Annotated in this window: 51 protein-coding genes and 2 tRNA genes (2 of these 53 running past the window's edge); 22 read left to right on the forward strand and 31 right to left on the reverse strand. The window is 64.2% G+C overall.

Annotation, left to right across the window (positions count from 1 at the left end):
* Window positions 1-1,961, reverse strand: partial view of a GcvT family protein gene (locus ORS3428_RS02080; protein ID WP_071094151.1) — the 5' portion only. It extends 610 nt beyond the left edge of the window; the window shows 1,961 of its 2,571 coding nt (coding positions 1-1,961); its start codon is at window positions 1,959-1,961; its stop codon lies beyond the left edge, outside the window.
* 191 nt (window positions 1,962-2,152) lie between these two features.
* A complete protein-coding gene (locus ORS3428_RS02085; RefSeq protein WP_071094152.1) occupies window positions 2,153-3,730 on the reverse strand; it encodes a trimethylamine methyltransferase family protein in 1,578 nt (525 codons plus the stop codon).
* Window positions 3,731-4,090: 360 nt separating this feature from the next.
* Between ORS3428_RS02085 and ORS3428_RS02090 the strand changes: the two genes are divergently transcribed.
* Entirely contained in the window at window positions 4,091-5,251 is a 1,161-nt protein-coding gene (locus tag ORS3428_RS02090; protein ID WP_071094153.1) for an MFS transporter, read from the forward strand.
* A gap of 12 nt (window positions 5,252-5,263) precedes the next feature.
* On the opposite strand, the gene ORS3428_RS02095 is transcribed toward ORS3428_RS02090, so the two are convergent.
* The gene (locus ORS3428_RS02095) at window positions 5,264-5,803 is read right to left on the reverse strand and encodes a hypothetical protein (RefSeq protein WP_071094154.1); all 540 of its coding nucleotides are present in this window, start codon (window positions 5,801-5,803) and stop codon (window positions 5,264-5,266) included.
* A gap of 107 nt (window positions 5,804-5,910) precedes the next feature.
* Between ORS3428_RS02095 and ORS3428_RS02100 the strand changes: the two genes are divergently transcribed.
* Both ORS3428_RS02100 and ORS3428_RS02110 read left to right on the forward strand, forming a co-directional pair.
* Complete coding sequence (locus ORS3428_RS02100; RefSeq protein ID WP_071094221.1) at window positions 5,911-8,022, forward strand: prolyl oligopeptidase family serine peptidase; 2,112 nt, start codon at window positions 5,911-5,913, stop codon at window positions 8,020-8,022.
* Window positions 8,023-8,250: 228 nt separating this feature from the next.
* Window positions 8,251-9,630, forward strand: a complete 1,380-nt coding sequence (locus ORS3428_RS02110; RefSeq protein WP_071094156.1) for an aspartate aminotransferase family protein — start codon at window positions 8,251-8,253, stop codon at window positions 9,628-9,630.
* A 331-nt stretch (window positions 9,631-9,961) separates the two neighbouring features.
* On the opposite strand, the gene mmsB is transcribed toward ORS3428_RS02110, so the two are convergent.
* Together mmsB and ORS3428_RS02120 are read right to left on the reverse strand one after the other, a co-directional pair.
* Window positions 9,962-10,846 (reverse strand): 3-hydroxyisobutyrate dehydrogenase, encoded by an 885-nt coding sequence (gene mmsB / locus ORS3428_RS02115; RefSeq protein WP_071094157.1) that lies wholly within the window; start codon window positions 10,844-10,846, stop codon window positions 9,962-9,964.
* 21 nt (window positions 10,847-10,867) lie between these two features.
* Window positions 10,868-12,034, reverse strand: coding sequence for an isobutyryl-CoA dehydrogenase (locus ORS3428_RS02120; protein ID WP_071094158.1), 1,167 nt, complete (start codon window positions 12,032-12,034; stop codon window positions 10,868-10,870).
* A gap of 139 nt (window positions 12,035-12,173) precedes the next feature.
* Between ORS3428_RS02120 and ORS3428_RS02125 the strand changes: the two genes are divergently transcribed.
* Both ORS3428_RS02125 and ORS3428_RS02130 read left to right on the forward strand, forming a co-directional pair.
* Window positions 12,174-12,779: a dimethylsulfonioproprionate lyase family protein gene (locus ORS3428_RS02125; RefSeq protein ID WP_071094159.1), complete on the forward strand. Its 606-nt coding sequence runs from the start codon at window positions 12,174-12,176 to the stop codon at window positions 12,777-12,779.
* Window positions 12,779-14,248: a cobyric acid synthase gene (locus ORS3428_RS02130; protein ID WP_071094160.1), complete on the forward strand. Its 1,470-nt coding sequence runs from the start codon at window positions 12,779-12,781 to the stop codon at window positions 14,246-14,248. Before ORS3428_RS02125 ends, ORS3428_RS02130 begins: the two co-directional genes overlap by 1 nt.
* A gap of 185 nt (window positions 14,249-14,433) precedes the next feature.
* On the opposite strand, the gene ORS3428_RS02135 is transcribed toward ORS3428_RS02130, so the two are convergent.
* The 4 genes from ORS3428_RS02135 to ORS3428_RS02145 all read right to left on the reverse strand — a co-directional run bounded on the left by ORS3428_RS02135 (window position 14,434) and on the right by ORS3428_RS02145 (window position 16,861).
* Entirely contained in the window at window positions 14,434-14,853 is a 420-nt protein-coding gene (locus tag ORS3428_RS02135; protein ID WP_071094161.1) for a VOC family protein, read from the reverse strand.
* A gap of 68 nt (window positions 14,854-14,921) precedes the next feature.
* Entirely contained in the window at window positions 14,922-15,761 is an 840-nt protein-coding gene (locus ORS3428_RS02140) for a helix-turn-helix domain-containing protein (protein WP_071094162.1), read from the reverse strand.
* A 92-nt stretch (window positions 15,762-15,853) separates the two neighbouring features.
* On the reverse strand, window positions 15,854-16,024 hold the full coding sequence (locus ORS3428_RS32100; RefSeq protein WP_108722948.1) for a hypothetical protein: 171 nt from the start codon (window positions 16,022-16,024) through the stop codon (window positions 15,854-15,856).
* A 51-nt stretch (window positions 16,025-16,075) separates the two neighbouring features.
* Window positions 16,076-16,861 carry a TSUP family transporter gene (locus ORS3428_RS02145; protein ID WP_071094163.1) on the reverse strand — a complete coding sequence of 262 codons (786 nt, stop codon included), beginning with the start codon at window positions 16,859-16,861 and terminating at the stop codon, window positions 16,076-16,078.
* A 109-nt stretch (window positions 16,862-16,970) separates the two neighbouring features.
* Here ORS3428_RS02145 and ORS3428_RS02150 point away from each other — a divergent pair, with 109 nt between their 5' ends.
* Window positions 16,971-17,402: a TerB family tellurite resistance protein gene (locus ORS3428_RS02150; protein WP_071094164.1), complete on the forward strand. Its 432-nt coding sequence runs from the start codon at window positions 16,971-16,973 to the stop codon at window positions 17,400-17,402.
* A gap of 76 nt (window positions 17,403-17,478) precedes the next feature.
* Here ORS3428_RS02150 and ORS3428_RS02155 read toward each other — a convergent pair whose 3' ends face one another.
* From ORS3428_RS02155 to ORS3428_RS02175, 5 genes are all read right to left on the reverse strand, one after another.
* Window positions 17,479-19,101, reverse strand: coding sequence for an ABC transporter ATP-binding protein (locus ORS3428_RS02155; RefSeq protein WP_071094165.1), 1,623 nt, complete (start codon window positions 19,099-19,101; stop codon window positions 17,479-17,481).
* A complete protein-coding gene (locus tag ORS3428_RS02160; RefSeq protein ID WP_071094166.1) occupies window positions 19,098-19,967 on the reverse strand; it encodes an ABC transporter permease in 870 nt (289 codons plus the stop codon). The genes ORS3428_RS02155 and ORS3428_RS02160 overlap by 4 nt, the downstream gene beginning before the upstream one ends.
* Entirely contained in the window at window positions 19,964-20,911 is a 948-nt protein-coding gene (locus ORS3428_RS02165; RefSeq protein WP_071094167.1) for an ABC transporter permease, read from the reverse strand. The genes ORS3428_RS02160 and ORS3428_RS02165 overlap by 4 nt, the downstream gene beginning before the upstream one ends.
* A gap of 238 nt (window positions 20,912-21,149) precedes the next feature.
* On the reverse strand, window positions 21,150-22,628 hold the full coding sequence (locus ORS3428_RS02170; RefSeq protein WP_071094168.1) for an ABC transporter substrate-binding protein: 1,479 nt from the start codon (window positions 22,626-22,628) through the stop codon (window positions 21,150-21,152).
* Window positions 22,629-22,744: 116 nt separating this feature from the next.
* Complete coding sequence (locus ORS3428_RS02175) at window positions 22,745-24,022, reverse strand: acetylornithine deacetylase/succinyl-diaminopimelate desuccinylase family protein (RefSeq protein ID WP_071094169.1); 1,278 nt, start codon at window positions 24,020-24,022, stop codon at window positions 22,745-22,747.
* A 272-nt stretch (window positions 24,023-24,294) separates the two neighbouring features.
* Between ORS3428_RS02175 and ORS3428_RS02180 the strand changes: the two genes are divergently transcribed.
* A complete protein-coding gene (locus tag ORS3428_RS02180; protein WP_071094170.1) occupies window positions 24,295-24,726 on the forward strand; it encodes a L,D-transpeptidase in 432 nt (143 codons plus the stop codon).
* A gap of 43 nt (window positions 24,727-24,769) precedes the next feature.
* Here ORS3428_RS02180 and ORS3428_RS02185 read toward each other — a convergent pair whose 3' ends face one another.
* From ORS3428_RS02185 to ORS3428_RS02230, 9 genes are all read right to left on the reverse strand, one after another.
* Complete coding sequence (locus ORS3428_RS02185; protein ID WP_071094171.1) at window positions 24,770-25,738, reverse strand: lipid A biosynthesis lauroyl acyltransferase; 969 nt, start codon at window positions 25,736-25,738, stop codon at window positions 24,770-24,772.
* 5 nt (window positions 25,739-25,743) lie between these two features.
* The gene (locus tag ORS3428_RS02190) at window positions 25,744-26,772 is read right to left on the reverse strand and encodes a zinc-binding dehydrogenase (RefSeq protein ID WP_071094172.1); all 1,029 of its coding nucleotides are present in this window, start codon (window positions 26,770-26,772) and stop codon (window positions 25,744-25,746) included.
* Window positions 26,773-26,810: 38 nt separating this feature from the next.
* A complete protein-coding gene (locus ORS3428_RS02195) occupies window positions 26,811-28,082 on the reverse strand; it encodes a beta-ketoacyl-ACP synthase (RefSeq protein WP_071094173.1) in 1,272 nt (423 codons plus the stop codon).
* Window positions 28,083-28,159: 77 nt separating this feature from the next.
* Entirely contained in the window at window positions 28,160-29,350 is a 1,191-nt protein-coding gene (locus tag ORS3428_RS02200; protein WP_071094174.1) for a beta-ketoacyl-ACP synthase, read from the reverse strand.
* 115 nt (window positions 29,351-29,465) lie between these two features.
* Complete coding sequence (locus ORS3428_RS02205; protein ID WP_027167184.1) at window positions 29,466-29,747, reverse strand: acyl carrier protein; 282 nt, start codon at window positions 29,745-29,747, stop codon at window positions 29,466-29,468.
* Between the two features lie 233 nt (window positions 29,748-29,980).
* Complete coding sequence (locus ORS3428_RS02210; protein ID WP_071094175.1) at window positions 29,981-31,126, reverse strand: slipin family protein; 1,146 nt, start codon at window positions 31,124-31,126, stop codon at window positions 29,981-29,983.
* 353 nt (window positions 31,127-31,479) lie between these two features.
* Window positions 31,480-31,545 (reverse strand) — tRNA-Ile (locus tag ORS3428_RS02220).
* Between the two features lies 1 nt (window position 31,546).
* Window positions 31,547-31,620: transfer RNA gene (locus ORS3428_RS02225), tRNA-OTHER, on the reverse strand.
* Window positions 31,621-31,835: 215 nt separating this feature from the next.
* Window positions 31,836-32,384 carry a histidine phosphatase family protein gene (locus ORS3428_RS02230; protein ID WP_071094177.1) on the reverse strand — a complete coding sequence of 183 codons (549 nt, stop codon included), beginning with the start codon at window positions 32,382-32,384 and terminating at the stop codon, window positions 31,836-31,838.
* A gap of 156 nt (window positions 32,385-32,540) precedes the next feature.
* On the opposite strand from ORS3428_RS02230, the gene ORS3428_RS02235 reads away from it, so the two are divergent.
* From ORS3428_RS02235 to ORS3428_RS02245, 3 genes are all read left to right on the forward strand, one after another.
* Window positions 32,541-33,491 carry an AEC family transporter gene (locus tag ORS3428_RS02235; RefSeq protein WP_071094178.1) on the forward strand — a complete coding sequence of 317 codons (951 nt, stop codon included), beginning with the start codon at window positions 32,541-32,543 and terminating at the stop codon, window positions 33,489-33,491.
* Window positions 33,492-33,658: 167 nt separating this feature from the next.
* A complete protein-coding gene (locus ORS3428_RS02240; protein ID WP_071094179.1) occupies window positions 33,659-35,116 on the forward strand; it encodes an NAD-dependent succinate-semialdehyde dehydrogenase in 1,458 nt (485 codons plus the stop codon).
* A 99-nt stretch (window positions 35,117-35,215) separates the two neighbouring features.
* Window positions 35,216-36,235: an aldose epimerase family protein gene (locus tag ORS3428_RS02245; protein WP_071094180.1), complete on the forward strand. Its 1,020-nt coding sequence runs from the start codon at window positions 35,216-35,218 to the stop codon at window positions 36,233-36,235.
* A 44-nt stretch (window positions 36,236-36,279) separates the two neighbouring features.
* Here the strand turns inward: ORS3428_RS02245 and ORS3428_RS02250 are convergent, their stop codons facing one another.
* Complete coding sequence (locus tag ORS3428_RS02250; protein ID WP_071094181.1) at window positions 36,280-37,200, reverse strand: sugar kinase; 921 nt, start codon at window positions 37,198-37,200, stop codon at window positions 36,280-36,282.
* A gap of 155 nt (window positions 37,201-37,355) precedes the next feature.
* On the opposite strand from ORS3428_RS02250, the gene ORS3428_RS02255 reads away from it, so the two are divergent.
* Window positions 37,356-37,799 (forward strand): FixH family protein, encoded by a 444-nt coding sequence (locus ORS3428_RS02255; protein ID WP_071094182.1) that lies wholly within the window; start codon window positions 37,356-37,358, stop codon window positions 37,797-37,799.
* Window positions 37,800-37,806: 7 nt separating this feature from the next.
* Window positions 37,807-39,015: a cytochrome-c peroxidase gene (locus ORS3428_RS02260; protein ID WP_071094183.1), complete on the forward strand. Its 1,209-nt coding sequence runs from the start codon at window positions 37,807-37,809 to the stop codon at window positions 39,013-39,015.
* On the opposite strand, the gene ORS3428_RS02265 is transcribed toward ORS3428_RS02260, so the two are convergent.
* Complete coding sequence (locus tag ORS3428_RS02265) at window positions 39,016-39,468, reverse strand: Lrp/AsnC family transcriptional regulator (protein WP_071094184.1); 453 nt, start codon at window positions 39,466-39,468, stop codon at window positions 39,016-39,018.
* 165 nt (window positions 39,469-39,633) lie between these two features.
* On the opposite strand from ORS3428_RS02265, the gene putA reads away from it, so the two are divergent.
* The gene (gene putA, locus ORS3428_RS02270; RefSeq protein ID WP_071094185.1) at window positions 39,634-43,242 is read left to right on the forward strand and encodes a bifunctional proline dehydrogenase/L-glutamate gamma-semialdehyde dehydrogenase PutA; all 3,609 of its coding nucleotides are present in this window, start codon (window positions 39,634-39,636) and stop codon (window positions 43,240-43,242) included.
* Window positions 43,243-43,416: 174 nt separating this feature from the next.
* On the opposite strand, the gene ORS3428_RS02275 is transcribed toward putA, so the two are convergent.
* The 3 genes from ORS3428_RS02275 to ORS3428_RS02285 form a co-directional block, all read right to left on the reverse strand.
* Window positions 43,417-43,731, reverse strand: coding sequence for an antibiotic biosynthesis monooxygenase family protein (locus ORS3428_RS02275; RefSeq protein ID WP_071094186.1), 315 nt, complete (start codon window positions 43,729-43,731; stop codon window positions 43,417-43,419).
* Window positions 43,732-43,773: 42 nt separating this feature from the next.
* Window positions 43,774-44,862 (reverse strand): energy transducer TonB family protein, encoded by a 1,089-nt coding sequence (locus tag ORS3428_RS02280; RefSeq protein WP_244507830.1) that lies wholly within the window; start codon window positions 44,860-44,862, stop codon window positions 43,774-43,776.
* A gap of 103 nt (window positions 44,863-44,965) precedes the next feature.
* A complete protein-coding gene (locus ORS3428_RS02285) occupies window positions 44,966-47,173 on the reverse strand; it encodes a TonB-dependent hemoglobin/transferrin/lactoferrin family receptor (protein WP_071094188.1) in 2,208 nt (735 codons plus the stop codon).
* Window positions 47,174-47,371: 198 nt separating this feature from the next.
* Between ORS3428_RS02285 and hemP the strand changes: the two genes are divergently transcribed.
* Genes hemP through ORS3428_RS02310 form a run of 5 tightly spaced genes read left to right on the forward strand, consistent with a single transcriptional unit; the run spans window position 47,372 to window position 51,493 of the window.
* The gene (gene hemP, locus ORS3428_RS02290; protein ID WP_071094189.1) at window positions 47,372-47,578 is read left to right on the forward strand and encodes a hemin uptake protein HemP; all 207 of its coding nucleotides are present in this window, start codon (window positions 47,372-47,374) and stop codon (window positions 47,576-47,578) included.
* A 47-nt stretch (window positions 47,579-47,625) separates the two neighbouring features.
* Window positions 47,626-48,681, forward strand: coding sequence for a hemin-degrading factor (locus tag ORS3428_RS02295; RefSeq protein ID WP_071094222.1), 1,056 nt, complete (start codon window positions 47,626-47,628; stop codon window positions 48,679-48,681).
* 11 nt (window positions 48,682-48,692) lie between these two features.
* Entirely contained in the window at window positions 48,693-49,586 is an 894-nt protein-coding gene (locus ORS3428_RS02300) for a heme/hemin ABC transporter substrate-binding protein (protein ID WP_071094223.1), read from the forward strand.
* Window positions 49,587-49,596: 10 nt separating this feature from the next.
* A complete protein-coding gene (locus ORS3428_RS02305; RefSeq protein ID WP_071094190.1) occupies window positions 49,597-50,697 on the forward strand; it encodes a FecCD family ABC transporter permease in 1,101 nt (366 codons plus the stop codon).
* 7 nt (window positions 50,698-50,704) lie between these two features.
* Window positions 50,705-51,493, forward strand: a complete 789-nt coding sequence (locus tag ORS3428_RS02310) for a heme ABC transporter ATP-binding protein (protein ID WP_071094191.1) — start codon at window positions 50,705-50,707, stop codon at window positions 51,491-51,493.
* 1 nt (window position 51,494) lies between these two features.
* Here ORS3428_RS02310 and rirA read toward each other — a convergent pair whose 3' ends face one another.
* Complete coding sequence (gene rirA, locus ORS3428_RS02315; protein WP_071094192.1) at window positions 51,495-51,956, reverse strand: iron-responsive transcriptional regulator RirA; 462 nt, start codon at window positions 51,954-51,956, stop codon at window positions 51,495-51,497.
* Between the two features lie 211 nt (window positions 51,957-52,167).
* Here rirA and ORS3428_RS02320 point away from each other — a divergent pair, with 211 nt between their 5' ends.
* The 3 genes from ORS3428_RS02320 (at window position 52,168) to ORS3428_RS02330 (ending at window position 54,645) form a co-directional block, all read left to right on the forward strand.
* Window positions 52,168-53,463, forward strand: coding sequence for a DUF445 domain-containing protein (locus ORS3428_RS02320; protein ID WP_071094193.1), 1,296 nt, complete (start codon window positions 52,168-52,170; stop codon window positions 53,461-53,463).
* 68 nt (window positions 53,464-53,531) lie between these two features.
* A complete protein-coding gene (locus tag ORS3428_RS02325) occupies window positions 53,532-53,960 on the forward strand; it encodes a phasin family protein (RefSeq protein ID WP_071094224.1) in 429 nt (142 codons plus the stop codon).
* Window positions 53,961-54,147: 187 nt separating this feature from the next.
* Window positions 54,148-54,645 (forward strand): MaoC family dehydratase, encoded by a 498-nt coding sequence (locus ORS3428_RS02330; RefSeq protein WP_071094194.1) that lies wholly within the window; start codon window positions 54,148-54,150, stop codon window positions 54,643-54,645.
* A gap of 94 nt (window positions 54,646-54,739) precedes the next feature.
* Here the strand turns inward: ORS3428_RS02330 and ORS3428_RS02335 are convergent, their stop codons facing one another.
* Window positions 54,740-56,161 carry an aminotransferase-like domain-containing protein gene (locus ORS3428_RS02335; RefSeq protein WP_071094225.1) on the reverse strand — a complete coding sequence of 474 codons (1,422 nt, stop codon included), beginning with the start codon at window positions 56,159-56,161 and terminating at the stop codon, window positions 54,740-54,742.
* Window positions 56,162-56,263: 102 nt separating this feature from the next.
* On the opposite strand from ORS3428_RS02335, the gene ORS3428_RS02340 reads away from it, so the two are divergent.
* Window positions 56,264-57,127 carry a DMT family transporter gene (locus tag ORS3428_RS02340; RefSeq protein ID WP_071094226.1) on the forward strand — a complete coding sequence of 288 codons (864 nt, stop codon included), beginning with the start codon at window positions 56,264-56,266 and terminating at the stop codon, window positions 57,125-57,127.
* A gap of 406 nt (window positions 57,128-57,533) precedes the next feature.
* Here ORS3428_RS02340 and ORS3428_RS02345 read toward each other — a convergent pair whose 3' ends face one another.
* Window positions 57,534-57,671, reverse strand: partial view of a zinc-dependent alcohol dehydrogenase family protein gene (locus ORS3428_RS02345; RefSeq protein WP_071094195.1) — the 3' end only. It continues 906 nt past the right edge of the window; the window shows 138 of its 1,044 coding nt (coding positions 907-1,044); the start codon falls outside the window, past its right edge; the stop codon is at window positions 57,534-57,536.

Below are 57,671 nucleotides of genomic sequence, written 5' to 3' on the forward strand. Positions count from 1 at the left end.
GCTTCCTTGATCGCCTTGTACACGAGGCGCTGATAGGCGGGCGCCATCCAGATCTCGTAGCCGAGATCGCCGGTATAGGTGATGCGGTTGACCATGCAGGGAGCGCCGCCGACCGCCATCTCGCGGAAATCCATGAAGCGGAAGGCCTTGGTCGAGACGTCGATATCGACCAGCTTCTGCAGCAGGTCACGCGATTTCGGTCCGGCGATCGACAGCCCGACAAGCGTCTGGTCGAAGCGGTGGATGCGCACCGACCCGTCCTTCGGCAGGTGCTTCTCGAACCAGCGCATGTGATATTTCTGCGCGGCCGAAGAGCCCCAGATCATGAAGCGATCCTCGCCGGTCTTGGCGATGGTGAAGTCGCCGATCAGCCTGYCGAACTCGTTGATCATCGGGGTCAGCACGATGCGGCCGGTCTTCGGCATGCGGTTGGTCATCAGCCGGTTGAGGAAATCCTCCGCTGCCGGGCCGGAGACCTCGTATTTGGCGAAGTTGGCGATCTCGGTGACGCCGACCCGCTCGCGCGTGGCGCGCACTTCCTCGCCGACCGGACCGAAGTCGTTCGAGCGGTGGAAGGAGACGATGTCCTTCGGTTCGGTGCCTTTGGGCGCGAACCAGAGTGGGGTTTCCAGGCCCCAGCTGTCGCCCATCACCGCATTGTTGGCGAGCATGGTGTCGTAGAGCGGCGTGGTCTGCGCCGGACGCGCGGCCGGCAGTTCCTCGTTCGGAAAGCGGATCGAGAAGCGTCGCGAATAGTTCTCGCGCACCTTGGCGTTGGTGTAGCGCAGCGTCGCCCATTCGCCGAAGCGGGCGACGTCCATGCCCCAGACGTCGAAGCCCGGATCGCCGTGCACCATCCAGTTGGAGAGCGCGAGTCCGACGCCGCCGCCCTGGCTGAAGCCCGCCATGACTGCGCAGGCGCACCAGAAATTGGTCAGGCCCTGCACCGGGCCGACCAGCGGGTTGCCGTCCGGCGCGAAGGTGAAGGGGCCGTTGATGATCTGCTTGATGCCGGCCTTCTCGATGCCGGGGAAATGCTTGAAGCCGATCTCCAGCGACGGTGCGATGCGGTCGATGTCGGGCTGCAGCAATTCATGGCCGAAGTTCCAGGGGGTGTCGACCGGCGACCACGGCTTGCAGGCCTTCTCATAGGTGCCGAGCAGGACGCCGTTGCGCTCCTGGCGGGTGTAGATCTCGCCCTTGAAATCGAGCACGCCGACCATCTCGCGGCCGGTCGACTTGTTGAATTCCTCGACCTCAGGCATCGGCTCGGTGAGCAGGTACATGTGCTCCATCGCCAGCACCGGCAGTTCGACGCCGACCATGCGGCCAATTTCGCGCGCCCACAGGCCGCCGCAGTTGACGACATGCTCGGCCTTCACCGTGCCTTGCTCGGTGACGACGTTCCAGGTGCCGTCGACCTCCTGCGTCAGCTCGACGACGCGGTTGCGCAGCACGATCTCGGCGCCGAGCCTGYGCGCGGCCTTGGCGTAAGCGTGGGTGGTGCCGGACGGATCGAGATGGCCTTCGACCGGGTCCCRCATGGCGCCGACGAAATTCTTCTCGTCCATCAGCGGGAACATCGCCTTGGCCTCGGACGGGGTGATCAACTCGGTGTCCATGCCGAGATAGCGGCCCTTGGCGTGGGCGAGCCGCAGGAAGTCCATGCGCTCGGGCGTGTCGGCCATCATCACGCCACCGGTGAGATGCAGCGAGCAGGACTGGCCGGAGAGCTCCTCGATCTCCTTGTAGAGCTGGACCGTATAGGCCTGCAGCTTGGCGACGTTCGGGTCGCCGTTCAGCGTGTGGAAGCCGCCCGCAGCATGCCAGGAAGAGCCGGAGGTCAACTCCGAACGCTCGATCAGCATGATGTCGGTCCAGCCCGCCTTGGCGAGGTGGTAGAGCACCGAGCAGCCGACGACGCCGCCGCCGATGACAACCGCTTTTACGTGAGATTTCATGAAGATAGGCCCGTTTTTGAAGAGACAGTATCGTGGAAGCGGGGTTTCCCCTCCGGAGGGAGGGGAAGGGCGCCAGCCGGCATAAGTCCGCGCCCTTCCTCTCCCCCGTCGATCGGGGGAGAGGTGTCGAGCAAAGCTCGACGGAGTGGGGGTCGACTATTCATCGGACCAATTCAGACCAATACGGGCGATCAGAAATCGGTCGGCGCGCCGCCTTCGGCGCGGCGCTTCTCGACGAAGTCGTTGAGCTCCTCGCGGATCGCCGGGTCCACATAGGGCTCCTCATAGGCGGCGAGGCGGTCCTTCCAAACCTTGTTGGTGCGCTCGAGCGCCGTCGGCGAGCCGGCTTCGGTCCAGGTCTCGAAGTTGYGCCAGTCGGAGACGATCGGCGCGTAGAAGGCGGTCTTGTAGCGTTCCTGCGTGTGCTGGGTGCCGAAGAAATGGCCGCCTGGGCCGACTGACTGGATGGCGTCGAAACCGAGCGCGTCCTCGGAGAGATCGAGCGGAGTGAGAAACTCGGCTACCATCTGCAGCAGATCGATGTCGAGGATGGTCTTTTCGTAGGAGCAGCGCAGGCCGCCTTCCAGCCAGCCGGCCCCGTGCATCAGCAGATTGCCGCCGCCCTGCATGGCGCCCCAGAGCGAGAAGACGCTCTCATAGGCGGCCTGCGCGTCGACCGTGTTGGCGGCGCAGGTGTTGGAGGTGCGGTAGGGGATGTTGTAGCGGCGGGCGAGCTGGCCGCCGACGAGCTGCGCCTTCATGTATTCCGGCGTGCCGAAGGCCGGCGCGCCCGACTTCATGTCGACATTCGAGGTGAAGCCGCCATAGGCGACCGGCGCGCCCTTCTTCACCATCTGGGCGAAGGCGATGCCGGAAAGCGCCTCGGCGTTCTGCTGCACCAGCGCGCCGGCGATGGTGACGGGCGCCATGGCGCCCGAGAGCGTGAACGGTGTCACGATCACCGCCTGGCCCATGCTTGCCATCTGTATGATGCCTTCCATCATCGGCACGTCGAGCTTCAGCGGCGAGTTGGTGTTGATGATGGTGAAGACCGACGGCTCTTCCATCAGTTGCTCGCGGCTGATGCCGCGCGCGATGCGGACGATCTCGATGCCGTCGACATTGCGTTCCTTGCCGAGCGAGTAGATGTGAAAGACCTTGTCGGTCAGCGTGGCGAGGTCGCGGATGCATTCGAGGTGGCGGACCGACGGATGGATGTCGATCGGCTCGACCGGATAGCCGCCAGTGCACTGCAAGATGTTGTGCATCTGCGCTAGGCGCAGGAAGTTGCGGTAATCGGCCTGGTTGCCGGGGYGACGGCCACGGTCGAGGTCGGAACAGTTGGGCGCCGAAGCCATCATCGAAAGGATGACGTTGTTACCGCCGAAACGCAGATTGTGCGCCGGATTGCGGGCATGGAGCGTGAATTCCGACGGGCAGTGCGAGACGAGCTCGAGGATCATGTCGCTGTCGAAGCGCACCCGCTCGCTGCCCTCGCGGACGTCGGCGCCATGCGCCTTCATGATACGGCGGGCTTCCTCATGCAGCACGTCGACGCCGATCTCCTTCAGCACGCGCAGCGAGGCGAGGTGGATCGATTCCAACTCGTCGTCGGACACAAGCCTGGTCGGCGTCAGCGGGTTCTTCAGCTGCCGGAATGGCGGCTGCTCGAAGGCGACCCCCGCACCGGCGCGCTTTCCAGCGCGGCCGCCGCGGCGGGCGCGATCTGTTGCCAAAGCCGGTTCGGCGGGGTGAAGGGCGGCGGTCATGAGAAGCCTCGTGAGGATACGAAAGTGGCCGGCATAATGGACCGGCGGCAATCCTGCCGGTAAGGAGGCGGCGACCACTAGGGCGAGGGAAGCGACATGACGGACCGGCAGCCGGCCGGATGGCCGAATTGCCGCTCCCGGGCATCGGCCCGCCGTTCCGGACGACAATGCGCCGGCGATTGAACCGCGAGCCATGATGACCGGCCTCTGCAAAGATCGCCGAACATCCGCCGCAACRGGCAGTTGTTGCAGCGCCGGCTCTCCTGACAAGCAGTGGCTGGAGCATGCGCTTTCGCCGGCGGTGGCCCTTACGGCAATCGCCCGTATTGGCTAAGCCTTTTAGCGATTGGAGCAGCGATCATGGCTCTGGCGGAATCAAGGACCGGCGAGACGGTGCAATGGGCCGCGATCACCGGCGTGATCGCGACTGTGTCGGTTTTCGCCATCGCGCAAGGGCTTTCCTATCCGCTGCTCAGCTTCATCCTGCAGCGGCAGGGCGTGTCGCCGGCCGTGATCGGCCTGTCGGCGGCGATGACACCGGTCGGCTTCATCCTGTCCTCGCCGCTGATCCCCGGACTGGCGCGGCGCTTCGGCGCGGGGCGAACTGCGCTCACCTGCGCCGGGCTCTCGGCACTGGTGCTGGCGCTGATCGGGTGGACGCAAGACGTCTATCTCTGGTTTCCGCTGCGCTTCCTGGTCGGCGTGGTGACCAACCCGCTCTATGTGCTGAGCGAAATCTGGGTCATTGCGCTTGCCCCGCCGTCACGGCGCGGGCGCGTCATGGGCATCTATTCGACCATCATCTCCGGGGGCTTCGCGGCCGGACCGTTGTGCCTGCTCGGTGTCGGCACCGAAGGCTGGCCGCCTTTCCTTGTCGGCATCCTCGCGTTCTTCTTCTGCGGCGCTTGCCTGGCCGTGGTGGTGAAGCGCCTGCCCAAAGTCGACGAGGCCGGTACCGAGGTTTCGGTGCTTGGTTTCATGCCGCGCGCCTGGCTGCTGCTGTCGGCGGTCGTCGTTGCCGCCGGTTTCGAGCAGGCTGTGCTGGCGCTGCTTCCCGTTTACGRCACGCATTACGGCATTCCCGAAGCGCGCATGTCGGCGCTGCTGTCGGCGATGATTGCCGGCAATATCGCCATGCAGGTGCCGCTCGGGCTGCTGGCCGAAAGGCTGACRGCGCGCCTGGTGCGCTTCGGCTGCGTCTCGGTAGCGGTGCTCGGCTGCGTCCTGTTGCCGGTGCTGATCGAGACGCCGCTGATCTGGCCTTGCGTCTTCATCTGGGGAGCGGTCTCCTACGGCATATACACGATGTCGATCATCGAGCTCGGCGAGCGCTTCAGCGGCTCGACGCTGGTGGCCGGCAACGCCGCTTTTTCGCTGATGTGGGGCGTCGGCGGTGTCGTCGTGCCGCCGATTGCCGGCAGCGTGATGGATGTGATCGGTGCTGCCGGCCTGCCGGTCACGCTAGGTGCCATGTGCGCGGCGCTGGCTGTAGCCACCGTCACTCGCAGGCGAGTGGCATGAGACGGTCGATCTTCAGCTTTCTTTCTGTCTGAAGATCGCCCAGAGGTCGCAGTCAGCATGATGTTCCGGCGGATAGTATTTGTTGCGCAGCGCCCGCTGAATTTCAACAGCGCGCTCAAAGTCCTGGATCAGTCCGACGTTCGAGAGTTCCGAGTTCGCGAATGCGTCCGGAAAGCCGCCGCAATTGGTCAATGCGCTGTTGCCGACCGCCTTGTCCATCAGGTCGTAGCCAAGGAACGCAAACCCGTTCCAGTCAATCGAGCTCACATTCTCTGGAGGCCTTCGGATCACGCCCAGAATGTTGAGATCGCGGATATCGGCCAATTCGGATAGAAGGAAATCGAGATCCACGAAGAAGCTGAGCATGTTGTCTTCGTGAACAATATAAGGCCAGTAGCTCTCCTTGGTCTCGGCGAGTGCGAATGGGCAAAGCATTCCGTCGAGTGTGACGACCTCAGTCAACTGGATGAGCCCCGACCATTCGAGGTATTCCTTCCATCCGGCGCTGTGGAATGGGTCAAACTTCTTGGTGGCAATGAAGAGACGTTGCATGAGGCGCCATTGYGGTTCGGTCCGCTCCTTTTTACGTCCTCCAATTGAATGTCGGTAGCGCCATGCCGATGTTTGTGGCACCGAGCATCACGAATTTCGGAGACCACATGACCCAGTCGACCGCACAGAAGCAGCCAGGTTCAGCCGGCAAATCCGAGGATCCCTTCCTCTGGTTGGAAGACCGCAGCAGCAAGGAAGCGCTCGACTGGGTTCATCGCCAGAATGCGGTGACAGTCGGCGAACTGCAGGGCGATCCTTCCTATCAGGGCGCGTTCGAGACCGCGCTCGATCTGATGACGGCCGAGGACAATATCCCGATCGGGGCAGCGCTCGCCGAATATGTCTATAATTTCTGGCAGGACAAGGCCAATGCGCTGGGCCTGTGGCGCCGCGCACCGGTCGCTTCCTACAAGACCGACAAGCCGGACTGGGAAACGATCATCGACTTCGATCAGCTCTCGGCCAAGGAGGGGGTGAAATGGGTGTTCGGCGGGGCGAGCCGGCTCTATCCGGATTTCGACCGTTGCCTGCTCTCCATGTCGCCGGATGGCGGCGACGCCAGCGAGATGCGCGAGTTCGACATGGCGACGAAATCCTTCGTCGAGGGCGGTTTTCGCGCGCCTGCGTCCAAGTCGGGCTTTTCCTGGCTGGACAAGGATACGGTGATCGTCTCGGCGGCATTCGAGGAGGCCGACAAGACCCAGTCCGGCTATCCGCGCGTGGTCAAGCTGTGGCGGCGCGGCACGAAGCTGGAGGACGCAACGCCGATTTTCGAGGGCGAAAAGCATCACCTCGCGGTCGGCGGCGGCGTCGAGTTCGATGGCGACAGGAAACATGTGCTGCTTGGCAAGACCATCGACTTCTTTACCTCGCACAGCTTCCTGCGGCTGGCGTCGGGCGAGAACAGGCGCATCCCGCTGCCCGATGATGCCACCGACACGGCGATCTTCAAGGGGCAGCTCGTCTTCGGCGTGCGCGGCCCGTGGACGGCGCCCGACGGCACGAACTGTCTGCCGGACGGGCTTTATTCCGTCGATTTCGATCGTTGGATCGAGACCGGCGCGTTCGGACCGATCGAGACCCTGCTCAAACCGGCGCACCGCGTTTCCATCGCCGGCCTCGCCAGGACGCAGGGTCGGCTTTTCATCAACCTCATGGACAATGTGCGCGGCAAGGTCGTTGTTTGCGACCGCACCGACAACGGCTGGTCGCTGAAGCCGGTCGGCCTGCCGGACAACGGCAATGTCGGCATCAGCCATGTCGAGCATTTTGGCTCCAGTGTCTCCTTCTCCTTCACCGATTTCCTGACGCCGAGCTCGATCATCTGGTCGGACGACAATGGCGAGACTCTTCAAACAGTGAAGGCGCAGCCGGCGCGCTTCGATGCCTCGCCCTATATTTCGGAGCAGTTCGAGGCTCGCTCGAAGGACGGCACGATGATCCCGTATTTCGTCGTCAGGCGCCGCGATCAGAAAGGGCCGGTCCCGGCACTGCTCAACGGCTATGGCGGCTTCGAGGTGCCATTGTTGCCCGGCTATGGCGGCATCCGCGGCAGGCTCTGGCTGGACAAGGGCAACGCCTATGTGCAGGCCAATATCCGCGGCGGCGGCGAGTTCGGCCCTGCCTGGCACCAGGCCGCTCTCAAGGGCAACCGCCAGAAGGCCTTCGACGATTTCGCCGCCGTAGCCGAGGACGTAGTCAAACGCGGCATTACCACGGCGGCGCAACTCGGCATCCAGGGCGGTTCGAATGGCGGCCTGCTCACCGGCGTGTCGCTGACGCAGCGCCCGGAGTTGTTCGGCGCCGTCATCATCGACGTGCCGCTACTCGACATGCTGCGCTACACCGAATTGCCGCCCGGTGCGTCCTGGATCGCCGAATATGGCGACCCGTCGAAGCCGGAGGATGCCGCCTGRCTTGCTTCCTATTCACCCTATCAGCATGTCGCGGCCGATACCRCCTATCCGCCGGTGCTCCTGATGACCTCGACCGCTGATGACCGCGTCCATCCCGGCCATGCGCGCAAGATGGCGGCTCGGCTGCAGGCCATGGGCCATGCCGGCACGCTTTTCTTCGAAGAGATCGAAGGCGGTCACGGCGGGCGCGGCGATCGCCGGCCGCAGGCGGCGCAAACCGCCATGCGTTACATTTTCCTGCAACGTGCGCTGGGCATCGGAGCGAAAAGTGCAAGCCGGGATTCCGGCAATCCAATTGCTTGACCGAAAGCGCGGTGCAGCTTGAATTTCTAGCCACGGGCGGCTTAATGTGCCGCCATGGTTCGCATCAGCACATCAGGCGCCTTCGGGGTCGCGGTGACGCCGTCACCGCGCACGCTGCGTGCTGAGCTTTTGCGGCTTTGCGCCCGCATCGGCTATTCGCCGCCTCTCTTCCTTTGACGAATCCGCCCCGGCTTCTGCCGGATTGATTCAAGAGGAAAGCTCAAATCCATGACCTATCAGAATTATTCGCTGAAGCAGCTTCAGCAGATCGATGCCGCGCACCACCTTCATCCCTTCACCGACCACAAGGAACTGCGTGAAATCGGCTCGCGCATCATCACCCGCGCCGACGGCCCGTTCATCTATGATGCGGAAGGAACGGAAATCCTCGACGGCATGGCGGGCCTGTGGTGCGTCAATGTCGGCTATGGCCGCGACGAGTTGGCGGAGGCCGCTTATGCCCAGATGAAGGAGCTGCCTTACTACAACTCCTTCTTCAAGTGCTCGACGCCGACGCCGGTGCTGTTGTCGAAGAAGCTGGCGGAGTTGGCGCTGAAGCATGTCAGCCAGGTCTTCTACGGCTCGTCCGGTTCGGAGGCCAACGACACAGCCCTGCGGCTCGTCCGCCACTACTGGACGCTCGAAGGCAAGCCCGAGAAGAACCGCGTCATTTCGCGCAAGATGGGCTATCACGGCTCGACTATCGCCGGTACATCGCTCGGCGGCATGGAGCCCATGCACAAGCAGCTCGGCGGCGCCGTGCCCAACATCGTCCATGTGATGATGCCCTATTCCTATGAGCTCGCGCTGCCCGGCGAAAKCGACCATGACTTCGGCATCCGCGCGGCAAAGGCGGTCGAGGACGCAATCCTCGAAGCTGGCGCCGACAAGGTCGCGGCCTTTATCGGCGAGCCGGTGATGGGGGCCGGCGGGGTGAAAATCCCGCCGATGAGCTATTGGCCCGAGGTGCAGCGCATCTGCCGCAAATATGACGTCCTGCTGATGCTGGACGAGGTGATCACCGGCTACGGCCGCACCGGCGAATGGTTCGCGGCGCAGACCTTTGGTGTCGAGCCCGACACCATCACCACCGCCAAGGCACTGACCTCAGGCTATCAGCCGCTGTCGGCATTGCTCGTTGGCGACCGCGTCGCCAGGACGCTGGTCGAGAAGGGCGGGGAATTCTATCACGGATACACCTATTCGGGTCATCCGGTGGCCTGCGCGGTGGCGTTGAAGAACCTCGACATCATCGAGCGTGAGGGCCTGGTGGAGCGGGTCAAGAACGACACCGGTCCCTATTTCGCCCAGGCGCTCCAGGAACGCATTGCCGGCCACAGGCTGGTCGGCGAGGTGCGCTCGATCGGCCTGATGGGGGCGATCGAGATCGTCAAGGACAAGGCGACCAAGGAACGCTACCTGCCTTCAGGAAGTGCCGCCGTCCTCGTCCGCGACCACGCGATTTCGCAGGGAATGATGCTGCGTGCCACCGGCGACACGATGATTCTTTCGCCGCCACTGATCTGGACGCGCGACACGATCGACATGGCCTGCGAGCGCATCGCCAGGGCGCTCGATCTCGCCGACGCGGATTTGCAGAAGCGCTAGGTCACCGCGCTCGGGGCGCGCCCTTGGTGGAAGGGCGCCCCGAGCGATCCGAGCGACGGGTGCAGCGAAACCCTTCCGAAACGCAAAAACCGCGTCCCAGCGGGAACGCGGCTTTGCCAGATACGCATGGCGTTTCGCTACGAGAGACTTGCGAAACTTACGGGCTCCGGTACGCGAGACCTGATCCGGAGCGCCGGGCGGTTGCGATGTCCGCCTCGCAATCCCTTTTAAAGGCACATCGTTACCGGTGAGTTATCGAGACCTTAAGCAAATCTAAATTTGCCGGCTTTCCGTCAAAAAAATCGGCTAATAACCGTTTGCAAGCAGCGGTTTAGGTTTGATCGCCGCGCAGGAAATTAATGATGCCGGAAAAATCGACCCCGGCATTGCCTTGCGCATTGAAGAGTGCGTAGAGCTGCGTCGCCTCGGCGCCGAGAGGCGTCACCGCGCCGGAACCTTGCGCGGCTTCCTGTGACAGTTTCAGGTCCTTCAGCATGAGGGCCGCGGCAAAGCCAGGCTTGTAGTCGCGGTTCGCGGGCGATGCCGGAACGGGGCCGGGCACCGGGCAGTAGGTGGTGAGCGACCAGCACTGGCCGGAGGAGGTGGAGGCGACGTCGAACAGCGCCTGATGCGACAGGCCAAGCTTTTCGGCGAGCACGAAGGCTTCGGCGACACCGATCATCGAAATGCCGAGGATCATGTTGTTGCAGATCTTGGCGGCCTGGCCGGCGCCATCGCCGCCGCAGTGGACAATGCGGCCGGCCATCGGCTTGAGGATCGGCTCGGCGGCTGCAAACGCCTCGTCCGAGCCGCCCGCCATGAAAGTCAGCGTGCCGGCCGCAGCACCGCCGGTGCCGCCGGAAACCGGCGCGTCGATCGACGGCAAGCCGTGCCTGGCGGCAATGGCATGCGCCTTGCGGGCCGATTCGACATCGATGGTCGAGGAATCGATCAGCAGCGCGTCTTTTTTCGCCTTCGGCGCGATATCCTCATAGACCGACAGCACATGCTTGCCGGCGGGAAGCATGGTGATGACCACATCGGCATCCTTCACCGCGGCGACGGCATTGGCCATGACGGTCACGCCATGCGATTTCGCGACTGTGAGGTTCTCGGGAATGAGATCGAAGCCCAGCACGGCGTGTCCCGCCTTGACGAGATTAGCGGCCATCGGATTACCCATATTGCCCAAGCCGATGAAGGCGATCGTTGCCATCTTTTTCTCCCGAATTTGCCGTCAGCGGCCGATCAATGCACGCGCGATGATGACACGCATGATCTCGTTGGTGCCTTCGAGGATCTRGTGGACGCGCAGGTCCCGCACCAGTTTTTCGATGCCGTAGTCGTGCAGATAGCCGTAGCCGCCGTGCAGTTGCAGCGCCTCGTTGGCGACATTGAAGCCGATATCGGTGACGAAGCGCTTGGCCATCGCCGACCATTTGCCGGCATCAGGCGCCTTGCGGTCGAGCTTCGAGGCGGCGGCATAGAGGAAGATGCGGGCTGCCTGCAGTTCCGTCTCCATGTCGGCCAGCCTGAACTGCAGCGCCTGGAACTGGTTGATCTTGGAGCCAAAGGCCTTGCGCTCGGCTGTATACGCAAGCGCCTTGTCGAGCGCCGATTGCGCGCCGCCCAGCGAGCAGGCGGCGATGTTGAGCCGGCCGCCGTCGAGGCCGGCCATGGCGATGCCGAAGCCGGCGCCTTCGGAGGCAAGCAGATTCTCGGCCGGCACCGTGCAGTCCTCGAAGATGACCTGGCGGGTCGACTGCATGTTCCAGCCCATCTTGTGTTCGTTGGCGCCGAAGGACAGGCCGGGCGCGTCCTTGGGCACCACGATGGTCGATATGCCTTTCGGCCCGTCGCTGCCGGTGCGCGCCATGACGACATAGAGGTCGCTGTCGCCGGCGCCGGAGATGAACTGCTTGGCGCCGTTCAGGACATAGTTGCCGCCGCTCTTCACCGCCCGCGTCTTCAGCGCGGCTGCATCAGAGCCGGAGCCGGGCTCGGTCAGGCAATAGCTCGCCAGCCATTCCATCGAGGTCAGCTTCGGCAGCAGGCGCTGGCGCTGCTCGTCGGAGCCGAAGCGGTCGATCATCGAGGCCGCCATATTGTGGATGGAGATGAAGGAGGAGAAGGCCGGATCGGCGCGCGCCAGTGCCTCGAAGATCAGCACGGCATCGAGGCGTCCGAGCGCGGAGCCGCCGACATCGTCGCGGACATAGATGCCGCCGAGGCCGAGCGGGCCGGTCTCGCGGATCACATCGGCTGGAAAGTGTTTTGCGCGGTCCCAATCGAGCGCGTTCGGCGCGACACGGTCGGCCGCGAAGGCCTGAGCCATCTCCTGGATGGCGCGCTGTTCCTCGGTGAGTTCGAATTGGCCAGTGCCCGCATCGACTGCCGCGTCCATGGCGTGCTCCCTGTCGTTTCAGACCTTCTGGCCTGTCGTTTTTGGCTTTGCGCGCCGTTCAATCTAGACCAATGATGCCGCCGCGCAAACCCGGCCGCCAGCGGACCGGTTGTGCATGGATTGATCAACGGAGCCTTGCGTGCCGACRATTTTCGATCAGTTGCTGGATCGGTTCCACTTCTATCTCGCTGGCGTCGACAGCCGCCTGGTCGCGGATGCGGTCGCGCGCATCGGCTGGGACATGCCCTCCCGCTCGCTCGAAGCGCGTTCGCTCCGCTGCCTTCGTCATCTCGATCGCATCGCAGAGCTTGCGCCGCCGGACATCAGGTCGCTGGCGCGGTTCGTGGCCGACCATCGGGAGGAGCTGCGCTGGGGGCAGACCTATACTGCCGCCGATTTCGGCCAGGCCTTCATCGACAATTACGGCTGGCTGGAGGTGCTCGGCACGCGCGGGCATTTCGTCAACGACGAGGTCGCGGCCGGGCTTCTAATTCTTGGGCCGGACATTGTCTATCCGGACCATCACCACATCGCCGAGGAGATCTATATTCCGCTGACCGGCGGCACGGAATGGCGCATGGGTGACAGCGGTTTTCACGTTCGCGAGGCCGGCGAGGTCGTTCACYACGCTTCCAACGTCAATCACGCCATGCGCACCGGCAAGGAGCCGTTGATGGCGCTCTATATCTGGCGCGGCGGACCGCTGGCGCAGAAGTCGACCATCGGCTCGGAGGGCAGGGGCTGATGGCCAGGGCGATCATGCTGCAGGGTACCGGCTCGGATGTCGGCAAGACCGTGCTGGTGGCGGGGCTCTGCCGGGCCGCTAAAAAGCGCGGACTGAAGGTTCGACCGTTCAAACCGCAGAACATGTCGAACAATGCCGCCGTTGCCGATATTCCAGGTGCCAACAAGGCTGGYGAGATCGGCCGAGGGCAGTGGCTGCAGGCGCTGGCCTGCGGCGTGAGGCCGACCGTTCACATGAATCCGGTACTGCTCAAGCCGCAAAGCGACATCGGCTCGCAAGTCGTGGTGCAGGGCAAAGTGTTCGGCGAGGCGCGGGCGCGCGACTATCAGTCGATGAAGGCCCGGCTGATGGATGCCGTGTTCGATTCCTGGGCAAAGGTCGGGGAGGGCGCCGACCTGGTCATCGTCGAGGGCGCCGGCTCGCCGGCAGAGATCAATCTCAGAAGCCGCGACATCGCCAATATGGGCTTTGCGACGCGCGCCAACGTGCCAGTGGTGCTGGTCGGCGATATCGATCGCGGCGGCGTCATCGCCTCGGTCGCCGGCACGCATCTCATCCTGCCGGAGGAGGACCGGCGCATGATCGTCGGCTATCTCATCAACAAGTTCCGCGGCGACGTCTCGCTGTTCGATGACGGGATCAGTGCGATCGGCAAGTTTACCGGCTGGCGCTGCTTCGGCGTCGTGCCCTGGCTGAAGGCGGCCAGCCGGCTGCCGTCCGAGGATTCGGTCGTGCTCGAGCGCCTCGCCTCCGGCGAGAGGCGGGCATTGAAGGTGGCGGTGCCAATGCTGGCGCGCATCGCCAATTTCGACGATCTCGACCCGCTCAAGGCCGAGCCGCAGGTCGAGGTGGTGTTCGTGCCGCCCGGCAAGCCATTGCCGGAAGACGCCGGGCTGGTGGTCATTCCCGGCTCGAAATCGACGATCGGCGATCTGATAAAATTCCGCGAGAATGGCTGGGATCGCGACCTTGCCGCGCATCGCAAGCGCGGCGGTCATGTCGTCGGCATCTGCGGCGGCTACCAGATGCTCGGCCGCATGGTACGCGATCCCGACGGCATCGAAGGCAGCGTCACCGAGACGGAAGGCCTCGGCCTGCTCGACATCGAAACGATGATGGAGCCGGAGAAGACGGTCCGCAATTCCAGCGCCCATTCGGTGCAGTTCGGCCTGCCGCTCGAAGGCTACGAGATCCATCTCGGCCGCACCATCGGCCCGGACACGGCGCGACCGTCGGCAATCGTCAACGGCGTCGAGGACGGCGCGGTTTCCGCCGACGGCAAGGTGATCGGCACCTATCTGCATGGGCTATTTTCCGCCGACGCATTCCGTGCCGCATACCTTGCGAGCCTTGGCGTCGCTGGCGGCGGCATCGACTACCGCGCCGAGGTGGAGAAGGCGCTGGACGAGGTCGCGGCCGAGCTGGAGAGGCGTCTCGACTGCGACGCGATTTTTGCGTTGGCGCGATAGGTCTGTTCCACCGCACGGGAGCCGGGCCGTCCGCATGTGYTTGAGCAATCGAGCGTCTTGGCGGTTAGCCGAGCCATCTATGCGGTCGTCATTCTATGGTCTGCGCGCGTCGCTTCGCTCCTTGCTCCGCCCGTGGATGACGAAGTTCAGGCGCTGTCGCCAACCCCCAACGTCGGCGAGACCTCCTAGGCTTTCTCCCCGGCCTTCGGCCAATAGGTGCCGAAGGACCAGACATTGCCTTCCGGGTCGAGGCAGATGAACTCGCGGCTGCCATAGTCGCGGTCGACCAGTTCCTGGATGATCCTGGCGCCGGCATTTTTCGCCCTGGCATAGGCGGCATCGGCATCGTCGACGGCGATGTAGATCGACTTGCCACCACCGGCGCCCGGCTCGCCGACCATCTTGCCATAGTCGTCGTCGCGCGCCGTGCCCAGCATGATCATCGAGGAGCCGAAGCTGAGTTCCGCGTGATGGACGACATCGCCCTCGCCATAGCGGGCGCGCACCTCGAAGCCGAAGGCATTGCACAGCCAGTCGATCATCTTGGCGGCGTTCCTGTAGCGCAGGGCAGGATAAATGCGCGGCGCTTCCGTTGCCGTGGGCATGGACGAACTCCTTGTTGCGGTCGATGAGCCAGTGTTGGGCAAAGCGCCTCCGGCGTCTTGAAGAAATGTTACCTGGCGAAGGCAGCGGCGAGCGCGGTCGGCGTTTCGCCGGCAAGCTGGCGGAATTCGCGCACCAGATGTGCCTGGTCGGCATAGCCGCAATCGGCTGCGATGCCGGCCCAGTCGTCCTCCTGCCGCTTCGAAAGCGAAAGCGCGCGGTTGAAGCGGACGATGCGCGACAATGTCTTCGGCCCTATTCCTATCGCGTCGGTGAATTTTGCCGYCAGATGTTTGCGACTCCAGCCGATCTCGTCGGCGAGCGTCGAAATGCGGGTGCGGCCACCAGAGGCGATGATCGTCCTGTAGGCCCAGGCGATTTCCGATGAAAGCGCATTCGCCTCGGCAAGGCGGCTGCTGACGAATCTCTCTGCGATGTCGAAGCGCGTGCCCCAGTCCTGCGTTTCGCCAAGCAGTTCGCGCAGCGCGATGCCGCCAAACCCCAGCGCATCGTCCAGCCCAACCATGCGGTCCCTCAACTCGCTCATCGGCAGGCCGAAGAACTGCCTCRCGCCAAGCGGAGTGAAATTGACCTGCACGCAGCAGGAACCGCCGAAGGAATCGATCACGACCGGCCCGGCATAGAGGCCGGCGGCGAAGCTGGCGTAGCGATCGTTGTCGCCCGGAGTGCGGCCGAGACCGATCGCAAAGGCTTCGGCAAAACTGATCACCAGCGGCACGGTGAGCGAGGCATATTCGACAATGCGGAAATGGCCGGGCCGTAACTCGCGATAGCCGCAGATATCCGTGACGATGCCTGCGAGCGAGGCAGCTGGTTTGCGCCGGACCATCTCGAAATGGAGGGCAGGGGATCGATTGTCTTGTCGATGGCGCTCTGTTTCGTCGGGCATGGCGAAAGCGTAGCAGACCAGGTCCTCGAATCAAAAGCGCCCGGCAGAGCCGGACGCCTCGAGTTGCCTGAGATTCCAGAATGACTTTCGATTCAGGCGCCGCGCATCAGGCAGCCGGCGGCCAGCACGATATAGGCGATGAGCGTAATCCACACCGCCGCGAGTGGAATGAACGCAAGAACGCCAAGACCGGCAAGAAGGCCGATGATGGCGATGACCAACGAAATTATGAACACGATCTGGGTGGGTGCACTGAGATTCATGTCTGGTCCCTCCAACATGATTCGCACGCAGGAATTCTACCAGCAGCAGCCTCACACACCAATTAGCTGGCGTAAGGAATTGGCCGGGTCGGCAAGCAGTTTCGCTGCCAGGGCCAGGCAGACGATGACCAGCAGCGGCTTGATCAGCTTTGCGCCGATCCTGATGGCGAGGCTGGCGCCCAGACGAGCGCCGAGGAACTGGGCCGCGCCCATCATCAGGCCGATCTTCCAGTCGATGACGCCGACGGCGGCGAAGACGATGAAGCCTCCGATGTTAGAGGCGAAATTGAGCAGCTTGGTGTGAGCGGTCGCCTTGAGCACGCCGTAGCCGGCGAGCGCGACGAAGGCCAGCATGAGGAACGAACCGGTGCCTGGACCGAACAGACCGTCATAGAAGCCAATGGCAGGCACGACTGTCAGGCCGAAAAGAAGCGGCGACAGGCGCTCGGCGCGATCCACGTCGCCCATGTTGGGCTTGAACGCGAAGTAGAGCGCGATCGCGATCAGGAGGATCGGCAAGAGGGCGCGCAGGAAGTCGCCGGGCACGACCGTCGCCAACAGGGCGCCGACTGCGCCGCCGATCAGCGCCAGCAACGCGGAAGGCAGCTGGCGGCGCAGATCGACCTGACCGTTGGCGGCATAGTGGAGGGTGGCCGAGCCGGAGCCGAACATGCCTTGCAGCTTGTTGGTGCCAAGAGCCGCGACAGGCGAGAAGCCCGCCAGAAGCAGCGCCGGGATGGTTATCAGGCCGCCGCCGCCGGCGATCGAATCGACAAAGCCTGCCGCGAAAGCGGCCGCGGCAAGCATCAAGACAGTCTGCAGGGTAAGGTCGATCATCGGCTGTGAAGTTAGGGCAAGGAGAGCCGCAGCTTCCATCACGCCGACCCAGTTTGCGCAAGCCCGATTCCACGCTAACAATCAAACCGGAATCGCGAAGGGGAGGCTGATGGCGATGGCGCTGCTCGATCAGATACGTTCGATCTTCGACGGCGACCCCGGCGTGCGCAAGGTGGCGGACGATCCGGTCCTGTCGGCGGAGCTTCTGATGCTTTTCCGCATGATCCTGGCCGACGGCTCGGTCTCGGAGAGCGAGATGGTCGCCTTCCGGCGCATCTGCAAGGAAGCCTTCGGCATCCCCGAAACCTCGATCGACAGCGTCATCAAATATCTCAACGACTACGGCTACGAGACCAACGGGTCGCAGGCGATCGCGCTGTTCCGCGATCTCGATGTCGAGCGGCGCAAGCTGCTTGCCCGCCATATGGCGGAGATCGCCAAGGCGGATTCCAGGCTGGCAGAGAGCGAGGTTAAGCTTCTGCGCCGCACGCTCGACCTGCTCGACATCAGCCCGGTCGATTTGGTGAAGCCACAGAACTGAGGACGGTTGCCCGGCCGGGTCTCCGCTGCTTCGCAACGTCCCGGCGTTGGCTGTCGGCGCTGCGCGAACCGGCTGCTCACCCCTGTTCCTGGATGCGCCGCGCAATCGCGCGGTGAAGATCGGGCGCCGACGCGACCAGCGCCTGCGCTGCCTCCGAGCGCGGATGGTCGAGCACGTCGCTGGTCCGGCCGCGCTCGACGATCCTGCCCTCATGCATGACCAGCACCTCGTCCGACATGGCTCGGGCCACCGTCAGGTCGTGGGTGATGAAGAGATAGGCGATGCMGAGCTTCTGGTTGAGCTCGGCGAAGAGATCGAGGATCTGGGCGCGGATCGAGACGTCCAGCGCCGAGACCGGCTCGTCGGCGACGACCAGTTTCGGACGGGTGATGATGGCGCGGGCGATCGACAGGCGCTGGCGCTGCCCGCCGGAGAATTCGTGCGGGTACTTATCGATGTCGCGCGGGCTGAGCCCAACCTCGTGCAGCGCATGCGCGACCATTTCGCGGCGCTCGGCCTTGGCCGGCTGTTTCTCCAGAAGATGCAGCGGCTCGGCCACCAGCCTCTCGACCTTCTGGCGCGGATCGAAGGAGCCGTAAGGATCCTGGAACACCACCTGCATGTCGCGCCGTGCGGGCTTCAACTCGGCTTCTGTCCTGCCGTTGATGGCCTTGCCGCGAAAGCGGATCGTGCCAGCCGTCGGCTTGTCCAGCGCCARAATCATGCGGGCAAGCGTGGACTTGCCGCAGCCTGAGCGCCCGACGAGCGCCACCGACTGGGCAGGCTCTATGGTGAGCGAGACGTCGTCGACGGCGCGGACCGGTTGCGCTGGCCGGAACAGCGATGCGCGCCGCCCCGGATAGGCGCGGCTCACGCCTTCGACCTCGAGCAGCGGCTTGGCGGAGCCGGCAAGATGGGTTCTCGGGCGCGCCGGCACATGCATCGAAGCCAGCGCCAGCTCGCGCGTGTAGGGGTGGCGTTGCGCCGACAGCGTGCGCGCGGTGTCGCCGGCTTCCATCACTTCGCCACGGCGCAGGATGGTGAGGCGGTCAGACATTTCGGTTACCACCGCGAGGTCATGGGAGATGAGCAAAAGGCCCATGCGGTTTTCGCTGACCAAGTCGCGCAGCAGGTCGAGGATCTGCGCCTGCAGTACGACATCGAGCGCCGTGGTCGGCTCGTCGGCGATCAAGAGTTTCGGCTTGAGCGCACAGGCGATGGCGATGACGACGCGCTGGCGCTGGCCGCCGGAGAGTTCATGCGGGTAGCGCGACAGCGGGAATTTTGTCTCCGGCAGGCCGACGCGGTCGAGCATTTTTCGCGCGCGTTCCTCCGCTTCGGCGCGGCCCGCCTTGGTGTGCCAGCGAATGCCTTCGGCCACCTGCTCGCCGATCGTCTTCACCGGATTGAGTGCCGTCATCGGCTCCTGGAAGACCATGCCGATATCGTCGCCGCGCAGCGCGCACATCTGGTCCTCGCTCGCGGCAAGGATATCGATGCCGTTGAAGGTGACGCGTCCGCCGGCGCGCGCCAGATGCGGCAACAGCCGCATGACGGTCAGCGCCGTCATCGATTTGCCGGAGCCGGATTCGCCGACCAGGCCAACCACCTCGCCCGGCGCGATGGCGAGTTCGACTTCCTTCAGGATCGGCGTCTCGCCGATGACCAGCGACAGGTTTTCGATCTCGAGCAGACTCATCGCTGCCGCCGCGATTTCGGATCGAGGATATCGGCGATGCCGTCGCCGAGCAGGTTGAGCCCGAGCACTGTGATGACGATGGCCATTCCCGGAAAAATCGCCATCCAGGGCGCCGTCACCATGCGCGTTTGCGCATCGAACAGCATGCGGCCCCAACTCGGCATCGGCGGCTGCGCGCCGAGGCCGACATAAGAGAGCCCGGCTTCGGCGAGGATGCCCAGCGCAAACTGGATCGTGCCCTGGACGAGCAGCAGCGTCGCGATATTGGGCAGGATGTGCTCGACGGTGATCTCCGTCATGCCCTTACCGGCGGCGCGGGCGGCCAAGATGAATTCGCGCGGCCAGATCGCCAGCGCCCCGGCGCGCGCGACGCGCGCGAACACCGGTATGTTGAAGATGCCGATGGCGATGATGGCGTTGACGGCGCCGGGACCGAAGATCGCGGTGATCATGATCGCCGAAAGTAGCGCCGGAAAGGCAAAGACGAGATCGTTGACGCGCATCAGGACCTCGTCGGCAACGCCGCCGCGCGCCGCGGCAAAGGTGCCGAGCGGCACGCCGACGCCCATGCCGATGCCGACCGCCACGAGCGCCACGGCGATCGAGTTGCGAGCGCCGACCATGATCATAGACAGGATATCGCGGCCGAAATGATCGGTGCCGAACCAGTGCGCGCTCGAGGGCGCATGCGTCTTGTCGGCAATGACCAGCTTGGTGACGTCATAGGGCGTCCAGACGAAGGAGAGCAGGGCGACGGCGGCCACCAGCAGCGTGATGGTGAAGCCGATCAGGAACGAGCGGTTGCCGAAGGCCTTCACCAGAACCCCCGCAAAGGTTTCTTCGGGCAGGTCGACGCGCATCGTCATGGMCGTCCCCTTAGCCTTGGATCGACGACGGCATAGGAGAAATCGACGAGCAGATTGACGGCGATCACGGCCGCGACCAGCAGCATGACGACGCTCTCGACGACGATCAGGTCGCGCTGGTTGATCGCCTGGAAGACCAGCCTCCCAAGACCGGGCAGATAGAAGACGTTCTCGATGATGATGGTGCCGGCAAGCAGGAAGGCGAATTGCAGGCCGAGGATGGTGAGCACCGGGATCATGGCGTTGCGCAGCGCATGGCGCCACAGCACCGCACGGTAGGGCAGGCCCTTGGCGCGAGCGGTGCGGATATAGTCTTCGTTGAGCACATCGATCAGCGCCGAGCGGGCGACGCGCGCCAGAATTGCCGCTTGCGGCAGCGCCAGCGCGACGGCCGGCAGGAGCAGCGACTTCACCGCAGGCCAGATGCCGGCGCCCCAGCCGGGAAAACCGCCGGCCGGTACCAGCCGCAGCCACACCGCGAAGAGATAGATCAGCATCAGCGCGAACCAGAAGTTAGGCACGGCGACGCCGAGTTGGGCGGCGCCCATGGCGAGCGTGTCGCCGGCCCGACCTTGCCGGCTGGCGGAGAAAAGGCCGACGGGAATGGCGATGACGGTCGACAATGCCAGCGCGATCAGCGCCAGAGGCAAGGAAACGACGACGCGTTCGCGCACGAGATCGATGACGGGAACCGAGTAGGTGTAGGAGCGGCCGAAATCGAGGCTGAGCAGCCCGCCCGCCCAATGCAGATAGCGCAGGACAAGCGGCGCATTGAGCCCCATCTGGTTGCGCAGTTGCTCGACCTGTTCGGCGCTGGCGTTGAAACCCAGCATCAGGCGCGCCGGGTCGCCGGGCAGGATCTCCATCACCGCAAACACCACCATCGAGGCCAGTACCAGCGTGACGGCCGCGATGATGACGCGTTTTGCGAGGTAGGCGGTCATGGGRGGTGAATGACCGCAAGTCCGGTCCGGCCAAAAGCTGGATGAAGGTCGAGTTCCCGCCAACCCCCCTCTGTCCTGCCAGACATCTCCCCCGCAAGGGGGGAGATTGATCTCTTATCTACGCTTTCGCCAATCGCCAACGCTGCATGGTTGTCGCTAATCTCCTCCCTTGTGGGGGAGATGGCCGGTAGGCCAGAGGGGGGTGTGACGGAGAGCAACGTTCGCCTTTGGCCGATCGTCAATCCGTCCACTTCACCTTGGTGAGATCATTGGCCTGGATCGGCGCGTTCTCCCACAAGCCCTGCAACTTGGCGTCCCAGACACCGACCTTCGGCAGTTCGTAGAGGAAGCCGACGACGGCATCGTCGGCCAGGATTTTTTGGGCCTGCCCGAACAGCTCTTTGCGCTTCGCTTCATCCGACGTCAGGTTCAGGTCGGCGATGACCTTGTCGAAGGCCGGGTTGTCGTAGTTGAAGTAGTAGTCCTTGCGTGAATAGATATCGATGTCGTTCGGCTCGGTGTGGGAAACGATGGTGAGGTCGTAGTCCTTCTTGGTGAAGACCTGGTCCAGCCATTGCGCCCACTCGACCGGGATGATCTCCAGATCGATGCCGACATCGCGCAGTTCGGATGCGATGATCTCGCCGCCGAGCCGTGCGTAGGAAGGCGGCGGCAGCTTCAGCGTCGCCTTGAAGCCGCTCTCGAGGCCGGCTTCCTTCAGCAAATCCTTGGCCTTGGCGACGTCGTGYGGATAGCGGCCGGTGAGGTCGACATAGTATTTGTTGGCCGGCGACATATGCGAGCCGATCGGCAGGCCGAGCCCGGCAGAAGCGCCGTCGATGATCGCCTTGCGGTCGAGCGCATAGGAGATCGCCTGGCGCACCTGCAGCTTGTCGAAAGGCGGCTTCTTGTTGTTGATCGAGAGGATCGTCTCGCCTTCCGTCGAGCCGATCACAACCTTGAAGCGCGGGTCGTCCTTGACCTGGGAGACGCTATCGGGATCAAAGAAGGGGAAGGCCTGGATATCGCCGGAAAGCAGCGCCGGCACCGCGGCGGCGGCATCCGGCACGATACGGAATTCGACCTTGTCCAGCGCGACCGGGGCGCCCCAGTAATTGTCCGACTTCACAAGCGTGATCGACGACCCCTTGGCCCAGCTCCGGAACTTGAACGGGCCGGTGCCGATCGGCTTTTCCTTATTGGTGTCGGCAGATTTCGGCGACACGATCACCGCGTCGCCCCAGCCCATGTTGTAGAGGAAGGAACCCTGCGGGTTCTTCAGCGTCACCTTGACGGTGGCAGGATCGACGACGTCGACCTTGTCGATCTGCGCGAACAGGCCCTTCTGGGCGTTGACCGAATTGTCGGCACGGGCGCGGTCGAGAGAGAATTTCACATCGTCGGCGCTGAAATCGCTGCCATCGTGAAATTTCACCCCGGTGTGCAGCTTGAAGGTGTAGACCTTGCCGTCGTCCGAGATGGTCCAGCTTTCTGCGAGATCGGGCAGCACCTCGCCGCTCGGGCCGATGCGGGTAAGGCCTTCGAACRCATTCGCATAGAGCACTTCGTCTATCGCGGCGGCGGCGCCCGCGGTCGGGTCGAGATGCGGGGGTTCGAGCGGAATGCCGATGACGAGGTCCGTGCGCGCGGCAAATGCCGACGTGGCAGCGGCGAATGTCAGCACGGCCGCAGCGAAAATGGTCTTCCACAATTTCATCGCTGAACTCCCATCTGCTCAAATATGCTCAAGCCGGCGGATAGAAGCGTGATTTGGCGCGCGAGTAAATTGCGTTTCGTGCTGCCGGTCGGGACGGGAAGAAATGTTTTTCCCGATCAACCTGTCGCACCGCGCAGCAGCACGTTGAGACCGATCGCCATCACCTTGGCCGATTCCACCATGTCGGCGATGCCCACCCATTCATCCGGCCGATGCGCGAGGTCGAGAATGCCCGGGCCGTAGGCGATGCAATCGTAGATCTGGCCGATGCGGGCGACATGCTTCTGGTCGTAGGTGCCGGGCGAGATCACATATTCCGGCTCGCGGTCGAAGATTTCCATGATCCCCTTCGCAACGGCTTGCACCGCCGGCGCGTCGCGCTCGGTCATCAGCGGCAGCACCTCCATCAGGTCGCGGATCTCGTAGTCGAACTTCTTCCGCTCGCGCTTCAGCCGTTCGAGGATGYCGACGACCTCGCCCTTGACCGTCGCAATGTCTTCCTCGAGCAGGAAGCGGCGGTCGATGGTCAGCCGACACCAATCAGGAACATTGGGCGAGGGCAGTCCCGGCCGGAAATCCTCCGTCTGGCCGCCATGGATGGAATTGATGTTCATGGTCGAACGCCTCGCGCCCTCGGGCACCACCGGCATGCGCGTCACCTTGCGGTCGAGCGCCGGGAACAACTCGTCCTCGAAGGCCTGCAGCACGGCGCCCATATGGCGCACGGCGTTGTCGCCGAGGAAGGGCATCGAGCCATGCGCTATCTCGCCCTTGGTCTCGATCTCGGCCCACCAGACGCCGCGATGGCCTAGGCAGATGCGGTCCTTGTTCAGCGGCTCCGGAATGATGACGTGGTCGACCTTCGGTTTCGAGAAGTAACCCAGCTTTGCTAGATGGGCGACGCCGCCGAAACCGCCGGACTCCTCGTCGACCGTGCCCGAAATCTCGATGGCGCCGGGAAAGTCGGGATAGACCTCCATGAAGGCCTCGGCCGCGATGACCGAGGCGGCGAGCCCGCCTTTCATGTCGCAGGCGCCGCGGCCATAGACCCTGCCGTCCTTCACCAGGCCGGCGAAGGGATCGACGGTCCAGCCTTCGCCGGCCTCGACGACATCGATATGCGAGTTGAAGTGGACGCAGGCGCCGGGCGAGCGGCCGTCGAAGCGGGCCACGACATTGACGCGCGGGTAGCGGTCGGTGTCGCCGGGCGTCCCTTCCGCGCGGATGAACTCGGTCTCGAAGCCGAGCTTCTTGAGGCGCGCGCCAAGATACTCGGCACATGGCCGGTAGGCCTCGCCGGGCGGATTGACGGTCGGAAAGCGGATCAGGTCGGCGGTCAGCGCGACCAGGTCGTCGACCCGGTCATCGACGGCCCGAAGGAGTCGTTCATTCATCCGATGGATTGAAGAAGCAACGCGCTGCTTTTGCAAGCTGCCTCTTTTTCGCCGTCAAACAATAGTCGGGGCCAAAAATGATCTGCAGGCTCGACACATTAAACCGCCGAGGGTGAGTGTCGTGYCGGCAACTATGGCGGGAAAATCGTTCAAATTCGCCGCATCGGATTGGCGGTTTCGTCAATGAGTGTGTGGTACTTAACTCACCTGCCGGCAAAATGATGGAAGAAAAACAGCGTGATAGCTGGGGGCAATTGAAGGGGTTTGATCGCATGAAAAAGTCCGTTCTCACGGCAGCCATGCTGGCAGCCACGTTGCTCGGCACGTCAATCGCCAGTCGGGCGACCACTTTGGTGGCCAATATCGATGTGTCGACGCAGACGATGACTGTCAGCAAATACGGCCAGGTGCTTTACCGCTGGAGCGTGTCGACGGCACGCAAGGGCTACTTCACACCGCGCGGCAGCTACCGGCCGCAATGGACGGCGCGGATGTGGTACTCGCGCAAATACGACAATTCGCCGATGCCTTACTCGGTGTTCTTCCATGGCGGCTACGCCATCCACGGCACCGGCGCGGTGAGATATCTCGGGCGCCCCGCCTCGCATGGCTGCGTGCGCCTCCATACAGCCAACGCCGCGACCTTCTACGCGATGGTGCGCGAAGCGGGCTTCGGCAACACGCGGATCGTCGTCGCCAACTGATTTCGCGACCGGGAGCCGGCCGGTTACTGGCCGGCTGCCTTCCTTACCTGCGCTTGCGGCTGCGGCCGCTCATCTCCCAGCGCTTGTGGAACCACATCCACTGTCCAGGATCCTCGCGCACCCAGCGCTCGACGACGTCTGCGAGAAGCTGAGTGGTGGCGTGAACGTCGACGCTGCCGCTTTCGGTGCGCGGCAGGTTGAGCTTGTCTTCGATCTCCAGGCGGAAGCGGTTTCCCGGCAGCCTGATGCAGCGGGCCGGGTAAACGTCGCAGTCATAGTGGCGGGCAAGCATACCGAGCACCGGATTGCTTTGACAGGGGCGACCGAAGAAGGTCGTCTCAACACCGTCGGTGAATTTCTGGTCGACCAGAACGCCGATGTTGCCGCCCTTTTCCAGGATGGCGGCGAGGGCAAATGATGCGCCGGTGGAAGAGGGCAGCAAGCCTCCCATCGTCGAACGGCGTGTCGAGTGGATGTAGTCGGCAAGGTACGGGTTGTTGGGCGGGCGAAACAGCGCCGTGATGTTCATGCCGAAGGTGGCCGCGGCCACCGGCAGCAGCTCGAAATTTCCGAGGTGCCCGGTAAACAGGATGTGCGGCTTCTTCTCGCCGGCGATTTCGACGAAATGCTCGATACCGCGGACCTCGACCCGGCCCGGCTTGGTTGCGTTCGGGTCGAAATCGAAGAGGGCATCGAGGAAGATGTACTCTGCCGCAAGGCGAGCCATGTTCCCCCACATATCCGACGCGATGGCTTGGATCTCGGCATCGCTTTTTCCCGGATAGGCGAGGCGCAGATTGTTGACCGCCACCCGATGCCGTCCGACCAGCGGGCCGATGCGGCGGGTGACGCGGTCGGCGAAGTTGAGCGCATGGTCGGGCGGCAGAAGGCGCAACAGCCAGATCATCGCCATGGCGAGGCGCGCCACCAGCCAGTGTTCCATCTGGCGAAGCCGCCGGCCGTAGCGGAACATGAAGTCCCGGCGGGCTTTCTTGAACAGCTTGCCGACCATGTGGCTCAGGAAACGCGCAGGATGATCTTGCCGAAGACGTCGCGGCCTTCCATGCGCTTAAGCGCGGCGTCGATATCCTCGAAGCCGACTTCGGTGTCGATCACGGGGGCGACGAGGCCGGCCGCCATCTTCTGCATGGCGTTGGCCATGTTTTCCATACGGCAGCCGAAGGAGCCGAGCAGCTTCAATTGCTGCTGGAAGAGCTGCATCAAATTGACCTGTGTCGACACGCCCGATGTCGAGCCGCAGGTGACGAGGCGGCCGCCGCGCTTGAGCGAAAGCATCGAGYCGGCAAAGGTGTCGGCACCGACATGCTCGAAGACGRCGTCGACGCCTTTCTTCCTGGTCAGCTTGCGTACCACGCCTTCGAAACGTTCCTCGCGGTAGTTGATGACATGGTCGGCACCGAGCGCCTTCGCCTTGTCGACCTTGTCGTTCGAGCCGACCGTGGTGATGACCGTGCATCCCATGCGCTTTGCAAGCTGGATGGYGGCGGTGCCGATGCCGGACCCGCCGGCATGGACAAGGATGGTCTCGCCGGGCTCGAGCCTCGCATTGTCGAACAGCATGTGCTCGACCGTGCCGAAGGTGACGGGCGCGACGGCGGCGCCGATCTCCGACACGCCGGGAGGGGCAGGCACCAGGAGGCGGGCGGGCAGGTTGATCCTTTCCTGCGCAAAGCCGTCGAGGTGGAAGCCATGCACGCCGGACACGTGCTCGCAGAGATTGTCGCGGCCATCGCGGCAGGCGCGGCAAAGCCCGCAGGTGCGCGCGCCATAGATCGACACCAATTGCCCCGGCAGGAGATTGGAAACGCCGGCCCCGACCGCCTCGACCTCGCCCGAAGCTTCGGCGCCGACGACCAGGGGCAGCTTGCGCTTGGCGAAGGCCATGCCGCGCCAACCCCAGACGTCGATATGGTTGAGCGCAACCGCCTTGATGCGGAGCGTCACTTCGCCCAGCGAAGGCGGCGGGGGAGGCGGCAGGTCCACCGTTTCAAGGCGGCGGTCCTCGATAAGTTGCAATGCGCGCATGGGGCCTGTCGGTACTGTGGAAGCGGAAAAACGACCGCTTAGACCGGTTCCCGCGCCATGACAAGGCAGGTGTTCTGGCCGCCGAAGCCGAAGGAATTCGACAGAACCGTGCCAACTTGGGCGTTGCGCTTCGTGTTTGGCACGACGTCGAGCACGATCGCAGGATCGGGATTGTCGTAGTTGATGGTCGGCGGGATAACGCTTTCGCGCATGGTCATCAGCGAGAACGCGGCCTCGACCGCGCCGGCGGCCGACAGCGTGTGGCCGATCATCGACTTGTTCGACGAGATCGGCAGCGAGCCGATCCGCTCGCCGAACACGGTCGACAGCGACAGATGCTCCATCTTGTCGTTTTCCGGCGTCGAGGTGCCGTGCGCATTGACGTAGTCGATCTCGTCCTCGCTCAAGCCGGCATCGGCAAGGGCGGCGCGTACCGCCGCGATCGCCGGCGATCCGTCCGGCTTGGAGCGGGTACGATGGAAGTCGTCGGCGYGCTCGCCGCAGCCGCGCATGATGCCGAGGATCGTCGCGCCGCGGGCAAGAGCCGCTTCAAGCGATTCCAGCACCAGGGCGCCGGAACCTTCGGCCAGCACGAAGCCGTCGCGATCCTTGGAGAAGGGTTTTGAGGCCTTTTCGGGAATGTCGTTGTGGGTAGAGAGCGCCGAAAGGAGCGAGAAGCGGATCAACGCCTCCGCGGTGGCGGAACCATCGGCGCCGATCGACAGCGCCTTGTCGCACTCGCCGCGGCGGATCGCCTCGACGCCGAGCTGGATGGCGGTGGCGCCGGAAGCGCAGGCGGTGGATAAGGTGATCGGCAGGCCACGGGTGCCGAAGCGGTCGGCCAGGCGGTCGGCGATCGAGCCGAATTGCGTCGTCTCGAAAACATCGAGCTCCTTCAGCCCGCGCGCAACCCGCAGCAGCCTTTCGGAACCGCTTTCCTTCTTGTCGGAATTGTAGAGCGAGAAGCGGTCGGTCCAGTCAAGCTCGACCGGGGGAGAGGCAAGAAACAGCGGTCCGCCGAAATCGCCGGAGTCGAGCCCTGCTTCCGACACCGCCTCCTGGGCGGCCGTTTCGGCCAGCTCATAGGTGAGGGGGCTCGCACCCTTGGAGCTCGACGGCAGGAAGTCGACCATGCCGGAGATGCGGGTGTTGAGGTGATCGACTGGAAAGCGGGTGATCGGATGGATACCGGACTTGCCCGATGTCAGCGCCGCCCAATTGTCATTCTTGCCGACGCCGAGGGAGGTCACCACGCCGATGCCGGTCACGGCGACGATCGGCCTGCCCATATGGTCGCGGAAATTGGCCATGCTTTGTCTGCCTCGGTCCAGAGCAATTCCAGGAAAAGCGCGTTACGGTTTCCGTTCCGGAATTGCGTAAAAYAAATCTAAGCGGCCTTGATCAGCCCAAGACCCTCGAATTGGTGATAGCCGATGGCTGTTGCAAGGACGGTTGTGGGAGTGCCCTCGAACTGCCGCTCCACTGTTGCATCGAAGGCCGGATAGCCGGCCTTGCGGTCGACGGCGAGTGCGGCAAGCGCCACGGCGAAGGGGAACTGCGCTTCCTTCATGTGTCCGGTGAAGGTGGAGAAGGCGCGCACGGCAAGCGCCGGATTGGCGTCGAGCACTTCCTTCTCGGCCGCCGTGGCGGCGTGCGCGCCTGAGGCAGCGGAAATGGTCAGCAACTCGCCATTCGGCAATCCTGCCTGCTTCAGCAGCGTCGTGATCTCGGCATTCAACTCGCCGCGCCGGCGCCGCGCGCGGCCGGAAACGACCGGTCCGAGCTCGGCGTAGATCTTGCGCCCTCGGCTTTTGGCGTGCTCGCGCTGCTCCAATACCAGGAAAGCGCCGCCGGAGCCCGTTACCACGCCGCCGCCTTCGGCGCCCTGCCGCTGCCAGACCGGCCTCCAGGGGCCGCGATGCAGATAGCCGGCCAGTTCATAGCCGAGCAGCATGTCTGAATGTTCTGTCTGGAAGGCGCCGCCGACCAGGACGTGGGTCGACTGTCCCGAGCGGATGCGGGCGGCTGCCGTCTCGACGGCGGAAACACCGGCGCCTTCCTCGCCCATGAAGGTGCGGGATGAGCCGGTCACCTTGTGGACGATCGAGATGTTGCCRGCGAGCAGATTGGAGAGCTGGGCGAGGAACAGCGTCGGCCGCAATTCCGTGGTCAGCTTCTCGTTGAGCAGCACGTCGCGGTCGTTGCGGCTTTCGGAAGCGGCGAGGATCGCGGCATCGACGGCCTCGTCGCGTTCGCCGCCGCCGGCCGCCACCACCATGTCCATGGTCGTGCAGAGCTCGTCATTGCCCTTTATGCCCGCGTCATCCAGCGCCAGGCCCGCGGCATAGGTGCCGAGCCGCTGCCAGGTTTCCATCTGGCGCTGGTCGCCGCGCTTGGCGATCTGCAGGTTCCAGTCGATCTCGGGCAGGGGGTRAATGGTGTAGGGCGCGAAGCGCATCGCATCGAGCACCGGCTCAGCGCCCGGCCGGCTCAGCTTCTGCCAGTGCGCGTCCGGCCCTTCTCCCAGCGAGGAGACAAGGCCGATGCCGGTGATGACGACGTCGTGCGGGCTGCTCATGGACGGCTTTGCGGGTCAGGCTGCTTGTTAATCTTGCGCATGGTCCTGTCCGAAAATCGATGCCGATTTTCGGGATCRTGCGCCGAGCGCGTCAAGCTCGCGCGTTCAGCCGACATCAGGCGGCCTTGGCCGCGACCAGCGCGTCGATCTTGGCGCAGAGGTTCTTCATGACGAAGTAGTCGTCGGTCGAGGCCTTGCCGTCGTTGACCTCCTGCGTCCACTTCTCGAGCGGCACCTTGATGCCGAATTCCTTGTCGATGGCAAAGACGATGTCGAGGAAATCGAGGCTGTCGATACCGAGATCGTCGATGGTGTGGCTTTCAGGCGTGATGGTGTCGATATCGATCTCGCTGGTGTCTGCAATGATCTTGGCGACTTTCTCGAACGTCGTGGACAAGGGCTTTTCCTTCGGTTGCGGGCGGAATCTGTCCGCATCTTGTTTGGGCGCTGTCTAATCGGTTTTTCCGGGCAGGAAAAGGCCGAATGCGCCCGGCGCAGATGGGATGGCGGCTTTCGAAACGCAAGAAGGGCCGCCGGTCAACCGGCGGCCCCTCCCATTTGACACGGCGTCAGTCTTGTTTCGATGGATGTCGTTATCCCAAAACCGGAACCACTTTTGGGCGACATGCATCAGCTCTCGCGGAGCTTGACCAAGTCGTTCAGCAGCCCGCCCGTCCCGTTGTGAACGGTCAGGCGCTCGACCTTGCCGGCAATGGCCTCGAGAGCCTCGAGTTCCTTCAGCCGCAGCATCACCGGGTTCTCGGCCATCACCCTGGCCGTGTTGAGCAGCGAACGCGTGGCGTTCGTCTCCTCGCGGCGGCGGATGACGTTGGCCTCGGCCTGCTTTTCGGCCGAAACCACCTGGTTGAGGATCTCGCGCATATCGCCCGGCAGGATGACATCCTTCAGCGCGATATCGCTGACCTCGAGGCCGATAGCGGCCATGTCCGCACGCATCTTGGCCGCCGCCTCCTCGTCGACCGTCACCTTCCTGTCGAGGATCTGGTCGAGCGTGAGCGCGCCAAGCGTCTTGCGGAAGGCGTACTGCAGGGCGCGGTAGAGGGCTTCTGCGAAGTCCTTCACCGTGCTCACCGCCATCACCGGATCAACGACCCGGTATTCGGCGGCGATGTTGACGCGGATCGTCACGCGATCCTTGGTCAGCATTTCCTGCCCGGCGACATCAAGCGACTGGCGCTTGAGGTCGACGACCTTCACCTGGACCATGCGCCCGACATTCCAGAAGGCGTRCACGCCCGCGGCGAGCGTGCGGCTGTAGACGCCGTCCACGAACAGCAGCCCGACCTGGCCATCTACGACCGGATGCAGGAACATGTGTTCCGTCTTCCGGGCCTGGCCGATCCGGCGCATCAAGGCCGGATCGACAGCCAGATCGGCCGCCGTGTCGACGGACGTCACCTTCCAGGGGCCGGCATCCGTCCACAGCACGAGCTTGCGGTCCGGAATGAGAACGGCGTGGGGGGCGCCGTCGCGCTCGATGACCGCAATGTCGGTGCGCCCGGTCCGAACGACCGTGAAGTGACGCGCGGCCACCTCCGGGAGCTTGTCGAACAACGCCTTCTCGTATGCCGAAACGAATTCCGGGTTCTTCAGGTCGTGCCTGGAGACTTCCAGGTTTCCGCGCCGGGCGGCGAGCCAATGTTCGCCCGGCATCAGGACAGCCTGGATCTCGCCCTTGTAGAGGGCAACAGCACGCTCATTTTCCTTCACGAGGACGCGCTGGCGTCCAAGAACCTTTTCGAGAATGGTCTTCATTGTCTTGCTCCTGTCGGGCATGGCCCCATGCGAGGTCACGTCATGCGTCGATCGTCCTTTCGTTTCTCTCGTTTCACATCCCCGGCACGAATGATCCGGAGACCGGTGGCATCGCCAGGCGGCGGGCCTTCGGGAGCGGATCGCGGGGCGGCAAGGCGGGCGCCGGAGCCCGAAGGCTCGCTTGCCGGCATTGCCGCGCCTTGATCGTCACCGCGGGCCTGGCCGCGAGCCGATGGCGCAAAACATCGCCGTCCGGCGAGGCCGAAGCCCAGCCGTCCGTGAAGTCGTCGCATTCCGGTCCCCGGACCGTTTTGGATAACACCGTAAAAGGGTGCCGTGGCTTATCAGCCAAATGGAGAAGGATTCGAACCTTCGGCCGTCAGATTATGAGTCTGATGCTCTACCCAACTGAGCTATCCGTGGTGCTGATGAAGGGACTCGAACCCCTGACCTCCGGATCGAAATCCGGCGCTCTTCCTCTGAGCTACATCCGCGATCCCAATCCCCGAAACGGCGCCGTACACAGTGCGGCAAAGCCGTCTGCGCGGGCGGAGACGAAAGCTCCAACCGTTGTGCTCGCTTCGGTTTTCGTGACCGGGAGCGCGCCTATAGACCCTGCGACGGGTTGTCGCAAGCGGCATTGTCGCGGCGGGTTCGCGGCTTCTTTCGGAAGTTGTATTTTGGCAACACTTGGCCCGGATGCTGCGTCTTAGAAGGTAACGCGGCCGAGCACCCTGAGGCCGTCACCTTCCGGCGCTACCACCACGGCTTCGCCCTCGCGCGGCGCGATGCCGGTGAGCGCCTCGATGTTTTCCAGATGTGTGACCAGCACCAGATTGTCGGAACCGGAATAGCCGCGGATCTCCTTCATCACCGCCGCCATCTGGGCGGCCTTCTCGGCGGGATCGGTCTTGAGCAGATCGAGCGGTGCGAACGGCTCCGGCTCGGCCTCGAAGGCGATGCGGGCCGTGTCGAGGCAACGGCAGTAGCGGCTGGAAAGCACGCGCCCAATGGGCGCCGCGCGCGCCGCGAAGAGTGCGCCGATGCGGCTCGCCTGCTGCTTGCCGCGCTCCGACAGGTTGAGCTGGGTGGCGCAGCTATCGATGTCGAAATTCGCCGGGTCGGTATTGCCGGTGACGAAGGCATGGCGAAGCAAGACGACATGGCCGCCGTCGCGCAGCAGCGCCCAGCCCGCGTCGGTCGCGTGGGTCAGACTTGGAACGGCAATGAGGAAAAGCGCCAGGGCAAGTCGCAGCATGAGGAGTCCTTATGGCGGCCCGAGAGACCGGGGCCATGATCGGCATATAGGGACCGCAAAGCCGGCTGAAAAACAAGCAGAGGACGGATGGAAGGCCGCTAGGGCGGCCCGGCTGGCCGATTGCACCGCGATCGGGGCTCGCCTATCACGGGAAAAATGTCCCCGCTTGTCGAAACCGTCCTCTTCGTCTTCAGCCTCGTCGCGCTCGGCTATCTCGCCGGCTTCACCGGCTATCTCAAGCCGGCGAGCGGGGAGGGGGTATCCGAATTCGCCGTCAACGTTGCGATGCCGCAGCTGCTCTTCCAGACGATGGTGAAGTCCGATTTCCACGGCGTGGCACCGTGGTCGCTGTGGGGTGCCTATTTCACGGCGGTCGCCATCACCTGGGCCGCGGGCCATCTGGTAACGACCCGCATTTTCGGCCGGGACGCCCGCGCCGGCATCGTCGGCGGCGTGTCTTCCGCGTATTCCAACGTCGTGCTGCTTGGCGCGCCTTTCATCCTGGGCATCTTCGGACGCGACGGATTCGAGGTGCTGTCGCTGCTGGTCTCGGTTCACCTGCCGATCATGATGATGGCCTCGATCGTACTGTTCGAGATGTTCGGCCGCGGCGGCGGCAAGCCCGTGCATCCGCTTCGCGTCATCAGGAATTTTCTCAGGCGGCTGCTCGTCAATCCGCTCATCATCGGCATCCTGGCGGGGCTCGCCTGGCGCATGACCGGCGCGCCGCTGCCGGAGCTGATCGGGCGGCTGGTCGACGCGCTCGCTGGCACTGCCGGGCCGGTGGCGCTGTTCGCCATGGGCCTCAGCCTGCGCCGCTTCGGCATTTCCGGCAACGTCCGGCCGGCGCTCGCGCTCTCCGTGCTCAAACTCTTCGTGATGCCGGCGCTGGTGCTTCTCCTGGTCTGGCTGCTCGGACTGCCGCCGCTGACGGCGAAGGTGGCCGTGGCGGTGGCGGCGCTGCCATCCGGCGTCAATTCCTACCTCATTGCGGTCCAGTTCAACACCGGCCAGGCGCTGGCGTCGAACCAGATGACCATCGCCACAGCAAGCGCGGTGCTCACCACGTCCTTCTGGCTGACTGTGGTCGTCCATGTCTTTGGGTAGGCCAATACCCTTGCCGGTGCTCGCTTTTGCTGGCCCAACCCCTATATGCCATCTTGTGATTGCTTGCAGGCCTTTCCCTAGGTAAGAGCAAGCCAGCGTGCGGCCACGCGTACGCCCATCCAGATACCCCAAAACGGCCGATTCGCGCGCCGAAAGGAGGCTAGACCATGCTTCAGAAGACCAGCCATTTCATGCGCCAGGCCAATCTCATCAACGGCGAATGGGTGCAGGCCGACAGCGGCCAGACCATCGACGTCAACAATCCCGCCACCGGCCTCAAGATCGGCACCGTGCCGAAGGCCGGCAAGGCGGAAACCCGCCGCGCCATCGAGGCCGCCGAGGAAGCCTTCAAGAGCTGGCGCAAGACCACCGCGCTCGAGCGTTCGAAGCTTTTGCGCAAGCTGCACGACGCGATGATGGACAATCAGGACGCGCTCGCCGAACTGCTGACCATCGAGCAGGGCAAGTCGCTGTTCGAGTCCAAGGGCGAGATCGGCTCGGCCGCGAGCTACATTCTGTGGTTTGCCGAGGAAGGCCGCCGCGTCTATGGCGACATCGTGCCGTCGCCCTGGGGCGACCGCCGCATCCTGGTGACCAAGGAACCGGTCGGCGTCATAGCCGCCATCACGCCCTGGAATTTCCCGTCCTCGATGCTTGCCCGCAAGATCGGCCCGGCGCTCGCCGCGGGCTGCACCGCGGTGGTCAAGCCGGCATCGCAGACGCCGTATTCGGGCCTCGCCTGGGGCGCGCTTGCCGAGGAGGTCGGCTTCCCCAAGGGCGTCATCAACATCCTGACCGGCTCGGCCGGCGAGATCGGCGACGAACTCTGCACCAATCCGCTGGTCAAGAAGATCACCTTCACCGGCTCGACCGAGGTCGGCAAGATCCTGATCCAGAAGTCGGCTTCGACGGTCAAGAAAGTGTCGATGGAACTCGGCGGCAATGCGCCGTTCCTGGTTTTCGACGATGCCGACGTCGATCGCGCCGTCACCGGCGCCATCACCGCCAAATATCGCAATTCCGGCCAGACCTGCGTCTGCACAAATCGCTTCCTCGTGCAGGCGGGCATCTATGACAAGTTCGTCGAGAAGCTGGTAGCGGCAAGCAACAACCTGAAGGTCGGCTCCGGCCTGGAGGAAGGCGTGCAGCAGGGACCGCTGATCGACGAGAAGGCGGTCGAGAAGGTCGAGGAACTGATCGCCGATGCGACCTCCAAGGGCGGCAAGGTCGTCGCCGGCGGCAAGCGCCATGCGCTCGGCGGCTCGTTCTTCCAGCCGACGGTGATTGCGGATGCCACCCCGAAGATGCGGTTCATGAAGGAAGAAATCTTCGGGCCGGTCGCGCCCGTGTTCAAGTTCGAAACCGAGGAAGAGGCGATCGCGCTCGCCAACGACACCGAGTTCGGCCTCGCCGCCTATTTCTACACCGGCAATCTCGGCCGGGCYTTCCGGGTCATGGAAGGGTTGAAATACGGCATGGTCGGCATCAACGAAGGTCTGATCACCACGCCCGAGGCGCCGTTCGGCGGCGTCAAGGAATCCGGTCTTGGCCGGGAAGGCGGCCATCAGGGCATCGAGGATTATCTCGACACCAAATATGCCTGCATTGGCGGCCTCGGCCTCTGAGGACCATCCATGGAGCAGGGCAGGCGCGTAGCCTGCCCTTGCCGGATCACGGGCGGCCGGCATAATCCATGGATCGAGAACTGATATTCGGGCAAAGCGATGAAGGACGGCGAGGTCTTCGGCACGACTCAGGCTGGCGAGGCCGTACGCCGCTTCACCATCCGCGGTGGCGGTCTCACAGCCAACATCATCGGGCTTGGCGCGGTCATTCAGGATCTGCGGCTCACCGGCCATGACGCACCGCTGGTACTGGGCTACGATCGCTTCGAGCCCTATGAGACCGACCGCGCCTATTTCGGCGCCGTCGTCGGCCGCTTCGCCAATCGCATTCGCGACGGCCGCTTCACCATCGCCGGCAAACGCTACCAGACGGAGCGCAATTTTCTCGGCAAGCACACGCTGCATGGCGGCTCGGAGGGATATTTCCACCGGCCGTGGGCGGTCTCGCTGCACGGCCGCGATTTCGTGACGCTGACACTGCACGATCCGGACGGCACGATGGGTTTTCCCGGGGCGCTGGACGTCACCTGCACCTACCGGCTGAAGATCCCCGGCACGCTCAGCATGGAACTGACCGCCACCTGCGAGGAGCCGACGCTCTGCAACCTGGCGCAGCACTCCTACTTCAATCTCGACGATGGCGGGGATGGCGATATCCTCGATCACCGGCTGATGCTCAATGCCGGCGCCTACACCCCGGTCGACGGCGAGATGATCCCGACCGGCGCGGTCAAGCCGGTCGACGGCACACCCTTTGATTTCCGTCACGCGCGGCCGCTGCGCATGGAAACGGAAGGGGAGCAGCTTCCCTACGACCTGAATTTCTGCCTGGCCTCTAGCCGCGGGCCGCTCCACCAGGCGGCCTGGGTGCAAGGGGCCAGTTCCGGCGTTGAAATGGAAGTCTGGACCACCGAGCCCGGCGTGCAGCTTTATATCGGCCAGCATGTCGCGCCCTCGTCGCCGGGGCTGGACGGCCGCCGCTACAAGGCGTTCTCTGGCTTCTGCCTTGAAGCGCAAGCCTGGCCCGACGCGCCGAACCGGCCCTATTTCCCACAGGCCACGCTGTGGCCGGGCCAGATCTATCATCAAGTGACAGAATATCGATTCCGCCTGCCTTGAGGTGCATGAGGCCTCGGTGAGGCCGGTCTGACCAATTGGGGGGCTTAGCCGTCGTACGCTGCCCTCAGCGTCTCGAATGGCGCCAGCGCCCCACGAACCTGAACGACGGCGGCGGCGACGCGGTGTGCGCGCCGAACCGCGTCGACGGGCGCATGCCCGGCAAGCCGGGCGGCGAGATAGCCGCCGTTGAAGGAATCGCCGGCGCCAGTGGTGTCGACCGGCGACGACACTGCTACCGCCGCAATGGTCTGCAACGCTCCGCTCTCGGCAAGCAGCGCCGGCTGCTCGCCATTCTTGACGACAACCTCGCCGWCCAGCTTCCCAAGCCGTTCCGCGGTCGCCCGCGGCGTCTCGTCTGCAAACAGCATCTGCTCATCCGGGAAGGTGGGTAACGCAATGTCGGTGACGGCAAGCGCGTTAAGGATCGCTTCCCGCRCCGCTTCGCGGTTGTCCCAGAGCCGGGGACGATAGTTGGGATCGAAGGCGACAAGCGAGCCTGCCCGACGGGCTGTTGCGACCGCTGCAAGCAAGGTTTTGCGCGCGGCGTCGCCCAGAATTGCCAGAGTGATCCCGGAGAAATAGACAAGTGCCTGGTTTTCAAGGCTTTTCGCCAGCGCGGCCGGATCGGAGGCGAGCTGGCGTGCCGCCGCGTCGCTGCGCCAGTAGGTGAAGGCGCGCTCGGCTCCGGTGAGCGTGATGGCGTAAAGGCCGGGTCTTGCGCCGGTAATGACCGGGCTGTAGCCGATGCCAATGCCGTTGTGGGCGAAGAAGTCGATCTGGTCGCGGGAGAAGGGATCGTCGCCGAAAGCCGAGACATAGGTTGCCGGCCGGCCGGGGCTCAGCGCATGCAGCGCCCATAGCGTGTTGAACGTGTCGCCGGCAAAGCCCATGCGCCAGTTCGGCCCTGCCTGGCCCGACAGCTCGAGCATGCATTCGCCGATCGACGCGACACCGTTGGCTTCCATACGACTTATCCTCCTAAGGCTTTGTTGCTGTAGCTTTTTGCAATCGGCAGCGCCATGCTTGGCGCAGGCCGATTTTTGAGCCAGAAGCGATTTCCCACAGGCGGGACGGGATGCTGCACGCAGCCCGTGACGTTATCAGCCGAAGAGGAACGGGTTTGGCATCGATATGGCGTTACGTCCTTGTGGGTCTCGGTCTGGCTGCCTTGCTGGTCGGCATCCTGGCAGTCGTCTACCTGACGATGCCGCATTCAGCGTCGRGCCCCGATACCTCCCGCTCAAAGAAGACGGCCAACGGTCTGTTCGTGGCGAGCTTCGAGCCGGAGCGCGGGGTGATCCGGCAAGGCGAACTGCAATCGTGGTTGCTGACGCTGAAGACCGCCGGCGGCGCGGCGGTGGAAGGCGCCGCGATCACAGTTTCCGGCGGCATGCCGCAGCACAATCACGGCCTGCCGACCAGTCCGCAGGCGACCGATTATCTCGGCGAGGGGCGTTATCGCATCGACGGCGTGAAATTCACCATGAGCGGCTGGTGGCAACTGCGCTTTGCCATCTCGGCAGCGGCCGGCTCCGATTCCGTCGTCTTCAACATCGTGTTGTGAGCGGCCGATGAGGCGCTTCGCCAGTGTCGCAAGCCTGCTCGCCTTGGCAGCGCTCGCTTTGCTTGGCGGTTGCGGCAAGCCGGAGTTCAGCGACGCCGAGAAGAAGACCATCGCCTCGTTGGCGCTGAACACGCTGCCGGCGCTGAAGCCGGACACGACCAATCAGTACGCCGATGTGCCGGCAGCTGCCGCCCTCGGTTCTACCCTGTTCTTCGACCTCGGCATGAGCCGTGACGGCACAGTATCGTGCTCGACCTGTCACAAGATCGATCGTCAATTCCAGGATGACCGGCCGCAAGGCGTCGGCGTCGGCCGCACCAATCGGCGCACCATGCCGCTCGCCGGCGTGGCGCGCGATCCGTGGTTCTTTTGGGACGGAAGGCGCGACAGCCTGTGGGCGCAGGCGTTGACACCGCTCGAAAGTCCGCTGGAGCATGCCGGCAACCGCGCTGCCTTCGCGCATTACATCAAGAAGCGGTTCGGCGAGCGCTATGAACGCATCTTCGGCCCGCTGCCCGATCTTTCCGGGGTACCGGCCAATGCCAGCCCGCTCGGCAGCGACGCCGAAAGGGCGGCGTGGAACGCCATGCCCGCCGGGAAGGCCGACGACGTCAACCGCGTCTTTGCCAATATCGGCAAGGCGATCGCCGCCTTCGAGCGATCGATCGAGCCGCAGCAGACGCGCTTCGACCGCTTCGCCATCGACCTCGCGACCGGCACGAAACCGCATGGCGACGCGGCCTTCACGCCGGAAGAGATTCTCGGGCTAAAACTGTTCATCGGCAAAGCCAATTGCGTCACCTGCCACAACGGTCCGCGTTTCACCGACAATTCTTTCCACAACACCGGCGTGCCGCCGGCCAAGGATCTGCCGCCGGATCGCGGGCGGGTCGACGCGGTGGCACAAGTCCAGGCCGATCCGTTCAACTGCTTCGGCAAGTTCCGCGACGGCGATGCCAGCACCTGCCGCGAGCTGCGCTTCATGGTGAAGGACGGGCAGCAGCTGGTGCGCGCTTACAAGACACCGTCCCTAAGAGGGGTGGCCACCCGTCCGCCCTATATGCATGCCGGGCAGTTTTCCTCGCTCGACGAGGTGGTCGCGCATTATTCGAAGGCGCCGCCAAGCGCCGARGGCGTTTCGGAAGTCCATCCGCTAAACCTTTCGGACCGCGAGCGGGCAGCGCTGGTGGCGTTCCTGAAAACGCTTTCGGATTAGCTAGCGGTCTTTCACCGTCTCCATCGCCACGAAGGTCGAGGTCTGCGCGACATGGGGGAGGGCAGAGATGCGCTCGCCCAGCACGCGGCGGTAGGCAGCGATGTCGGTGGTGCGGACCTTCAGCAGATAGTCGAAGCTCGACGCCATCATGTGGCATTGCTCGACCTCCGGCACCGCCTGCACAGCGCGGTTGAAGGCATCGAGTGCTGCCGAGCGCGTATCCGAGAGCTTCACCTGGACGAAGGCAACATGGCCTTCGCCCATGCGCTCGCGGTCGATGATTGCTCGGTAGCCCCTTATATAGCCGTCCTTCTCCAGGCGCTTCACGCGCGCCTGCACCGGCGTCTTCGACAGGCCGACCTTAGCCGCCAGCTCGGACATGGAAAGCCTGCCGTCGCGCCCCAGAGCGGAGAGGATATTACGGTCGATGCGGTCCAATTGGTCTACAGTCATCGATCTAGCGGTCAAAATGATGGAAATATGTCCTAAATGATAGTTCAAAAGGACTATCTAGTCGATCTCTTTGGACCGATCGAGAATTCGTAGCTGTGCTAGCTTGCGCCGATCGGTCCGGTGGCCGCCAGACCGTTCCCTAACGCTTGCTTTCATGGATCCGACATGCCGCTCGAAGCCATCCGCCAGCAGATCCGCGCCAACTACCTGCCCGACGAAGACGAGGCCGTAAAGCGATTGTCCGCGGCAGCCGGTCTTTCGGCTGAAGAGCGCAAGGCGATCTCGGCCCGCGCCGCCGATCTGGTGAGGGCGGTGCGCGGCTCGACCGATCCGAGGCTGATGGAGGCGTTCCTCTCGGCCTACGGCTTGTCGACCAAGGAAGGTGTGGCGCTGATGTGCCTGGCCGAGGCACTGCTGCGCGTGCCCGACACCGAGACGATGGACGACCTGATCGCCGACAAGATCGCGCCGCATGACTGGTCGGCGCATTCCGGCAGCTCGAGTTCCATTTTCGTCAACGCCTCGACCTGGGCGCTGATGCTGACGGGCCGCGTGCTCGACGAAGGCGAGGGCGGGATCGAAGRCACGCTGCGCGCCATGGTGCGCAGGCTGGGCGAGCCGGTCATCCGCAGGGCGGTGGCAGCGGCGATGCGCGAAATGGGCGAGCAGTTCGTGCTCGGCCGCACCATCGCCGAGGCCGTCAGGCGCGGCAGGCAGATGACGCAAAAGGGCTATCTCTATTCCTTCGACATGCTGGGCGAGGCGGCCAGAACGGAAGCTGATGCGCTGCGCTATCACAGGGCCTATGCGGACGCGATTTCCTCGCTGGACGCCGGCTCGAACGGCCCCGACATTCGTTACAATCACGGCATCTCGGTCAAGCTCTCCGCGCTGCATCCGCGCTACGAGGTGGCGCAGAAGGAGAAGATGCTGCCGGTCATGGCCGAGCGACTGTTGTCGCTGGCCCTTGCGGCTCGCCATTCGCGCATGGGCCTCAACATCGATGCCGAGGAGGCCGATCGCCTCGATCTGTCGCTCGACGTCATCGAACGCGTGCTTGCCGAACCGGAACTCGCCGGCTGGGAAGGGTTTGGCGTGGTGGTCCAGGCCTACGGCCCGCGCGCGGCCTTCGTCATCGACTGGCTCTATGCGCTTGCCGGGAAATACGAGCGCAGAATCATGGTGCGGCTGGTGAAGGGCGCTTATTGGGACACAGAGATCAAGAGGGCGCAGACGCTGGGGCTCGCCGGCTATCCGGTCTTCACCCGCAAGGTCAACACCGACGTCTCGTATCTCGCCTGCGCGCGAAAGCTGCTGTCGATGACCGATCGCATCTATCCGCAGTTCGCCACCCATAACGCGCATACCGTGGCCGCCATTCTATCGATGGCGAAGGATCGCGATTCCTTCGAGTTCCAGCGCCTGCACGGCATGGGTGAATCCCTGCACGAGGCGGTGCGCAAGGCCGAAGGCACGCGCTGCCGCATCTACGCGCCGGTTGGCGCGCACTCCGACCTTCTCGCCTATCTGGTGCGGCGGCTCCTGGAGAACGGCGCCAATTCCTCCTTCGTCCACCAACTGACCGACGAGGAGGTCCAGCCCGAGGAGATCGCGCGCGATCCGCTTGAGGCGGTGGAAGGACAAGGTCCCGCCGCCAATCCCGCGATCGCCCGCCCGGCCGCGATCTTCGGGGCCAACCGGCGCAATTCGAAGGGATTCGACATCAGCGATCCGGTGACGCTTGCGGCCATCGACAGGGCAAGGGGAGAATTTGCCGGAGCGGACCGCTGGCATGCCAAGCCGATCACGCGCGCGGCCGGCTACGGCCCGCAGCGCCAGATCGTCAATCCGGCCAACCCTGACGAAGTCGTCGGCACCGTGCATGAGGCAGCGGCCAAGCAGGTGGCGACCGCCGTCCGCATCGCCGTCGAGGCGCAGCCGGCCTGGGCAAAGCGTCCGGTTGCCGAGCGCGCAGCGATCCTCAACCGCGCCGCCGATCTCTACGAGGCCAACGCCGCCGAGTTCTTCGCATTGGCCACCCGCGAGGCCGGCAAATCGCTGGCAGACGGCGTCGCCGAGGTGCGCGAGGCCGTCGACTTCCTGCGCTACTACGCGGCCGAGGCGGCGAATGTCGAAGCAGGCACTGAGGCGCGGGGCGCGATCGTCTGCATCTCGCCTTGGAATTTCCCTTTGGCCATCTTCACCGGCCAGATCGCGGCGGCGCTCGTCACCGGCAATTCGGTGATCGCCAAGCCGGCCGAGCAGACGCCGCTGATCGCCTTCCGCGCCGTCGAGATGCTGCGCGAGGCCGGCGTGCCGGAAGATGTCGTCCAGCTTCTGCCGGGCGACGGGCCCTCGGTCGGCGCGCCGCTTACCGCCGATCCGCGGATTGCGGGCGTCTGCTTCACCGGCTCGACCGACGTTGCCAAGCTGATCGAAAAGCAACTCGCCGAGACTGCCGCGCACGACGCCATGCTGATCGCGGAAACCGGCGGGCTCAACGCCATGATCGTTGATTCCACCGCGCTGCCCGAGCAGGCAGTGCGCGACATCCTCGCCTCCGCTTTCCAGAGCGCCGGACAGCGCTGCTCGGCGCTGCGGGTGCTCTATGTCCAGAAGGATGTCGAAAAGAAGATGCTGGAAATGCTGAAGGGGGCGATGGAAGCGCTCACCGTCGGCAATCCATGGGCGATCTCGACCGATGTCGGCCCGGTCATCGACGACGAGGCGCAAGCCTCGATCAGCGACTATTGCAAGAAGAAGGGGCTGGAAGGCCGGCTGATCGCCAAGCTGGAAGCGCCGGCTACCGGCCGCTTCGTCGCGCCGCATGTCTTCCGCGTCAARGGCATAGAGGAGATGGAGCGCGAGGTGTTCGGCCCGGTGCTGCATGTCGCCAGCTTCGATGCCGACGAGGTCGACGCGGTGATCGCTGCCATCAACCGCAAGGGCTACGGCCTGACCTTCGGGCTGCACACACGCATCGAGGGCCGCGTCCAGCATTTCGTCGACGGCATCCATGCGGGCAACATCTATGTCAATCGCAACCAGATCGGCGCCGTTGTCGGCTCGCAGCCCTTCGGCGGCGAGGGGCTGTCGGGCACCGGCCCCAAGGCCGGCGGGCCGCATTATCTGCGGCGCTTCCGCAAGGGGCCGGAGGCCGGCACCGAGCTTGGTGCAGGCCACAAGGTCACCGCCACGGAGCTTGCCGACAATCTGCCGGATCCGATGCTTGGCGGCTGGTCGACGCGGGCGGACCGCGTGGCGATGCTGAGGAAACATCTGCGCGGCAAGGGGGCGGCGGCCATTGCCGCAGCGGCGAGTCTGGATTTCGGCCAGGTCGACCTGCCCGGGCCGACGGGCGAGGCCAACACGCTGTCGCTGGCGCCGCGCGGCCGGGTGCTCTGCCTCGGACCGGATGCCGACACGCTGCTTGCGCAGACGATCCAGGCTTTAGCCGCCGGCAATGCGGTGCTGGCCGTGGCGCCCGGCGCCCCTGCGGCGCTGTCGGCGCTGACCGGCAAGGGTCTGCCGCTGGCGGCGATCGACGGCCGGCCGGACCCGGTCGAGGCGCGTTCGCTGCGCGTCGATGTGGTGGCCTTCTCCGGCACGCCGGAAGCAGCGCGCATCGTGCGCAAGGTGATTGCCGAGCGCGCCGGGCCGATCGTGCCGCTGGTCAGCGAAGTGCTCAACCCGGCGGCCTACGCGCATGAGCGCGCGGTCTGCGTCGACACTACGGCGGCCGGCGGCAATGCCAGCCTGTTGGCGGCTGCTTAGGGCGTATTGATATTCAGGTGATGCCGGTCTGCAAATGGCGGCTTCCTGCGCTTCCGGTGCTCACGTACTTTAAGTACGCTCCGCTCCGGTTCTCGGAAGCCGCCATTTTCGACTCGGCCTGACCTGAATCTCAACACACCCTGGCCGCCAACGGAGATTGACCGACAGCGGCGGTCAGGCGCCTTCGACGACCGAAAAGCCCTCGAATTGGGGATGGCCGAGATAGTGCACCTTCGAGGTGCCGGCGTTGCGGTGCGCAGCGCGGAAATTCTCCGACTTCRTCCAGGCGACAAAGTCCTCCTGGCTCGCCCAGACTGTGTGCGAGGCAAAAAGCGTATAGCCCTCGGTCTCGTTCACCGGGCCGCGCAGCAGGTGGAATTCCTTGAAGCCCTTCATGTCGGAGAGGCTGGAGTCGCGGTTCCTCCAGACGTCCTCGAAGGCCTCTTCCGAGCCGTTCTGGACCTTGAAGCGGTTCATGGCGATGTACATTGGCTAATCCTTGGCAATTCTGTTGGTTGATTTGTAGGGCAGTCAGTACGGTCCGATCGGAGCCCGGAACCGCCAGCTGGAAATTCCGATCTCCGGCGGGATGGGAGGGAAGGGCGACTGCTGGCGCACCAGGTTCAACGCGAACTGATCGAGTTCGGGAGAGCCCGAACTCTTGGCGAGTTGCAGATCCGTGACGCTGCCATTCGCCAGCACCACAAAGGTCACGGTGGCATTGTTGAGAGCCTTGGCCTGCGCCGATTTCGAAACGAGACGATTGGCCTTCGCCAGCTTGCTGGCGACCTCGCCACTGTAGCGCGATCTCGCCGCTTCGCCGTTCGCTGTCTTGGTCTTGCCCTTGCTGGCGATCGACGCCTTGATCTCTTCCCCGTTCGCCGTGCCGGGCGCGTCGGCTGCCTTGCTGGCAGCGCCCGAACCGTCCGCGGTGCTCGGCCTCGGGGTCGGAACGGGCGGCTCCCCGGCGAAAGCCAGCTCAGGCTCGGTGCTTTCATCCTGGATCGCGGGACCCATCGGCGGCTCAACCGCCTGCGCCGCACTGTGCAGATCATCTCGCGGCGTTCCGGCGACCAATATGTCCGGTGCTGGGTCCGGCTTTTCGACGGGTTCCTTCACAGCCACGGGCGCTGCCGGCGTTCGCTGCGCCTGGGGCGCTGGAGTCGGCACCGGTCTGACCGCTGGCGGTTTCGGGGCTGGCACCAGTGCGACATTGATTGCGCCCGGCATTTGTCCATCCGACGCGCTGCCGACGACGTTAGCGCCCGATTGATCGGCGCCCTCCGCCTGCATAGCGGCCTGAAAGTTGAGGGTTGCCGTCGGCGCAACCACCAAGGCCGCCGCCAGCGCCGCATGCAGGGTGCTGGACGCGCCTATCGTCGCGATCCAACTCAGGTTCCTTTCCGGCGGCCGGGCACCGGCCAGCGGCTCGCCGGGAGCCGCCGTCAACTCGCCGCTGGGGTCGGATATTTTGCTGATGTCCTGCATGGCGCGGGCCGCAAGCTGCCGCGACCAGTCGCAAATTGTCAAATCAAGATCGCTTGCCGCAAACGGCGGAAAGCCGATGCCGGCCCGAGGCAAGACAGCAGCGTTTCGCGCGAGTGCCGGCTCTATCCCCATCGGTTGTTCAGACCCCGAAGACCCCACGCCGGCGCCGGGCCAAGCGACATCGCCAGGACCGAAGTCAACAGACGAAGCGATGTCGTTGAACGTGGCATTGCGGTCAGCCTCCGAAGCGCATCGTTGCCGCAAGCTTCAGCGTGATGCCGGGTTCGTAGAGGACGGCGGTCGTGCTTCCGTTGAGCGGATTGGTGTATTTGACGTCGAACAGGTTGTCGGCGCGGAAGTCGACCTTGAGATTGTCCGTCGTCTGATAGCTGGCAAAAGCATTGACCAGCGTATAGTCCTTGGCCACCGGGTTGCCCTTCGGCTTGCCGTTGTACTGCACCTCGCCGCCGACGGTCAGCTTGTCTTCGAGGAAGCGCAAGCCGAGCTGCGCCGTCACCTGCGAGGAAGGGATGGTGGCAAGGTCGGCCCGCTCGCCTTCATACGAGATAGTGTGACCGTTGATGATGGAGGCAGAGAGGCTCGCAAAGCCCCAGCCGGCGTCGTAGACGCTTTCCAGTTCGAAGCCGTTGATCTTCGCCTTGGCGAAGTTCTGGTACTGGAAGCAGATCGGGATGCCCGGACCGAATGGGCAGCCGCTGGTCGGGTCGAATGCCGAAAGCGTCACGCCGTCGATATAGTCTTCGACATTGTTGTTGAAGTAGGCGGCCTTGAGCCGCAGCGCGTCGCCGGCTTCGAGAATGTCGTTCTGCTTGTAGTTGACGCCGAATTCGATGGTCTTGCCGGTTTCAGGCTTGAGATTGGGGTTCGGCAGGAACGGAAAAGTTACACCCGCTGGATGGTTGCCGCTGATGAGCGTCTCCGTCAGCGAGGGCGAGCGGTAGCCTTCCGCATAGGTGCCGTAGAACTGCAGGCCCGCGAGAGCTGCGCTTTCGAAGGGTGAGACGCCGACGGTGACGCGCGGCGACAGCCGGTCACCCGATGTCTCGTGCTCGGAGTCCTTCAGGCTGTAGTGGTCGTAGCGCAGGCCGGTGATGACCTCGAGCCATGCCCAGGTCAGCTTGTCCTGGATGTAGGCGCCGGAGACGTTGCGCTTGCCGGACGGCGTGTAGAAGCTGTCGCCGCCGGCCGTGCCGCCCGTCTCGACATCGTCGCCGACCCAGTCGCCGCCATAGGTCAGCTCATGCGCGATACCGTCGTTCTCGAAGCGCGACRTGTTCCAGATGTCGATGCCGCTCGTCCCGACATCGAAGGTCGACAGCGAGCCGGCCGGCAGCACCACAGGAAGACCGGTGCTCGGATCGAACCGCTTCCGCGGAACGAGCGTCGTCAGATCGAGAAGCGTCTTGTTGTAGGAAGCGTTGATGTGAAGATCGAGCCAGCTCCTGGCGTCGTCGGTGATGTTGTAGCGGGCGGTGAAGGTGTTCGACTTCAGGTCGGCATCGTTGGCGGGCACGCCGCCGCTGGTCTCCGTCCATCCGTCGCTGGAGCCGACCCAGCCGAGCTTCAATTCGCTGTTCTCGCTCGGGCGGAGGGTGGTCTTTAACAGGCCGCTCAGCACGTCGAAACCGGTGCCGGCAACGGTGTCGCCGCCGCCGGCCTTGTAGTTCCCGTGGTCGCGGTAGACGATGTTGCCCAGCGCGTCCCAGTTCTGATTGAAGCGGTAGGCGCCGCTGGCGCTGGTGGTCCAACCCTTGCCGTTGCTTTCGTAGCGCCCGGTGACGGAGGCGGTCCAGCTTTCCTCGGGCTTGAGGAAGTCGTCGGCGTCCTTGGTATCGAAGAAGACGACACCGCCGATCGCACCGGAGCCATAGGTGTTGGCGACCGGGCCACGGATGACGTCGATGGATTTGATGAGCTCGGGATCGGCGTAGAAGGTCGATTGCGTGCCATGGTCGGAACGTTGGAAATCCTGCCTGGCGCCGTCGACGATGACCGCGACGCGGCCGAAGTCCTGCAGGCCGCGGATGTTGATGCTGGAGCTGACGCGCCGCGCGTCGGCCTGCACGACAACTCCGGGAACACCGAGCAGCATCTCGTTCGGCGTCGTCGCCATGCGGCGGGCGAGCTGTTCCTGATCGACATGACTGGCGGAGGCCAGCGACTGGATCGCCGTTTCCCCGGTGCGGCTGATGACCAGAATCTTGTCGAGCAGGGTGCCTTCGGCCGCGGCCTTCTCATCGGCCTGCTTCTTTTGATCGGCCGGTTGGCCGGCTGCCGGCTGTGCCTGTTGAGCTTTTGCGGTGGGCACGCTGAGCGCGATTGCCGCTGTCCCGGCAATCARCATCGCGAAGCCGCTCGCCAAAGATCGGGTGCCCGGGCCCTCGTCCGCCAGGCCCGTCCGTCCCCAAGTCACCAGCCCCATGCCCCAACTCCAATTTCAGGCTCGATGCTGGCTGGCGCGGGGCTCGCTCGCATTTTTGATCACGTCCGGCATCTTAAATGTTGACTCATTTAGTCCGGTAATGCACTGACTAGTAAACATGACTATTATAGTCAAGAATTGAATCGGCATTTTACGAGACAGCCGGGCCAGGGTGGCCGGCAGAGGAAAGGGACCGACATGAACACGTACAATCCCAACGATTTCCGCTATCGCGTCCGCCGTTCAGACGACATGCTCGCGCGTTTCGAGCGCGTGCCGATGGCGGTGCGCACGCTCTCCAGCAACGCGCTGTTCCAGGGCCAGCATGAGATCGGCATCGAGCATCACGGCGCGCTCTACCGTCTGAAGATCACCCGCCAGGGCAAGCTGATCCTCAACAAGTAAGAGGATCAGCGCGCGAGAAGACGAGCCGGCAAAGACAGGTGGACGACATGGACCAGCGCGTAAAACCGTCGCCGGACGAGATCCGGCGGGCGCGGGAAGCCAATCCGAAGTTGCGCGAGCGTGATCTTGCAGCCCAACTCGGCATTTCGGAGGCGGAACTGGTTGCGGCGCATTGCGGCTTCGGCTCCGTACGCGTTGAGCCGCGCGTCAACGACCTGCTGATCGGCCTCGAAGCGGTCGGCGAGGTGATGGCGCTGACCCGCAATGAAAGCGCCGTGCACGAAAAGATCGGCGTCTACGACAAGGTCGTCACCGGCAACCACAATGCCATGGTGCTCGGCGAAAATATCGATCTGCGCATCTTCCCGAATGTGTGGGCGCATGGATTTGCCCTCGAAAAGCGCGACGGCGACGAGATCCGCCGCAGCCTGCAGTTCTTCGATGCGGCCGGCGAGGCGGTGCACAAGGTGCATCTGAGGCCCGCGTCGAACCTCTACGCCTATCAGAAGCTGGTCGCGAGACTGGAATCGTCGAACCAGGAGCGCACCGTTGYGGTCGTCGCAAGCGTGCCGGACAATGAGGGGGAAGCCCGGGGATCAATCGCCAGCATCGAGGATCTGCGCGACCGCTGGAGCCGGATGACCGACGTGCATCAGTTCTTCGGCATGCTGAAGACGCTGAAGCTCAGCCGCCGCGAGGCGGTGCGCATGGTCGGCCGGGACTATGCCTGGCTGCTCGACAATGGTGCCCTCAGCGCCATGTTCCACCACGCGGCGGAAGGCGAGATGCCGATCATGTGCTTCGTCGGCAACCGCGGCTGCATCCAGATCCACTCCGGTCCGATCAAGTCGGTCAAGCCGATGGGGCCGTGGATCAATGTGCTCGACGGGACCTTCCACCTGCATCTCAGGACCGATCACATCCATGAAGTCTGGGCGGTGCGCAAGCCGRCCAAGGATGGGCATGTGACCTCGCTCGAAGCCTATGACGCCAAGGGCAACATGATCATCCAGTTCTTCGGCAAGCGCCACGAAGGCGAGGGCGAGCGGGAAGGCTGGCGCTTCCTGGCCGAGAACCTGCCCCGCATCCCGACCGCTGCATGAGGCAAGATCCGATGCGTGTTGCATTCCGTTTCCGCCCGGCGCTTGCGCCGGTGCTCGGCGTTCTGCTTGCCTTCGCCACCCCGCCTACCGTGGCCAACGAAGCCGCGGCCGTCTTCTCGGATACCTCGCGGATCGCCTCGATCGGCGGCTCGATCACCGAGATCGTCTATGCGCTTGGCGAAGAGCGCCATCTCGTCGCCCGCGATTCGACCAGCTCTTTCCCGCAGGCCGCACTGAAGCTGCCAGACGTCGGCTATATGCGCGCGCTGTCGCCGGAGAGTCTCCTGTCGGTCAATCCGACCGGAATCCTCGCTCTGCACGGCAGCGGCCCGAAGGAAGCGGTAGACGTGCTGAAGAAATCGAGCGTGCCCTTCATCGAGGTGCCGGAGCACTACAGCCGAGAAGCCATCCTCGAAAAGATCCRCATCGTCGGCAAGGCGCTCGGCGTCGACGCCAAGGCCGAGAAATTGGCCGTCGAGACGGATGCGAAGCTGAAGGCGGCGGAAAAGCAGACGGCCTCGATCAAGGAGCGCAAGCGCATCCTGTTCGTTCTGTCGACGCAGGGCGGCAAGATCCTGGCCGCGGGCAGCGACACGGCGGGCGACGGCATCATCAAGCTCGCCGGCGCGGTCAATTCGGTCGAAGGCTTCTCCGGCTACAAGCAGATGTCCGACGAAGCGATCGTCACCGCCAGGCCGGACGTGATCCTGACGATGAAGAATGGCGGGCCGCCGATCTCGGAAGACGAGCTGTTCGCCAACCCATCGATCGCTTCGACGCCGGCGGGCGCCGCGCGCAAGATGATCAGCATGGATGGCGGCTATCTGCTTGGTTTCGGGCCGCGCACGGCCGAAGCCATCCACGACCTCGCCGTATCGCTGTACGGCAGCCAGGTCACGGACTGAGCCGGGTGCCATGGCGGATCAGTCGATCGGCGGCGCGGTGGGGAGGGTGATGGCAGCCGATGGCGATCGCTCGGCACGGGCCAGGACCGTCATCTTGCTTCTGTCGCTCGCACTTGCCCTGTCGGTATTCCTGTCGCTGACGTCGGGTGCCTCCGATGCGTCCGCCATCCGCGCCATCCGCCACTGGCTCACCGGCGCCGTGCCGGCCGACACGGCGCTTGCCGCTCGCGACCGGCTGGTCGTCTACGATATCCGCATGCCGCGCGTGCTGCTCGGCGTGCTGATCGGCGCGGCACTTGCCGTCTCCGGTGCGGTGATGCAGGGCCTGTTCCGCAATCCGCTTGCCGACCCCGGCCTTATCGGCGTTTCCGCCGGATCGAGCCTCGGCGCCGTAACCATCATCGTGCTCGGCGCGACCTGGCTTGCGCCGGTGACGCTCGCCCTCGGCACGCTCGCGCTGCCGCTGGCGGCCTTCCTTGGCGGCCTGGCGGTCACCTTCCTGCTCTATGCCGTCGCCACGCGTCACGGCAGGACCTCGGTTGCCACCATGCTGCTTGCCGGCCTGGCGATCGCCGCTCTGGCCATGGCGGTGACCGGCATCCTCATCTTCATGGCCGACGACAGGCAATTGCGCGACCTGACCTTCTGGCAACTCGGCTCGCTTGCCGGCGCGACATGGCCGAAGATCGGCACGGTCGGGCCGGTGATCGTGCTGGCGCTGGCGACGTTGGCTTTCCTGCCGCACGGGCTCAACGCGCTGGCGCTCGGCGAAGCGACCGCCGGTCATCTCGGCATTCCGGTGCAGCAGCTGAAGTACACGGCCATTGTCGGGGTCTCGGCGGCGGTCGGCGCGTCCGTCGCCGTCAGCGGCGGCATCGGCTTCATCGGCATCGTCGTGCCGCATCTGCTGCGCCTCGCGATCGGCCCGGATAATCGCTACCTTCTGCCGGCCTCGGCCTTGCTCGGCGCCTCGCTGCTTCTGCTCGCCGACGCGGTCGCCCGCACCGTCGTCGCTCCGGCCGAATTACCGATCGGCATCGTCACCGCGGTCGCCGGCGCGCYCTTCTTCCTGTGGATCCTGCTGCGCAAGCGCGGCATCGTCGATCTGTGAGCCGCCGATGATCGAAGCACGTGACATCTCGGTAGCGATCGGCAACAAGCGCATCGTGTCGCATGTCGATTTCGCGGCGCGGCCGGGCGAGATCTCGGCAATCGTCGGGCCGAACGGCTCGGGCAAGACGACTTTGCTCAGGGCGCTGACCGGCGAACTGGCTTATACCGGCATGGTCACCTTGAACGGCCGTGACCTGTCCACAATGRAACCGGTGGAGGCGGCGACACTTCGCGCTGTGCTGCCGCAATCCACCACGCTGTCCTTTCCCTTCACGGTGCGCGAGATCGTTCGTCTCGGCCTGCTCGGCGGCCGTTCCGGCGTGCTGCCGGGCGAGCATGCACGCCTGCCGGAACGGGCGCTGGCGCGTGTCGATCTCGACGGCTTTGCCGGCCGTTTCTACCAGGAGCTTTCCGGCGGCGAGCAGCAGCGCGTGCAGCTTGCCCGCGTGCTCTGCCAGGTCTGGGCGCCAGTGCTGGAAGGCAGGCCGCGCTATCTCTTCCTCGACGAGCCGGTCTCCAGCCTCGACGTCAAGCATCAGCTCATCATCATGAACATAGCGCGCGATTTCGCCCGGCGTGGCGGCGGCGTGGTGGCGATCCTGCACGACCTCAACCTGACCGCCATGTATGCCGATCGCATCTTCGTGCTGCATCGCGGCCAGCTGGCCGCTGCCGGTTCGCCGCAGGATGTGCTCAATAACGCGCTGATCGAGAAGGTGTTCGACTGCCGCCTCAAGGTAGGCGCGCTGCCCGCAGCGAGCGTGCCGTTCGTGCTGCCGCAATCGGCGGCTTAGCTCACGCCGCCGGAGCGCGCTGTTCCAGGAGGTCGATGCCGAGCAGGTGGCGCATGCTCGGACGCGCGGCGACGAGGTCGGCGATTGTGTAGCGGGAAAGCACTGCGAAGAAGGCGTTGAGCGCCTCGCGCAGCGCCGAATTCAGCGCGCAGCTGTCGACCAGCGGGCATTCGGCGGCGTCGTTCTCAAAGCATTCGGCCATCGCGAAGCTCTCTTCGGTGACGCGCACGACGTCAAAAAGGCTGATCTGCTCGGCCGGGCGGCCGAGCCTCACGCCGCCGTTGCGGCCACGCACCGTCTCCACCAGGCCCGCCTCGACGAGCGGTTGCAGAATCTTGAACAGGAACAGTTCCGAAACCGAGTAGGCCGTGGCGATCTCGGGGATGCGGCTCAGCCTGTCGGTGTTCGCGGCGCAATACATCAGGATGCGCATCGCATAATTGGTTTGGCGCGTGAGCCGCATGATATCCTCGCGAAAACATTAGCTTGAGCGGAATATGGCCCATAGTTTGGAACAATTCCAGACTGGACCGGCACATAGCTGAATAATCGTGTCAACTTTTTGTGCGCGCGGGCGCGCATGCAGCCAATACGCTTTGAAGCGAGCGTTTCGCCGGCGCAGGCACTAGATAGGTCCGGGTGCAAGTCCGGGTGCAACAAGGAAACGGCTTTCCATGTCACAACCAGCTCAAGCCCTCGCGCCGGTCCGATTCGACGCCGATGCACAAGCAAAGCTTTCGGCATTGCGGCGGACCAAGTTCATCGCGACCGCAACGCTCGCTTTGTGCATCCTTGTCTTTGCGCTCGCCAAGTCATTCCAGGGCAGCTACCCGTGGCTCGGCTTCGTCGCCGCCTTTGCCGAGGCGGCGACCATCGGCGGCCTGGCCGACTGGTATGCGGTTGTGGCGCTGTTCAGGCGGCCGCTCGGACTGCCGATCCCGCATACCGCCATCATCCCGGAGAACCAGCACCGCATTGCCGACAATCTCGGCCGCTTCATAGAGGCGAACTTCCTCGCGCCCGAGCCGGTACGCGAAAAGCTTGCCGAGGTCGATTTTGCCGCTCTGGTCGCYGACTGGCTGGCTGACGCCAAACGCGCCGCCGATCTGTCGCGGTTCGTCGCCCGGCTGGTGCCGCAAACGCTGACGGYGGTGGAGCAGTCCGGGTTGCGCGACTTCGTCTCCAGCCGCATGCTGGAGCAGATCGACAAGGTGCCGCTGGCGCCGCTCGCGGCGGAGCTGTTGTCGGCGCTGACCGAGGACCGCCGGCATCAGAAGCTGTTCGACCAGTTCATCAGGGTGGTCGGGCGTTTCCTGAACGACGAGAAGGCGCTGGCGACGATGCGCGAGAAGATCCGCGAGGAACTGCCCTCGCTGTTCAACCTGTTTCGCGCCGACGCTTATCTCCTGAAGAAGATCGTCGCTTCCGCCGGATCGCTGCTCGAGGAGGTGCGGGCCGACCCGGACCATCCGATGCGTGCCGAATTCGATCGTTTCGCGCTTGGGTTCGTCGAGCGGCTTCGGACATCCAGGCAATATGCAAGACGCGCTGAGAAGCTGAAGCGCGATTTCCTCSCCCGGCCGGAGGTGAAGGCGCTGGCCGGCGACACGTGGGCAAGCCTGCGCCTGTTCATCGAACAGGATGYCAACGCGCCCAATTCTGCGATCCGCGAGCATCTCGCCAACATGTTCGTGGAGGTCGGCCGGCATCTGGCCGACGATGCACAGATCAGGGCCGATATGAACCAGGGCTTCGTCGTGGCGCTCGCCTCCTTCGTCGAGAGCCAGAAGAGCGGTGTGTCCAAGTTTATCGCCGACCAGGTCAAGCGCTGGGACCTTGCCCAACTGACGCGGCTGATCGAGGTGAATATCGGCAAGGACCTGCAATATATCCGCTTCAACGGCATGGTGATCGGCGGCTTGGCCGGTCTGGTGCTCTACACGGCAGAGTGGCTCTTTCTCCTCAATTGACGCGGGCCGGGCGCGCACTATTCTCCTTGCAGGGCGCCGCAAAACGCGGCGGATCGGGAGGCAATGACATGGCGAGACAACCGGAATCCGACTCGTTCCTGGACATGTTCAGCAGGTTCGGCCGCGACCTGAAGCTACCCAAGGTCRACGTCCAGGCGATCCTCGATCACCACCGCAAGAATCTCGAAGCTCTCGAAAAGTCGGCCAAGGCAAGTGTCGCCGGCGCGACTTCGGTTATGTCGCGGCAGCACGAGATGGTGCAGGAGGCGCTCGGCGAAATCACCCGAATGGCGCAGAACTACCAGGCTCCGGGCAGTCCGCAGGAGTTGATGACGAAGCAGGTGGAATTCGCCAGGAAATCCTTCGAGACAACGCTGAAGAATGCCGGCGAGGTGGCCGAGCTGGTCAAGAAGTCCGGCACGGAATCGATCGAAATCCTGCGCGACAGGATCAAGGATGCGATGGCGGAAATCCGCGCCGGCTACGACGGGAAGTGAACGATCCGGCGTAGCTATCGGTTTTTTCAGATCGGGTGCTGGCCATTGAGCAACCGGTTCGTGTGGCTGCGCGTTCTCAGCTCACCGCAAAACCGTCAACCCTAAAGGCGAAATCGCAGGGTCGCGAATTGACAGGAGCCGCAGGTTCATGGTCGGGAGACTGGCAGTAGCCACCGGGAAAGCAGGAATGACGGAAAATCGGCCGAGAACRCCGCCGACCTTCGAACAGTTGCGCACAATGGCCGGTCAGGAGATCGGCGTGTCGGATTGGGCGACGGTCGATCARCAGCGCATCGACCAGTTTGCCGAATGCACGGGCGRCCATCAGTGGATCCATGTCGATCCCGAGCGCGCGAAACGGCAGAGCCCGTTCCGCACTACGATCGCACATGGCTACCTGACGCTGGCGATGATCGGCGCGCTGGCGCTGGACATGGGCATCGTACCGGAAAACACGCAAGCCGCCTTCAATTACGGCTTCGACAAGGTGCGCTTCCTGGCTCCGGTGAAGTCCGGCGCGCGCATCAGGCTGCGCACGACCTTGCTTTCCATGGAAGACCTCGGTCCCGGCCAGTATCTGATGAAAGCGGCGAACACCGTCGAGATCGAAGGCGAGCAGAAGCCGGCACTGACCGCCGAGACGCTGGTGATGCTCTACGAGCGCCGCAGGCGGGCAGGAGCTTGAGAGCCCGTCCCGCGACCATCTGAAGACGTAACCTGTGCTTCCGGCCTTTGTCGGYCAAAGCATCCATGACATGAGAGCGGCGTGGCAGTTGAGGCTACGCGGCTTTGCGACCTGATGCGGCCATCGCCTCCTCAAGCACCCTGAATATGCGCTCGTCGGCGCATTGGGCAACGTTGAAGCGCATGAAGTGACCTGCCGTGTGCGACAGGCTGAAGGCATTGCCGGGTGCCAGCACGATATTTTCCGCCAGGGCATGGCGGGCGACATCGGCGGCGTCGATGCCTTCGGGCAGGCGGCACCATAGGAACATGCCGGTGGGCTGGTCGATCCAGGGCGTGATGCCTATCGACTTCAGCTTGTCGGCGGTCTCGGCCATGGYACGCGCCAGCCGGGCTCGCAACTGCTCGACATGCTTGCGGTAGCTGCCGTCCTTCAGCAGCGTCAGTACCAGTTCCGAGGAGAGCCGCCCGCCGCCGAAAGAGGTGGCGATCTTGAGGTCGATCAATCCCTCCATCCAGTCACGCGGTGCCGCGATGAAGCCGCAACGCACCGAGGCAGACAGCGTCTTGGAGAAGGAGCCGATCTGGACCACGCGGCCCAGGCCGTCGAAGGCAGCCAGTCGCGGCGCCGGTGTGTGCTCAAAATCGGCGAAGATGTCATCCTCGACGATGGCGAGGTTCGATTGGTCGGCGAGCTTGAGCAGCCTGTGCGCAACCACCGGCGAGAGCACCGCGCCGGTCGGGTTATGGAGCGCGGAATTGGTGATGTAGAGGCGCGGCCGGTGCTCGGCGAGCGCCTGCGCGAACAGGTCGATATCAGGTCCTGTCGGCGTCATGGGGACACCGACGACCTTGGCCCGATGGGCGCGCAGAAGCGCATGGAAGTTGAAATAGCAGGGGTCGTCGACCAGCACCGTGTCGCCCGGCTCGAGCAGGAAGCGGCACAAAAGGTCGATCGCCTGGGTTCCGGATTCGGTGAGCATGATCTGGTCAGGCGAGGCCTCGACGCCGTGCGCCGTCAGGCGGCGGGCGAGAAGCTGCCGCAGCGCCGGCAGGCCAAGCGGCGTGCCGTAGTCGGCAAGCGTCGCGTCGTCGGCTCTAGCTGCTCCGCGCAGGGCACGGCGCAACGCTGCCTGCGGCATCCATGAGGCCGGCAGCCAACCGCAGCCGGGTTTCAGCATGTCACCGCCTGCCTCCAGCGCCTGGCGCGAGACCCAGAGCGGATCGACGGCCCGGTCGAGACGCGGGCCGATCTCGGCAAGCGACAGCGGCGCGAGCGGTCCGGCGGCAAAAAAGCCCGAGCCGGGCCGTGAGCGGATCGTGCCTTCCGCGGCGAGCCGGTCATAAGCTTCCACCACGGTCGACTTGGACACCCGCATCGTGGCGGCGAAGGCGCGGATCGAGGGCAGGCGCGCGCCCGGCGTCAGGCTGCGCGCGGCGATCCGTTGCCGGATTGCCGCCATGACGGCTTCGACGAGCGTTCCGGCATTGGCGGCTTTCGGGTCGGGCTTGTCCATCTGTACTTCCCAGAAGACCATTACAGTTTTGCGCAATTGTACTCCATTGTCTCTGGCAAAACCATGCGCTGCACCGGTAGGGAAGCGCAAACGGAGCGGATGATGGACAAGAGTTTCAACGGCTGGCTCAACGGCTTCATAGGCGTGCTGATCTTCAGTGGCTCGCTGCCGGCGACGCGCGTGGCTGTGGTGGATTTCAACCCGACCTTCCTGACTTCTGCACGGGCGGCGATCGCCGGCTTGCTCGGGATCGCGATGCTCGTCCTGTTTCGCGAGAAGCGCCCGGAGCGGGGGGACCTGGTTTCGCTTGTCGTCGTTGCGCTTGGCGTCGTGGTCGGCTTTCCGCTGCTGACGGCGCTGGCGCTCAAACATGTCACTGCGGCGCATTCGATCATCTTTGTCGGCCTGCTGCCGCTGGCCACGGCGATCTTCGGCGTGCTGCGCGGCGGCGACCGTCCGCGCCCGGCCTTCTGGCTGTTTTCCTGCCTGGGCAGCGCACTCGTCGCGGGCTTTGCCCTGTCGCAAGGTGTGACCGCATCGCCGGTCGGCGACAGTCTGATGCTCGCCGCCATCATCGCCTGCGGGCTGGGCTACGCCGAGGGCGCCGCGCTGTCGCGCAGGCTCGGCGGCTGGCAGGTGATCTGCTGGGCGCTGGCGCTGTCGCTTCCGGTCATGCTGGCGCTGACATTGGCGACGCTGCCGCCGTCCTTCGCCGCAGTCGGCTCCGGCGCATGGATCGGCCTCGCCTATGTCTCGCTGTTCAGCATGCTGATCGGCTTCGTGTTCTGGTATCGCGGCCTGGCACAAGGCGGCATCGCCGCCGTCGGGCAATTGCAACTCCTGCAGCCTTTCTTCGGCCTGGCGCTGGCGGCGAGCCTGCTGCACGAGCAGGTCAGCCCGCTGATGGTGGTCGTCACGCTCGGCGTGGTGGCCTGCGTGTTCGGGGCAAAGAAGTTTGCGCGGTAGGATGTCCTTGCCGCTGAAGCTTACTGACGCCTCTTACCGATATACGCCAACCCGGGACATTCAGGAGAATCGACGTCAGCTTTCTCCCGATCCTCGTAGCGCTCGACGAATTTGCGTCCGGTCCATTCGAAATCCTGCCGCACGCACACAGCATCCTCGGAAGGTTCTTTCCAGGCGACTCTCATCCTTGGCTGGGCGTCTGGGCTCCATTAGCAACGGCGCTATCTTTCGCGCACGCTCCGAACGCAGGCCAAAGCAAAAGGAGGCAGATCAAAAAGAATCTCATTGCCAACCTTGCAGACACGAGGATCGCAACCTGCTGTTGCGTATTGCACTACCTTAGATTGTGGTTGGCTCTGCACCAATTGTAAAGCGGAAATTTCCGGCCCCTATTTCCGGTCACCCCTTACTGAAATTTCGTCACCACGCCGATGCCGATGCCCTCGAAACCGCCCATCGCCATCAACGCGGCGGGCGCCTCTTCGAGGCTGATCTTCTTGCCGACCAGCAGCTCAGGCTTCAGCTTGCCGGTGCGGATCATCTC

Origin of the sequence: Mesorhizobium sp. ORS 3428, from assembly GCF_001854785.1 — a bacterium.
Taxonomy (GTDB): Bacteria; Pseudomonadota; Alphaproteobacteria; order Rhizobiales; family Rhizobiaceae; genus Mesorhizobium.

What these genes read in the sequence shown, in the direction of transcription:
- ORS3428_RS02095 (WP_071094154.1), bottom strand. Translation starts at nt 5,803, where the DNA reads ATGCAACGTCTCTTCATTGCCACCAAGAAGTTTGACCCATTCCACAGC.
- ORS3428_RS02135 (WP_071094161.1), bottom strand. Translation starts at nt 14,853, where the DNA reads ATGCCCACGGCAACGGAAGCGCCGCGCATTTATCCTGCCCTGCGCTAC.
- ORS3428_RS02245 (WP_071094180.1), top strand. Translation starts at nt 35,216, where the DNA reads ATGAAGGACGGCGAGGTCTTCGGCACGACTCAGGCTGGCGAGGCCGTA.
- hemP (WP_071094189.1), top strand. Translation starts at nt 47,372, where the DNA reads ATGAACACGTACAATCCCAACGATTTCCGCTATCGCGTCCGCCGTTCA.
- ORS3428_RS32100 (WP_108722948.1), bottom strand. Translation starts at nt 16,024, where the DNA reads ATGAATCTCAGTGCACCCACCCAGATCGTGTTCATAATTTCGTTGGTC.
- ORS3428_RS02180 (WP_071094170.1), top strand. Translation starts at nt 24,295, where the DNA reads ATGAAAAAGTCCGTTCTCACGGCAGCCATGCTGGCAGCCACGTTGCTC.
- ORS3428_RS02280 (WP_244507830.1), bottom strand. Translation starts at nt 44,862, where the DNA reads ATGGGGATAGAGCCGGCACTCGCGCGAAACGCTGCTGTCTTGCCTCGG.
- rirA (WP_071094192.1), bottom strand. Translation starts at nt 51,956, where the DNA reads ATGCGGCTCACGCGCCAAACCAATTATGCGATGCGCATCCTGATGTAT.
- ORS3428_RS02340 (WP_071094226.1), top strand. Translation starts at nt 56,264, where the DNA reads ATGGACAAGAGTTTCAACGGCTGGCTCAACGGCTTCATAGGCGTGCTG.
- ORS3428_RS02150 (WP_071094164.1), top strand. Translation starts at nt 16,971, where the DNA reads ATGGCGATGGCGCTGCTCGATCAGATACGTTCGATCTTCGACGGCGAC.
- ORS3428_RS02160 (WP_071094166.1), bottom strand. Translation starts at nt 19,967, where the DNA reads ATGACGATGCGCGTCGACCTGCCCGAAGAAACCTTTGCGGGGGTTCTG.
- ORS3428_RS02230 (WP_071094177.1), bottom strand. Translation starts at nt 32,384, where the DNA reads ATGCTGCGACTTGCCCTGGCGCTTTTCCTCATTGCCGTTCCAAGTCTG.
- ORS3428_RS02235 (WP_071094178.1), top strand. Translation starts at nt 32,541, where the DNA reads ATGTCCCCGCTTGTCGAAACCGTCCTCTTCGTCTTCAGCCTCGTCGCG.
- ORS3428_RS02185 (WP_071094171.1), bottom strand. Translation starts at nt 25,738, where the DNA reads ATGGTCGGCAAGCTGTTCAAGAAAGCCCGCCGGGACTTCATGTTCCGC.
- ORS3428_RS02265 (WP_071094184.1), bottom strand. Translation starts at nt 39,468, where the DNA reads ATGACTGTAGACCAATTGGACCGCATCGACCGTAATATCCTCTCCGCT.
- ORS3428_RS02145 (WP_071094163.1), bottom strand. Translation starts at nt 16,861, where the DNA reads ATGATCGACCTTACCCTGCAGACTGTCTTGATGCTTGCCGCGGCCGCT.
- mmsB (WP_071094157.1), bottom strand. Translation starts at nt 10,846, where the DNA reads ATGGCAACGATCGCCTTCATCGGCTTGGGCAATATGGGTAATCCGATG.